At 53.3% G+C, this 56,414-nt stretch carries 59 protein-coding genes and 2 tRNA genes (2 of these 61 cut by a window edge); 30 read left to right on the top strand and 31 right to left on the bottom strand.

Features of this window, described 5'->3' with window-relative positions; all coding sequences use genetic code 11:
• Together AD930_RS07990 and AD930_RS07985 are read right to left on the bottom strand one after the other, a co-directional pair.
• Window positions 1–337: the 5' end (the start) of a nucleotidyl transferase AbiEii/AbiGii toxin family protein gene (locus tag AD930_RS07990; RefSeq protein ID WP_061505805.1), read on the bottom strand. It extends 371 nt beyond the left edge of the window; the window shows 337 of its 708 coding nt (coding positions 1–337); it begins with the start codon at window positions 335–337; its stop codon lies off the left edge, out of view.
• Window positions 338–683: 346 nt separating this feature from the next.
• Window positions 684–1,385, bottom strand: a complete 702-nt coding sequence (locus AD930_RS07985) for an NUDIX hydrolase (RefSeq protein ID WP_156476934.1) — start codon at window positions 1,383–1,385, stop codon at window positions 684–686.
• Between the two features lie 151 nt (window positions 1,386–1,536).
• Here AD930_RS07985 and AD930_RS07980 point away from each other — a divergent pair, with 151 nt between their 5' ends.
• The 6 genes from AD930_RS07980 (at window position 1,537) to AD930_RS18505 (ending at window position 6,365) form a co-directional block, all read left to right on the top strand.
• On the top strand, window positions 1,537–2,568 hold the full coding sequence (locus AD930_RS07980) for a J domain-containing protein (RefSeq protein ID WP_061505803.1): 1,032 nt from the start codon (window positions 1,537–1,539) through the stop codon (window positions 2,566–2,568).
• Window positions 2,561–3,484 (top strand): hypothetical protein, encoded by a 924-nt coding sequence (locus AD930_RS07975; RefSeq protein ID WP_061505802.1) that lies wholly within the window; start codon window positions 2,561–2,563, stop codon window positions 3,482–3,484. Before AD930_RS07980 ends, AD930_RS07975 begins: the two co-directional genes overlap by 8 nt.
• Window positions 3,485–3,523: 39 nt before the next feature.
• Entirely contained in the window at window positions 3,524–4,726 is a 1,203-nt protein-coding gene (locus AD930_RS07970; RefSeq protein ID WP_061505801.1) for an adenylosuccinate synthetase, read from the top strand.
• 295 nt (window positions 4,727–5,021) lie between these two features.
• On the top strand, window positions 5,022–5,261 hold the full coding sequence (locus AD930_RS07965; protein WP_061505800.1) for a hypothetical protein: 240 nt from the start codon (window positions 5,022–5,024) through the stop codon (window positions 5,259–5,261).
• A 265-nt stretch (window positions 5,262–5,526) separates the two neighbouring features.
• Entirely contained in the window at window positions 5,527–5,808 is a 282-nt protein-coding gene (locus tag AD930_RS07960) for a hypothetical protein (protein ID WP_061505799.1), read from the top strand.
• A gap of 107 nt (window positions 5,809–5,915) precedes the next feature.
• Window positions 5,916–6,365: a cation diffusion facilitator family transporter gene (locus tag AD930_RS18505; protein WP_167375160.1), complete on the top strand. Its 450-nt coding sequence runs from the start codon at window positions 5,916–5,918 to the stop codon at window positions 6,363–6,365.
• On the opposite strand, the gene AD930_RS07950 is transcribed toward AD930_RS18505, so the two are convergent.
• A complete protein-coding gene (locus AD930_RS07950) occupies window positions 6,319–7,884 on the bottom strand; it encodes a hypothetical protein (RefSeq protein WP_061505797.1) in 1,566 nt (521 codons plus the stop codon). The two genes, AD930_RS18505 and AD930_RS07950, sit on opposite strands and share 47 nt — an antisense overlap.
• Before the next feature lie 102 nt (window positions 7,885–7,986).
• A complete protein-coding gene (locus AD930_RS07945; RefSeq protein ID WP_061505796.1) occupies window positions 7,987–8,466 on the bottom strand; it encodes a hypothetical protein in 480 nt (159 codons plus the stop codon).
• A gap of 178 nt (window positions 8,467–8,644) precedes the next feature.
• On the opposite strand from AD930_RS07945, the gene AD930_RS07940 reads away from it, so the two are divergent.
• The 4 genes from AD930_RS07940 to AD930_RS07925 are packed head-to-tail and all read left to right on the top strand — an operon-like array spanning window position 8,645 to window position 11,815.
• Window positions 8,645–9,133, top strand: a complete 489-nt coding sequence (locus AD930_RS07940) for a hypothetical protein (RefSeq protein ID WP_156476933.1) — start codon at window positions 8,645–8,647, stop codon at window positions 9,131–9,133.
• A 21-nt stretch (window positions 9,134–9,154) separates the two neighbouring features.
• Window positions 9,155–10,300: a DUF7007 domain-containing protein gene (locus AD930_RS07935; protein ID WP_061505794.1), complete on the top strand. Its 1,146-nt coding sequence runs from the start codon at window positions 9,155–9,157 to the stop codon at window positions 10,298–10,300.
• A 32-nt stretch (window positions 10,301–10,332) separates the two neighbouring features.
• The gene (locus tag AD930_RS07930) at window positions 10,333–11,286 is read left to right on the top strand and encodes a hypothetical protein (RefSeq protein ID WP_061505793.1); all 954 of its coding nucleotides are present in this window, start codon (window positions 10,333–10,335) and stop codon (window positions 11,284–11,286) included.
• A gap of 13 nt (window positions 11,287–11,299) precedes the next feature.
• Window positions 11,300–11,815: a hypothetical protein gene (locus tag AD930_RS07925; protein ID WP_061505792.1), complete on the top strand. Its 516-nt coding sequence runs from the start codon at window positions 11,300–11,302 to the stop codon at window positions 11,813–11,815.
• A 19-nt stretch (window positions 11,816–11,834) separates the two neighbouring features.
• Here AD930_RS07925 and ileS read toward each other — a convergent pair whose 3' ends face one another.
• The 7 genes from ileS to AD930_RS07895 all read right to left on the bottom strand — a co-directional run bounded on the left by ileS (window position 11,835) and on the right by AD930_RS07895 (window position 18,180).
• Entirely contained in the window at window positions 11,835–14,603 is a 2,769-nt protein-coding gene (gene ileS, locus AD930_RS07920; RefSeq protein WP_061505791.1) for an isoleucine--tRNA ligase, read from the bottom strand.
• A 48-nt stretch (window positions 14,604–14,651) separates the two neighbouring features.
• Window positions 14,652–14,774: a hypothetical protein gene (locus tag AD930_RS18425; RefSeq protein ID WP_264821046.1), complete on the bottom strand. Its 123-nt coding sequence runs from the start codon at window positions 14,772–14,774 to the stop codon at window positions 14,652–14,654.
• Window positions 14,775–14,861: 87 nt separating this feature from the next.
• Window positions 14,862–15,191: a cupin domain-containing protein gene (locus AD930_RS07915; protein ID WP_061505790.1), complete on the bottom strand. Its 330-nt coding sequence runs from the start codon at window positions 15,189–15,191 to the stop codon at window positions 14,862–14,864.
• The gene (locus AD930_RS07910; protein ID WP_061505789.1) at window positions 15,178–15,993 is read right to left on the bottom strand and encodes a glycosyltransferase family protein; all 816 of its coding nucleotides are present in this window, start codon (window positions 15,991–15,993) and stop codon (window positions 15,178–15,180) included. The genes AD930_RS07915 and AD930_RS07910 overlap by 14 nt, the downstream gene beginning before the upstream one ends.
• Complete coding sequence (locus tag AD930_RS07905) at window positions 15,993–16,658, bottom strand: HAD family hydrolase (protein ID WP_061505788.1); 666 nt, start codon at window positions 16,656–16,658, stop codon at window positions 15,993–15,995. Before AD930_RS07905 ends, AD930_RS07910 begins: the two co-directional genes overlap by 1 nt.
• Window positions 16,655–17,431, bottom strand: a complete 777-nt coding sequence (locus tag AD930_RS07900) for a PI-PLC domain-containing protein (RefSeq protein WP_061505787.1) — start codon at window positions 17,429–17,431, stop codon at window positions 16,655–16,657. Before AD930_RS07900 ends, AD930_RS07905 begins: the two co-directional genes overlap by 4 nt.
• Window positions 17,419–18,180 carry a glycosyltransferase family 2 protein gene (locus AD930_RS07895; protein WP_061505786.1) on the bottom strand — a complete coding sequence of 254 codons (762 nt, stop codon included), beginning with the start codon at window positions 18,178–18,180 and terminating at the stop codon, window positions 17,419–17,421. The genes AD930_RS07900 and AD930_RS07895 overlap by 13 nt, the downstream gene beginning before the upstream one ends.
• A gap of 208 nt (window positions 18,181–18,388) precedes the next feature.
• On the opposite strand from AD930_RS07895, the gene AD930_RS07890 reads away from it, so the two are divergent.
• Entirely contained in the window at window positions 18,389–19,201 is an 813-nt protein-coding gene (locus AD930_RS07890) for a DNA N-6-adenine-methyltransferase (protein ID WP_061505785.1), read from the top strand.
• A gap of 22 nt (window positions 19,202–19,223) precedes the next feature.
• Here AD930_RS07890 and AD930_RS07885 read toward each other — a convergent pair whose 3' ends face one another.
• From AD930_RS07885 to AD930_RS07865, 5 genes are all read right to left on the bottom strand, one after another.
• Window positions 19,224–19,598 carry a hypothetical protein gene (locus AD930_RS07885; protein WP_061505784.1) on the bottom strand — a complete coding sequence of 125 codons (375 nt, stop codon included), beginning with the start codon at window positions 19,596–19,598 and terminating at the stop codon, window positions 19,224–19,226.
• 53 nt (window positions 19,599–19,651) lie between these two features.
• A complete protein-coding gene (locus AD930_RS07880; RefSeq protein WP_156476932.1) occupies window positions 19,652–20,203 on the bottom strand; it encodes a hypothetical protein in 552 nt (183 codons plus the stop codon).
• A gap of 184 nt (window positions 20,204–20,387) precedes the next feature.
• The gene (locus AD930_RS07875; protein ID WP_061505782.1) at window positions 20,388–21,107 is read right to left on the bottom strand and encodes a hypothetical protein; all 720 of its coding nucleotides are present in this window, start codon (window positions 21,105–21,107) and stop codon (window positions 20,388–20,390) included.
• 38 nt (window positions 21,108–21,145) lie between these two features.
• Window positions 21,146–21,556, bottom strand: a complete 411-nt coding sequence (locus AD930_RS07870) for a hypothetical protein (protein WP_061505781.1) — start codon at window positions 21,554–21,556, stop codon at window positions 21,146–21,148.
• A gap of 298 nt (window positions 21,557–21,854) precedes the next feature.
• A complete protein-coding gene (locus AD930_RS07865; protein WP_156476931.1) occupies window positions 21,855–22,667 on the bottom strand; it encodes a hypothetical protein in 813 nt (270 codons plus the stop codon).
• Window positions 22,668–22,945: 278 nt separating this feature from the next.
• On the opposite strand from AD930_RS07865, the gene AD930_RS07860 reads away from it, so the two are divergent.
• Window positions 22,946–23,665, top strand: a complete 720-nt coding sequence (locus AD930_RS07860) for a hypothetical protein (RefSeq protein WP_061505779.1) — start codon at window positions 22,946–22,948, stop codon at window positions 23,663–23,665.
• Between the two features lie 490 nt (window positions 23,666–24,155).
• Complete coding sequence (locus AD930_RS07850; RefSeq protein WP_061505777.1) at window positions 24,156–24,878, top strand: hypothetical protein; 723 nt, start codon at window positions 24,156–24,158, stop codon at window positions 24,876–24,878.
• 51 nt (window positions 24,879–24,929) lie between these two features.
• Here AD930_RS07850 and AD930_RS07845 read toward each other — a convergent pair whose 3' ends face one another.
• Together AD930_RS07845 and AD930_RS07840 are read right to left on the bottom strand one after the other, a co-directional pair.
• The gene (locus AD930_RS07845) at window positions 24,930–28,025 is read right to left on the bottom strand and encodes a DotA/TraY family protein (protein WP_061505776.1); all 3,096 of its coding nucleotides are present in this window, start codon (window positions 28,023–28,025) and stop codon (window positions 24,930–24,932) included.
• 230 nt (window positions 28,026–28,255) lie between these two features.
• Window positions 28,256–29,056 carry a hypothetical protein gene (locus AD930_RS07840; protein ID WP_061505775.1) on the bottom strand — a complete coding sequence of 267 codons (801 nt, stop codon included), beginning with the start codon at window positions 29,054–29,056 and terminating at the stop codon, window positions 28,256–28,258.
• Between the two features lie 130 nt (window positions 29,057–29,186).
• Between AD930_RS07840 and AD930_RS07835 the strand changes: the two genes are divergently transcribed.
• The 4 genes from AD930_RS07835 (at window position 29,187) to AD930_RS07820 (ending at window position 30,639) form a co-directional block, all read left to right on the top strand.
• Window positions 29,187–29,807, top strand: coding sequence for a hypothetical protein (locus AD930_RS07835; RefSeq protein WP_061505774.1), 621 nt, complete (start codon window positions 29,187–29,189; stop codon window positions 29,805–29,807).
• Window positions 29,798–29,872 (top strand) — tRNA-Thr (locus AD930_RS07830). Before AD930_RS07835 ends, AD930_RS07830 begins: the two co-directional genes overlap by 10 nt.
• Window positions 29,873–29,878: 6 nt before the next feature.
• Window positions 29,879–29,955 (top strand) — tRNA-Pro (locus AD930_RS07825).
• A gap of 75 nt (window positions 29,956–30,030) precedes the next feature.
• A complete protein-coding gene (locus tag AD930_RS07820; RefSeq protein WP_061505773.1) occupies window positions 30,031–30,639 on the top strand; it encodes a hypothetical protein in 609 nt (202 codons plus the stop codon).
• 417 nt (window positions 30,640–31,056) lie between these two features.
• On the opposite strand, the gene AD930_RS07810 is transcribed toward AD930_RS07820, so the two are convergent.
• From AD930_RS07810 to AD930_RS17765, 4 genes are all read right to left on the bottom strand, one after another.
• Window positions 31,057–31,431, bottom strand: coding sequence for a helix-turn-helix domain-containing protein (locus AD930_RS07810; RefSeq protein ID WP_208598585.1), 375 nt, complete (start codon window positions 31,429–31,431; stop codon window positions 31,057–31,059).
• Between the two features lie 54 nt (window positions 31,432–31,485).
• A complete protein-coding gene (locus AD930_RS18090; protein ID WP_167375159.1) occupies window positions 31,486–31,767 on the bottom strand; it encodes a hypothetical protein in 282 nt (93 codons plus the stop codon).
• Between the two features lie 175 nt (window positions 31,768–31,942).
• A complete protein-coding gene (locus AD930_RS07795) occupies window positions 31,943–32,830 on the bottom strand; it encodes a hypothetical protein (protein WP_156476930.1) in 888 nt (295 codons plus the stop codon).
• 40 nt (window positions 32,831–32,870) lie between these two features.
• The gene (locus tag AD930_RS17765; RefSeq protein WP_156476929.1) at window positions 32,871–33,401 is read right to left on the bottom strand and encodes a hypothetical protein; all 531 of its coding nucleotides are present in this window, start codon (window positions 33,399–33,401) and stop codon (window positions 32,871–32,873) included.
• Between the two features lie 1,581 nt (window positions 33,402–34,982).
• Between AD930_RS17765 and AD930_RS07780 the strand changes: the two genes are divergently transcribed.
• The 11 genes from AD930_RS07780 to AD930_RS07725 all read left to right on the top strand — a co-directional run bounded on the left by AD930_RS07780 (window position 34,983) and on the right by AD930_RS07725 (window position 45,911).
• Window positions 34,983–35,177, top strand: coding sequence for a hypothetical protein (locus AD930_RS07780; RefSeq protein WP_061505765.1), 195 nt, complete (start codon window positions 34,983–34,985; stop codon window positions 35,175–35,177).
• A 164-nt stretch (window positions 35,178–35,341) separates the two neighbouring features.
• Window positions 35,342–36,031, top strand: coding sequence for a DotI/IcmL/TraM family protein (locus tag AD930_RS07775; RefSeq protein ID WP_167375158.1), 690 nt, complete (start codon window positions 35,342–35,344; stop codon window positions 36,029–36,031).
• Between the two features lie 234 nt (window positions 36,032–36,265).
• Window positions 36,266–37,558: a DotH/IcmK family type IV secretion protein gene (locus tag AD930_RS07770; protein ID WP_082781759.1), complete on the top strand. Its 1,293-nt coding sequence runs from the start codon at window positions 36,266–36,268 to the stop codon at window positions 37,556–37,558.
• A gap of 11 nt (window positions 37,559–37,569) precedes the next feature.
• Window positions 37,570–38,970, top strand: coding sequence for a DotG/IcmE/VirB10 family protein (locus tag AD930_RS07765; RefSeq protein WP_061505762.1), 1,401 nt, complete (start codon window positions 37,570–37,572; stop codon window positions 38,968–38,970).
• Between the two features lies 1 nt (window position 38,971).
• Entirely contained in the window at window positions 38,972–40,168 is a 1,197-nt protein-coding gene (locus AD930_RS07760) for a hypothetical protein (protein ID WP_061505761.1), read from the top strand.
• A 1-nt stretch (window position 40,169) separates the two neighbouring features.
• Window positions 40,170–40,952, top strand: a complete 783-nt coding sequence (locus tag AD930_RS07755; protein WP_061505760.1) for an HNH endonuclease — start codon at window positions 40,170–40,172, stop codon at window positions 40,950–40,952.
• Between the two features lie 73 nt (window positions 40,953–41,025).
• A complete protein-coding gene (locus AD930_RS07750) occupies window positions 41,026–42,471 on the top strand; it encodes a hypothetical protein (RefSeq protein WP_061505759.1) in 1,446 nt (481 codons plus the stop codon).
• A 114-nt stretch (window positions 42,472–42,585) separates the two neighbouring features.
• A complete protein-coding gene (locus tag AD930_RS07745) occupies window positions 42,586–43,599 on the top strand; it encodes a hypothetical protein (protein ID WP_061505758.1) in 1,014 nt (337 codons plus the stop codon).
• A 56-nt stretch (window positions 43,600–43,655) separates the two neighbouring features.
• Window positions 43,656–44,372, top strand: coding sequence for a hypothetical protein (locus tag AD930_RS07740; protein WP_061505757.1), 717 nt, complete (start codon window positions 43,656–43,658; stop codon window positions 44,370–44,372).
• Between the two features lie 664 nt (window positions 44,373–45,036).
• Entirely contained in the window at window positions 45,037–45,507 is a 471-nt protein-coding gene (locus tag AD930_RS07730; protein WP_061505755.1) for a hypothetical protein, read from the top strand.
• A gap of 134 nt (window positions 45,508–45,641) precedes the next feature.
• Window positions 45,642–45,911 carry an HU family DNA-binding protein gene (locus tag AD930_RS07725; protein ID WP_061505754.1) on the top strand — a complete coding sequence of 90 codons (270 nt, stop codon included), beginning with the start codon at window positions 45,642–45,644 and terminating at the stop codon, window positions 45,909–45,911.
• A gap of 62 nt (window positions 45,912–45,973) precedes the next feature.
• Here AD930_RS07725 and AD930_RS07720 read toward each other — a convergent pair whose 3' ends face one another.
• The 9 genes from AD930_RS07720 to AD930_RS07680 all read right to left on the bottom strand — a co-directional run bounded on the left by AD930_RS07720 (window position 45,974) and on the right by AD930_RS07680 (window position 55,149).
• A complete protein-coding gene (locus AD930_RS07720; protein WP_082781758.1) occupies window positions 45,974–46,402 on the bottom strand; it encodes a flagellar biosynthesis regulator FlaF in 429 nt (142 codons plus the stop codon).
• Window positions 46,403–46,420: 18 nt separating this feature from the next.
• Window positions 46,421–47,170, bottom strand: coding sequence for a flagellar hook assembly protein FlgD (locus AD930_RS07715; protein ID WP_061505753.1), 750 nt, complete (start codon window positions 47,168–47,170; stop codon window positions 46,421–46,423).
• A gap of 43 nt (window positions 47,171–47,213) precedes the next feature.
• A complete protein-coding gene (locus tag AD930_RS07710) occupies window positions 47,214–49,289 on the bottom strand; it encodes a flagellar hook-length control protein FliK (RefSeq protein ID WP_061505752.1) in 2,076 nt (691 codons plus the stop codon).
• Between the two features lie 12 nt (window positions 49,290–49,301).
• Window positions 49,302–50,171, bottom strand: a complete 870-nt coding sequence (gene motA, locus AD930_RS07705) for a flagellar motor stator protein MotA (RefSeq protein WP_061505751.1) — start codon at window positions 50,169–50,171, stop codon at window positions 49,302–49,304.
• Between the two features lie 66 nt (window positions 50,172–50,237).
• Window positions 50,238–51,272: a flagellar motor protein MotB gene (locus AD930_RS07700; protein WP_061505750.1), complete on the bottom strand. Its 1,035-nt coding sequence runs from the start codon at window positions 51,270–51,272 to the stop codon at window positions 50,238–50,240.
• Window positions 51,273–51,330: 58 nt separating this feature from the next.
• The gene (locus AD930_RS07695) at window positions 51,331–52,122 is read right to left on the bottom strand and encodes a hypothetical protein (RefSeq protein ID WP_244150529.1); all 792 of its coding nucleotides are present in this window, start codon (window positions 52,120–52,122) and stop codon (window positions 51,331–51,333) included.
• A gap of 137 nt (window positions 52,123–52,259) precedes the next feature.
• Window positions 52,260–52,643: a flagellar FliJ family protein gene (locus AD930_RS07690; RefSeq protein ID WP_156476927.1), complete on the bottom strand. Its 384-nt coding sequence runs from the start codon at window positions 52,641–52,643 to the stop codon at window positions 52,260–52,262.
• A 95-nt stretch (window positions 52,644–52,738) separates the two neighbouring features.
• Complete coding sequence (locus tag AD930_RS07685; RefSeq protein ID WP_456303501.1) at window positions 52,739–54,079, bottom strand: FliI/YscN family ATPase; 1,341 nt, start codon at window positions 54,077–54,079, stop codon at window positions 52,739–52,741.
• A gap of 269 nt (window positions 54,080–54,348) precedes the next feature.
• Window positions 54,349–55,149, bottom strand: a complete 801-nt coding sequence (locus tag AD930_RS07680) for a DUF1217 domain-containing protein (protein WP_061505748.1) — start codon at window positions 55,147–55,149, stop codon at window positions 54,349–54,351.
• 194 nt (window positions 55,150–55,343) lie between these two features.
• Between AD930_RS07680 and AD930_RS07675 the strand changes: the two genes are divergently transcribed.
• Both AD930_RS07675 and AD930_RS07670 read left to right on the top strand, forming a co-directional pair.
• On the top strand, window positions 55,344–56,066 hold the full coding sequence (locus AD930_RS07675) for a glycosyltransferase family 25 protein (protein WP_061505747.1): 723 nt from the start codon (window positions 55,344–55,346) through the stop codon (window positions 56,064–56,066).
• A 41-nt stretch (window positions 56,067–56,107) separates the two neighbouring features.
• Window positions 56,108–56,414 carry the 5' portion of a hypothetical protein gene (locus AD930_RS07670; RefSeq protein ID WP_244150528.1) on the top strand. Its footprint extends 95 nt past the window's final position, so 307 of the gene's 402 nt are visible here — the first part of the coding sequence; its start codon is at window positions 56,108–56,110; the stop codon falls past the right edge of the window.

Raw genomic sequence — 56,414 nt, 5'->3', positions numbered from 1 at the left:
CATAAGGATCGTCCGTTAAAGGAGATATCTGAAGGAAGTCGATCTCGCCGCCCTGAAGTTCCAGTTTTAAGTAGTTTCCTGGGTATTGGAATTTTCTATCACCAAGAATTCTCTTAGTTGCTTCGCATTTATAAGGTGTAAGATCCCTAACTCTTCCGGAATGTAAGAATATGTCAATGTCATAACTAATACGATGCTTCAGATGCAGTGCTAAGGCTGTACCACCTCCGAAACTCCACTCATTTCCAGCTTTCAGACCTTCATCGAGTATCGTTAGAGCCTGCGGCAGAAGTTGCAGCCAGATAGATGCTGGCCATCTCTTCGATCCATGGGACATTTCGTTCTCCTCCTAAGCTGTATTCCCTGACTGCACTCTGCAGTTCCGGAAAGGTAAAGGCTCCGGCCAAAACCATGTGATGTAAAGTGGCAACAGGCACTTCATCGAACAGAGAACAAAGGTGTGCGCGCCAGCGTAATCCGAGCCGCCGCTGAGTGGCGTCCTCACTCCCTGCTGTCAGTATGGCTGTTAGCAAAACGATTTCTGTTGCTTCGCGAGCCCTGGGGGCATTGATCGTTTTCAACGCGGCCGACACCCATTTCTGGACATTAGATTCCATTAGCCGCATTGAAGCCTCTCTACGAGGATCGTAACTCTTTGACTTCTTTAGTTTTCTCATTAGAAATCACACCTTGAGCCGACCGTCCAAGGTCTTGACCCCAGACGCTCGAAACAATTCTGCCGGACGATGCCTGCCACCACAGGACATTTTGCCCGTCGGCACAACAAGCCCCTGCCGTGACATCTGATCCCTAAACCATGATTTCCCAGGCTCACTACCCGTGACAACGGCATAAACCTCTCTCAGATCCTTAAGCGTGAATTCCTCAGGAAGAAGGAACGCAGGCAGGGATGAATAAGTGGCCTTGTCTCGCATGCGGCGAATGGCGTCAGTCAGGATGCGCTGGTGATCAAAGCACAGGGGCAACTCCGCGGCCTCTTCCACGCGGTACAGGTCTCCATGAAGCTCTTCCGGGATGAGAGCGACGTCTACCATAGCGATGTAAGCCACAGAAACTGTCCACCCGCCTCTGTCGCGCAGAGGGCCGCCGTAAGTTGACAACTGCTCCATATAGCGAACGTCGACGCCAATTTTCCCTACAACCACCCTACGAACAGCGTCTTCGAGGGTTGAGTCGTCATCGGTATGGAGCCTCCCCCCGACCAGCCCGCGCATTCCCTCGTCCGGCTGCTTCTTGCGCGTTGGAAGGAGCACCTTCAGATCTCCGCCACTGATCACGAAGATCGCGCAGTCGACCATTACGAGGGGTACTCCATACCCTTCGCTATCTCTGGCCAACGGCTGAGATAGGAGTTCCTCGGACATTGCTTTCTCCATATCGAGTTAGTCTGGTTTTCACTCTAACAGCCCTGCCGATCAGAGGTAAGCTCATTTTTTAGTTAAACGGTATTGACTCCTAACTAAAACCACCCTCTTATGAGTTAGACGGAAATCAGGACTAACAGGAGGCGCAACAATGTATTCAGCAGAAGACCTGCTTTCGATTGCGAATTCTGAACCTGAGCGCCTGTTCGTCTCTCCCGACAGGATCAGCGCGATCTTCACCCAACTGGCGCGCAAGTGGCACCCAGACGCAAACGCAGGCGCACCAAACGCCTCCGCCGTGTTCAGCCACCTTGTAGACCTCCGTAACCGAGCCAATGAAAAGGTTCGGTGCAAAACCTGGTCGACGCCAGGACTGGTCGAAATCGCCGGGCGGAAGATCCGTTACTTCTACAAGGAAAAAAATGACATTGCTGACCTCTATATCGGGAACACGATAGGAGCAATTTCAGTTCGCGCTGAAAATCGCGACCTTGCCCTGAACATGGAAAAGACGGTTTCGGCTATCTCTTTCCCCAGCACTGGCATGGAACGGGTGTTCTCAAAAAGGCTTCCGGGAATTCGAGCTTCTTTTGACGGCCCTGATGGGGATAGGGTCGTAGTTTTCAGCAAACCCGCTGGCTTCATTCGCCTTGCCGACATCTTACGTGAAAGCGGGCCATTGGCAGCCCCTCATGTCGCCTGGATCATGAGTGAACTGCTAAGCCTGGCGACATTCTTCAATCTGGTCATGGGGATTGCGCACCAGGGCCTGAACATCGAGACGGTTTATATCCACCCTCAAACGCACACCGCTTTTATCGGAGGTGGCTGGCTCTACTCAGGCATGCTTGGACAGCCTCTGGTCGCGCTGCCTGACCAAACTGTCGATTGCGCTCCCTCACAGGCTTTAGCTGGGAAGAAGGTCTCAGCAGCTTTCGATATGGCATGTATCAGGGCCATAGGCCGACAGCTTCTGGGAGACTCTGGCGGAAGCAGTTTTCGTTCCAGGAAAGATGTCCCTGAAGCACTCGCCTCTTGGCTGCGGCTTCCCGGCTCCGGTGATCCCCGCATGGATTACAGCGATTGGGATGACGTCCTCGAAGCAAGCTTTGGGCCAAAAAAATTCATCACTCTGCCTATCACGGCACAACAAATTTACGGAAAGGATGCTTCCAATGGGTAACGGAAGATTTTCATCGTCAGACTGGGATGGCTTTTCGACGTCTTCGACCGTCGGCCGCTCCACAAGAGAAATTTTCACTGCCTCGAAACTGCATGACAACCTGAACCCGGCGCTGGCGCGGAATCTGACACGGGAGGCGCGAGACAGCGCCAGCAACCCGAATTCTACGCCGCTGATCGTTGGACTGGATGTGACAGGCTCCATGCACCGCATTCCCGATTACATGGTTCGTGACGGTCTGCCTGTGCTGTTCAAAAATATCTACGATCGCCAGCCCGTTCCTGATCCACAGATCATGTTTGCCGGGATTGGTGATGTCGTTTACGACCGGGCACCTTTGCAGGTCTCTCAGTTCGAGGCTGATATCTCCATCGCGGAGCAGTTGAAAGACCTGTATCTCGAAGGCGGTGGCGGCCCGAACCGTAGTGAATCCTACCCACTTGTCTGGTACTTCGCTGGGATGCACACGTCTACAGACTCTTTCGAGAAGCGGAAGAAGAAGGGATACCTCTTCACAATCGGCGATGAAATGGCGCCTGAAAGCATCACCGCCGCCGAGATCGAAAAAGTCATGGGCGTAAGGCCGCAGCAGGATTTCCTCACGACAGATCTGCTGGATCTTGCCTCACGCGCATGGAATGTCTTCCACATCACCATCGAGGAGGGCTTCAATTACAGACACATGAAAAACAGCGTTCGCTCAAACTGGGCTGGCCTGCTCGGCGAGCGGGCACTGTTTCTGTCAGATTACACTAAGCTGTCCGAACTGATCGTCTCAACGATCCAGATTTCGGAGGGCGAAAGTGCGGAAACCGTGGCGGATAGCTGGTCCGGCGACACGGCTCTGGTCATTCGGGAGTCCACGCGAGGACTGTCCAAATCCAATGGAAGCGGCAAAGGCGTGACCCGGTTCTGACCGGGGGCGCTACGAAGACCGAGGCTCAGGAGAAAACGCATGGATAAACGCAGGACCGCCACAGCCGTGATAGGCGCAGCATGGGGGGACGAAGGGAAAGGGCTGCTGACAGATGCCTTCTCCACCACATCAACCGTTGTTGTACGCCACAACTCCGGCGCGCAGGCCGGGCACACTGTTCAAACAGACGATGGAAGACGCCATGTTTTCCATCACTTCGGCTCTGGAACTTTTAAGGGGGCCACGACCTATCTCAGTCAGTTTTTCGTCTGCAACCCCATCGCGTTCGGCGCAGAAAAGAGAGAGCTGGCAGAGATCACAAACGCGCCCCCTGTGGTTTACGCTCACCCGGACAGCCTCGTTACGACACCTTGGGACATGATGATCAATCAGATCGTCGAGGAGGCCCGTGGAAGCGCGAGGCACGGATCTTGTGGAATGGGGTTCAATGAAACCATCCAACGCTCCAAGCATCCTGAACAGACCCTTACAGTCAGGAATATCGCACAGATGGCGTCCATAGAGCTTTGCGGATACCTGGAGCGGATACGGGATGACTATGTCCCGGTTCGCCTGAAAGCTCTTGGGGTGACACCATCAAGGACATGGCAGGAGCGGCTGGCCTCGCCAAAGAACATCTCTGTATTCTTGGATGCCTGCGCGGACTTCCTGGGCGCGGTGGGGATTGCTTACGGAGGGAAGGATAGTGTCTTCGATGCGAGCGATAATTTCGTCTTCGAGGGCGCGCAGGGCCTGCTACTCGATGCCGAGCGGGGCGCATTTCCCTATGTGACCAACTCCCGCACAGGCCTGACGAACATCATCACTCTGGCGCGCGAGATAGGTCTCGACAATCTGCAGGTGGTGCACGCCACGCGCGCCTACGCTACGCGGCATGGTGCAGGACCTTTCCCACGCGAGGTGGCGGGCCTGCGTTACGAGGACAAGACCAACGTTCCGAATGAATGGCAGGGAACGCTGAGATTTGGAGAGATCGATACGGATCTTCTCGCAGAAGTCATTCGCCTTGATTACAAGGATCAGAGCCTATCTGGGATCGAGATCAAACAACGTCTGGCCGTAACCTGCATGGATCAGGTGGGGCCGTCTATCAGCTTCTGGCAGAATGCAGCCCGGAAGACTGTAGGCCATGCGGATTTCCTCGACTGCCTGCGGCAGCAGTTAGGCACTCAAGACATCATCACAAGCCACGGCCCGACGCGGTCAGCAATTTCATTCTAAAAGTATTGGAATTACAATACTTTGTTGGAACTCGTTAGAGCAAACTGTTAGCATCGGAGGGGTGTTCTCCCCTCGTCATTTTCGGCTTTAGAAACATTTATATTCATATAGTTAGAGGCGTCTGTAGAGAGATCAGTGAATTGAAATCTGAAGCCGTAAATCCTTCATTAAGCGCGCCCTGACTGATGCTACTGAAGATTGCTTTTCATCAGAGACCAGCCAAGGGCCGGAGGATGTCCTTTGCACGGCTCCAGTGTAACGTCCAAAGCTGGTGTTCCAGACAAGAGAGGGCGATATGGCCAAATTCCCAGAAAAATGGATGACATCAATCAGGCTCGCTGCCGATGGAATTGAGACCTTGCGACGCTCAGACGTGTATCGGGTTTTGGGTGACACATCCTCCCCGGAGGAGGCACACGAAATGGGAGCAGAAATCATCAAGGCCAGACCGGACCTGAAAGATGAAGTGGAGGAAATTCTGGAGGACGAATTCCCCATTCCCAAGCGCCAGGAAAGTCAGGATTTCACGCCTTAGCCCGCCCTGCCCTTGCGATATGATTGTTTGAGGACTGAAACCTCACATAAACAGTCACTTAGGAATCTGGCAAGGTTAGTTATTCAAGGCTTTCCCACAAGGTTTTCAACAGAAATGTGGATAACTAACCCGGACGGAATAATGGCTTGCTGCAACCAAGATAAATCCAATGGTACAAATGGTTTTATTTTATTCCTTCCGCAAGGCGAACTCGCTGTGTTAATATCTGGTTAAGCGCTTCTACTCTTTTATCAACAGGAAGAAAATGAAACCGAACAAAAAAATGATGCGCCTGACCAAAGCCGAAAAAGAATGGCTGGATCGACTGCAGGCCGTTCTTTCGGATGCCCCGTCAGATCGCCTCGGTTTCTATACAATCGGGGATTGTGATGTTTTTGTCTTCGACAAGACCAGGTGGGCGGACATCGAAAATCATATCGAATCGACCCCCAAAGGTATGGACTTCGCTCCTGCTGTGGATGCTGTCGGTGGAGGGGTGGTGAAAACCCTTGTATTCCCCTCAAATGTGCTTTCAGTCTCAGGATAACAGCAATGATCGACAATTAGGTCTGTGACCCGCAGGACGCTGAAAGCTCGGATGAAGCGTCACCGAATGAGGCGGAAGGGGAGTCCAAAAGCGTCATTATCGTTGCCTTGGGCATTAACCTGACAATTGCCTTCTTTAAGACGCTCTGCTCCGTCGTCACGATGTCCTCAGGCATGCTTTCTGAAAGCGTTCATTCCTTTGTGGACTGCGGCAACCAGGTGCTCCAGCTTATCGGGATGCAGGAGGCAAAGAGAAAGCCTACCGCACAGCACCCTCTTGGGTTTCACCGGTCGGAATATATCTACGCTTTCCTTGTCCCCACCATGATTTTTATTGGCGGCGCAGCAACCTCTCTGTACGAGGGGATTGGCAAGATCATCCACCCAGAGCCTCTGCAGTCCGTGCATGCGTTCGGTCATTCTATCCCTGGGTGGGCATTTAACCTTGCTGTACTGGGGGTCTCTATAGTCCTTGAAGGATATGGCCTGAAAAACGCATGGTCCGCTTTGGCTATCCTGCATAACGGGTTGATGGCCCCGTTACCGCAAGGTTTCTGAAGACCATTCCGGGAGATTTGAACCTCCCGAGTGGTCGAACCGCGAGCCTTGCGCGCTTCCCTGCGGGCCGGACCTGGTTTCTTCCGGCCATGATGACCGGGAGCGGACGGCGGTAGCCAACGCGATCTTTTCCCCTTCGTATCCGGGAGATCGCTGTCTGCGCCATTTTGATTTGCCCATGACAATCCACCCACCCTCTGAGCCGCCCGAAGTCGGGCAGGATCTCCATTTCGCGCGCACAATCCTTCCACTGGTCATGCGGTGCGATAAGGGAGGGTTCATAGAGCGGGAGGATGTCTGCGTTCCGGTCACAGGCGTGGGCGAGGCCCCGCCGTGCGACTTCCGCCGCCGCCGCGCACGGATCGGGCAGGTCAAAGACCAGATTGCCGATCGTGCTGCTCCAGGCGGCGTGGACTGTGGAGACGGTCAGTCCGGCCAGCCTGGCCCGACGGGTCAGGCTGGCGAGAATGACCGAACGCCCCCAGAAGTTGATAAGCCGGTTCAGGGCCTTGTTCTTTGTGCGGGAACGGAGCTTGCCAAGGCCATGTTCGAGCGTGATCAGTCCGGCGTTCCACTTGCGCGCCAGCCGCACGGCATGCCCGGCCGCGCGGGACAGAACCTCACGGGTCAGATCGTCGGACGCATTCTGTGGAATGTCGAGGCGGATGCATTCACTGTCGAGAACCTTGCAGTCTGACAGTTTTGTCGGGTCCCCCCGGTTTTCAATGACGGTCAGACCGATGAAGTTCGGGTTGAGGTCGATCCCCAGCGCGCGGCCGGGCGCGGGCCGGATCGGCGTGCGCCACTGGGGATGGACGGGACGGGCTTCAGCGGAGATCCGGGGCCGGGGCGCGACGTAGCCCGGCCCCCGGCCACGCCCGCGGGCACGGCGGCCGCTGGCGGCCTGATCCCGGTCTCTGGCCAGGGTCAGCGTCTCACCGGGCTGCAGGCGGCGCAGATCCATCTCATCGAAGGTGAGGTGAAGACGGTGGTTGTCGATCCGGAACTGGACAGAGATTTCCTTGTCCGGAGCCAGCAGGGTCAGTGCCCGGATGATCTTTCCCCACGTGCCCCGCATTTCGGGCAGGTGCAGCACCACCGGCTTTTTCAGGACGGTGACCGTGCAGGTCCGGCCTTCATCGGACAGGCGAAAGTGCCGGTTGCCATTGAAATTGCGCACACCGACGGATGTCATCGGCCTCAGGCGCAGGGCCTTCCATGCCGCGCTGGAGATCAGACCTCTCTGACGGCGCTGAAGTGCGGCTTTCCCGCCGAAGACAATGTCTTTCTCGGGCAGGGCCGCGGCCTCCAGCACGGCGCAGTGCGCCAGCCAGTGGTCAATGCCACTGGTCCGGTGGCGGTCATAGAGCGTGGTGGTCAGGTCTTTCAGAACCGTGCCGGCATCCCGGCGCAGGGCCTGGCAGGCGCTGCGGACGATCGCGCCGTAGCCGCGGCGCCAGGCGGACAGCACAGCGCGTCCTTCTGTCGATGCCTGATAGGGAATGCTGATCGTCTGCATGAGGAGAACATAGTATGAACAAACTATTGCGGCAACCCGAGGCCCGACTATTTTATCCTTGTCCCATCAACCCCGTTTGCAGGAGAGCCGTAATTCCCTATCCTAGAATTCTGGACCTTCGGGCTGGGCGATCTCACAAAGAGTGCCCTGGTGCGTAGCATGTGCCTCATAAGCCGGCATGGGGGTCATGGCTCTGGAAAGCTGCGCAAGAGCTTCGGGGCACAGACCTCCGCCGCAATCCTTTTCAATGGCCGCAAATTCATCATGAGTGACAATGCCATCAGTCGCAGTGCCATCGCCCCATTCAAATGTGCAGTGCCAGCCTGAACCCAATTGGACGATCTCGAAAGCGTCCAACCCAACACAATCCGGGGCAAGCCGCCTCTGCCTGGTCTCCGGTGTCGATATGAAGGTGATCCTTTGGATACGGTCTGTGGCATTGGCGATGCCAAAACCGTTGTCGCCCCATTGAGCGTAAATCCTCCGCTGGCCGCAAGATAGTTCCGCATAAATATTTGATGGAATTCCTCTGGCTTCATCAGAAACTTGAGGACTCTTATTCCTATCGTCAACGATCTTCACCTTAACTCTCCTTCAAAGCCAAGTTTGTCTTCGGATCGTCAATTCTATCTCAGACTCATGCAAGTTACTCCAGTCCGGCCAGAGGGCAGAAATTTTGCTGCCTGCAACTCGAATTTGTCCCTTGCATGGAAAAGAACGAAACTCGCCTTACTCAAGAATGTATCGATGGATATTTGTCATGGCAATGGTCACCCTGGTAAAGACTGTTCTCTTTGGAAATCCGCAAGACGTGCAGGGTTATGCTCATGCCCTGAACGAAATGCGTGTAGGCATGATGGGGGAGAATGCTCCTTTAGAGCCGCACCAGGTACCTGATGGCTATTCTGTCCCGTCTGAGGGCGCACTGTCCTACGAAAGCAAGCAGTCTCTGGTAACCAAGGAATTCGAGATGGCGTCCGACGTCTCTCAGCGGTTCCCTGGCGTCGTCGCAAACGTCATGATCATCAATCAGGATATGTCCGAGGCATACGGTCGCGTCATGCAGGCTGGAGAGTGCATCCCTGGCGGTCACACAAACCTCGCAGACGCAGAATTCGACCAAGTGTGGGGAGAGGACTTCAGCGACACACGCGTGCTGGAAGAGCTGGAGTTCGGCGCTCAGGATGCAATTGAGACCGCTGTGCAGGCTCCTCTGCCAACCGCCGAGCCTGAAGAAGTCACCCCCTGAACCAAGGACACGGAGTTTCAGATGTCTCCTAAACACGAATACCCAGTGCTTACCCGTGAAGAACGGAACGATCTTGCTCGCTATGCTGCGAAAAAGGGGCCGCGAAAATGGAAACAGTCCTTGCAGGCCGCTTGGGAGCGCGGGATGCCTCTCACGCCTGAATTCCCTACGCTGTATGCCCTCCGGAATTCCCACGGCAATGAATGGCTGCGGTCAGTCAAAGCATCGGATTTTTCTCAGCCCGCAAAATTTCCAGATTTGCCGCCTGCCCCACCTAAAGCTGAATTGACCTGGAAAGACGGGCCAAACGAGACCTTGGTGGCGGAGGGAAAAACATCCGACGGTAAGACCGCAGTTATGGCCATCGTTGATCGGGAACATGAAGGACGCTTCTTTCGTGTCTCGAAGCTTGCCTCATCTGACGGCAGCCTGAAGAATGAGTGGGGTGAGCCGCTTATGACGAAAGGGCTGGAGGCCATGAAAGAAACCGTGGCCCTTCAGGTCTCTCAAAAGGCCTATGAGGAGAAAATCCAGAGATTCCCCTCCACTACCCCCGGCGTTCCGGAAAGATCCCCCTGGGGGAAGGTTCAGAATGCGGAAGTTCTCAAGCTGGATGATCTGACGGGTGAAGCAGCCATCACGTATGTTTCCACTGCCGGCCACGGGGGGTTCATGCTCTCCAGAAATGCCGCCTCGCAGGTCCCCCCTGTGCTGCGGAATTCGCCTCGCGGTACGACATACGAGCAAGACGCTGACTGGTGCCGGGTCGCACTGTCATTCCCGGAATGTTTTACACCTCACGATCTGTCAAAAGCAGAAGAGACGCTGAGAAATTACGACCCGGACACATGGCAGGCCTACTACGGAAGAGAATTGCAGCCGGGGCAAAGTCGCACCCTGGATGAACGTAACTTCCTGGCCGCGCACAAAGACGATTACATCGTGACAAGCGCGGTTCGTAGCGACGACTACCCTGGTATGGTCGCAGTATTCGCGGCACCAGGGGGCGACCGGAATCTGGGCCAGAGCCGTTTTCTGGTGCCGGGAGACGAATACTCGGACCGCCCCTCCTTTGGCTTTGTGATCGATACTGATCGACACATGACGCCCGAGGAATATGAGGCCTCAATGACACAGCCGGAAAACACATCCGACTTTGAACCCTGAGCTAAACCTTTATTCTGGAAGGATGGTCTTTCATGGAACACGGCGCGCAGTTCATCATGCTCTTCTATGGTCAGAAGGATGATGCTCAAAATTTTGTCCACGAGCTCAATGCTGCCAGGTCCGATCTCAAAGGGTCACCGCAGAGCCTGCAGGACTACGGTGCGCCGCCCACTCCGCGTGGCCAGACCGTCACACCGACGGGAATGATTTCGTTCAGAAACCATTATTTCTCGAAAGATGAGGAATATCAGCTTGCGGAAAAGATTTCAAAAGCCTTCCCAGACATTATCGTGAATTTCATGATCGTCGACGACTCAGTCGCAGAAGCCTCCAGCTTTATCATGAACTCCGGGGATACGGGGCCTAACGGCAGCCCTTCTGTCCATCTCCGTGGCGGTGCGTGGGCACCCGTCGCTGGTGCCACTATACGTGGCGAAGACTTTATTAAGGCCTATGGCCCGGACAAGAGCATTGGCCGCGTTCAGAGCGTTTTGGAGGAAAAAGGGGCACAAGCGATTTCTTCCGCCATAAATTCGGCTCGCATACGGAAAATTCATGCCAGGTGGGAAGCGTATAGCGTGTCCCCGGAACGCGATCTGTTTACTAAACTTCATCTGGAGGCTCTCAAACACTCTATCATTTTCCCATCGGTGGAAGAACGCCTCAGCCCGATAATCGCAGAGGTAATCAGTGTCGCGAGCAGCAAGGGTTACGCTGACGCTGACAGCTATCTCAATTCACTCAGTAGCCCAGACATGTCACCCGATTATGCTGCAGCGCTTGCAGAGCAGTATGAGGATGACCCAGATCAGGATTATTCTACGCTGGTAGCGCAGTCCCTCCAGGCCATAAATGAAGACGCCCATGGCCTGCCTGCGTCTGCTCTACTCCGGGTTCTTGGCGGTAAAATTGCCGACGCCCGGCTTAAGGGCAAGGAAATGCGAGAAGAGCAAGAACCCAAGCCAGAGATGGACCTATCCCCCTGAAGGAGTGGCGGGCATGTCGCTCAGGGAAAGCCTAGCCTCCAGAGATGAAATTGAGGATTACTCCTCCGGAGGGTGCCACATCCTGGCTATCTCCCTCCACAGGCGATATGGCTGGCCTCTCCTGGCGGTTGAATCCACGGAAGAACGCTACTGGGAGGATCCGGAAGACGATGACAATTATCTGCCCTCCATTCTCCACGTCTATGCAGTAGATCCGGACGGGTTGGCCTGGGATATCCGAGGCGCTCGTCCGGACACTGAGGCGCTCCGGGACGCTGCCGATTTCTTTGGGGAGAACCCGTCCGATTGGTCTACGGACCTCATCGCCAGAGAGGAATGGATTCAGCATCTGGTGGGTTACTGGTCCGAAGAGGGCGAGGAGCCTATTGATCGCCCTCTGGAGTCATATTCTGACGACGATATACAGCGGGCAGACGAAGTGATTTCTCGTGCCCTGGCCCCCATATTGGATAACGGGGCGAAACCCGAGCATGCGGAGGAAGTGGAAGAAGCCCCTTCCCCCTCATAATAGTGCGTCCGCCGGGCCTTCACACTTCCGAGCAGCGGAAGCATACGCCTCGCCCCTCCACCTCCGGCAAAACGCGCCAGCACCGCGCACACTTCTCACCCTGCGCGGGGCGAGCGACCGAGCCGACTTCTCTCGTCTCAGCGGCAAACCGGAGAGTGACAGATGATACGCCGCATACATCGGCCATACTGACGTCGGTGAGAGATTCCGCGTAGTTAGCCGGCACATCACAGGAAACTGATGCCTCCAGAAGTGCCCCGATTGTCCCGTCGGCCTGCAATCTCTCGCAAGCGGCTTTCACTGATGCCCTCACCGTCAGAACATGATTCCATTCACACAGCAGCTTCTCATTTTCCCACTGTGGGCATAAGGACGGCCACTCCCTCTCATGAACGCTTCCGGGCAATGCCGCGAAATGCCATGCTTCATCTGCTGTCAAAGGCACGAGTGGGGCGAGCCAAGACACAAGATGGCGGAAAACCTCCGACAGAACCGTGACCACCCCCATCCTGCGAAGAGAAGATGGACTGTCACAATAAAGCGCGTCTTTCCGCATATCGAACCACACTGAGGACAGGTCATGGGCGCAGAAATGATTCAGCAGTCCGACCACCTTAGGAAAATCGAAGGCGGCGGATTGCTCGCGCATCGACCGGCCCACCTGATTTAGCTTGGCCAGCATCCATTTTTCAGGTTTCTCAAGCTTCTCGTAAGCCACCGGAGATGACGGTGCTGAGGCCATGTTGCCAAGAAGCCAGCGCAGTGTATTTCGGAAGCGGCGGAGGGTGTCAGCGTGCCCACGCATCGCCTCATCTGAATATTTTGCGTCCCTGGCCATATCCGACGAGGCCACCCACAGACGCAAGGTGTCGACCCCCACCCTTTGAGTAACCTCCAGGGGATCTACTACATTCCCCTCAGACTTGGACATCTTCCGCCCCTTCTTATCGAGAACGAAGCCGTGCGTCATTAAGGCCCGGTAAGGCGCAGAGGATTGCGACGACATGCTCTGAAAAAGCGATGACTGAAACCACCCGCGGTGCTGATCGGACCCTTCCAGATAGAGATCCGCCTTGGTTGTCCCGTATCGCGATGGCAGGACCCAGGAATATGTTGCTCCGCTCTCAAACCAAACGTCGAGCACGTCCATAGACTGCTCCCAGTCCTCGGGATCGTAGTCACTGCCGAGAAAGCGAGATGGTGGGCTGGAGTACCATGCGTCAGATCCTTCCGCAGAAAAGGCCTCTCGGACCCGCTCAAGAACGGCTTCATCGGCAAGAACCGATCCGTCGTGACGGTTTACGAAAAGCCCCAAGGGCACGCCCCACATGCGCTGTCGGCTGACGCACCACTCCGGACGGGACTGTGTCATAGATGTCAGGCGAACTCTGGACGCTTCAGGGAGAAATTCAACGTCTTTAAGCGCAGAGACGGCCGCGGCCCTTTGTTCGTCAGGCATGCTCACAAACCACTGGGGCGTGGACCTGTACAGGAGTGGCGATTTCGAGCGCCAGCTATGGGCCGTTTCGTGCTTTGATCGCCATGAGGAAAATAACGCGCCCTGAGCAAGCAGTGCCGCCAGCACAAGAGCATCGGCATCACCCCTCTCCCCATTCTCTTTCATGACCACCTCTCCAGCAAAGAAGGGGAGATGGGGAAGATATCGGCCATCAGCGCCAACGGTCAGTTCAACATCAAGCCCCTCAGCGGCGCCGAGCTGGAAATCTACCGGGCCGAGGGCCGGTGCGACATGAACGAAGCCAGTCCCGTTTGACGTCTCTACAAATTCGGCAACCAGAACAGGGACAGCATGCCCATACCCCAGTTGATGGAGGGGGTGATTACACACCGTCTCCTGCAGTTCAGTTCCATTGAACGTATCGACGACTTCCCACGCTTCTGCGCCAGCCTTAGTGAGAACGTTTCCGGCCAGAGACTCTGCCAGCACAACATGCTCTCCGACGCCGAGATGGGTCCCAGAGCTTACCGCCGTCACCTTGCAGAGAGAGTATGAGCACTGCGGGGCGCACGCGACGGCCCGGTTCCCTGGCAATGTCCATGGCGTGGTAGTCCAGCAGACCAGGCTCGCGCCGCGGAGGGCCGCATGCTTCGAGGATCTCACGGGGAAACGGACCATAAGGGATGTGTACCGTTCTTCTTTATACTCGACCTCCGCATCAGCCAGAGCTGTCTGCTCGGGAACTGACCAAAGGACCGGGCGAAGAGCACGGTAAAGGCGGCCATTACGAAGGAAGGCTTGCAACGCTGTAACCGTGGCAGCGTCGGCTTCCTTGTCCATGGTTTTGTAGGCGCGAGCAAAATCTGCCGTTACGCCAAGACGTCTGAACCCGGCCGCCTGCCTTTCCACCCATTTTTTTGCATATGAGCGACATGCCTCACGGAACTCCATGACGGGGACACTCCCCTTTTCCCGCCCGGCCTGTCGGATCTGCTCTTCCACTTTCCACTCAACTGGCAGGCCGTGGCAGTCCCATCCAGGCACCAGAACAGCATCCTCTCCCATCATACGGCGGCTTCTGACCACCATATCTTTGAGCGTCTTGTTGAGTGCGTGGCCCATATGAACATCGCCATTGGCGTAAGGAGGGCCATCATGCAGGACAAACTGTGGCTTGCCGGCGCATGATGCGTGGACGCGGTCGGCCAATCGGTCCTCTTCCCATCGAAGAAGGGTTGGCTCGTCGGTTTTTTTAGAACTGAGGTGCGCTGCAAAGGGTGTTCGCGGCAGCAGGACATCGCGGGTTTTTACGGTTGTCTGGGTATTCATCGCTTTGATCCTTAGGGCCGCCCCCTCATGATCAAAGCAAGAAGAGGTTCAGCCCGTAATGTTTTCCTGGAAAATGCCGCGCAAACGGCTCCCGGCTGCCGCAGCAACCGGGCCATGAATTCGACGGATCAGGGATATCAGGGAGGCATTACGTTCTGACATCATAGACATAATCGACCTCCCTTACATTTCCGGTTTGAGCGCTTCTTGCCCTAAGAAGGATAGACCTTCTCATTCAGCAAAGACAAAATCAACCCATTACGCTGATTGATCGATAAATTTGTCGTTGGGAACGCTTGGTGTTTTGATGACTGTAGTGATCGCGTCAGTCAGGGCCTTAAACGAGGTCACATCTCCTGGCTCTGCTGTCACAACATCACCCTCCGAAAACGTCTGCCCAAACATTCTGACCTGCCCAAGCACAACAATGGTTATCTCTGTTGCTTTGGCATGATAGTGCGCGACCTCCACGTCGCCAGCTTTGAAGTGCTGTACCGCCACCTCGAATGCTTTAGTCCTTAGCACGGAGGGGGCAAAGTCACCTGCCACCCACCCTCTGGTCATATCCGCAAGCTTATCGACCCGCATATCCGCCCCTCTCAGCGCGGTGCGCGAAATGATTTTGCAAGGCCAGAACCTCACGCGGCGTTTTGATCGGAAAGTAAGAATCCCGGTCGATCTTGTGGGAAACAACAATTCCGTTTTTCAGAATGATTTCATTGTAGGCCATGCTGACAAAGAACTTGCCGTCTACTCTGACATCTTTCCTGATCATTTCCTTGCAGGCCTCGATGTAGTCCACCCCACGACGGAACCAGTAGACCCCGACTGAGGCGTTCCGGCTTATGGGATTTTTCTCCGAGACCTCCTCCACAAACTGCTTATAGGCCTCATGGCAATCAGGCCGGTCGCCAGAGGTCCTGACTGAAGAGTAACGGGGATGTATTGAATCGAAGGTGATTATCCCGCCATTCGCCTTGAGACCCCCCTCAGAGGGAGGGAGGCACCCGTTTCTGAAATAATCAATCGACTTCTGGAACCCGCATTCAACAAAATTGTTGGCGTTCACAATGAGCAACTCGTGATCATTGTCGATGACGTCTGAAGCCAGTAGGCCAGTACACGCTGCGCCGGCAGTCGGAGCCTCTACCCGGATTATACTAACCCCCGGAGACGAAAGTTTTACGATACTGTCCAGGTGGTATTCATCAATGTCGGCGGCTCCCAGCATGCATGTAATGCTGGCCGGGGAGAGTGCCTCACACTGCCGAATGATCCTTTCCATCAAGACCATTCCGGACATTTCTGCTGCCAGAAGCGGATAGCCGTCCAGACCTCCCCGCCCCTCCACATCTGACCCTACGGCCAATATCAAAACCGATAGTCCCATCACGACACCTTATGGAAAAATGGCGAGCAAGCATCCTGACGGGCATCTATCTTGCTGATTGCTTCCTTCACATTCTGAAGCGTAACGTCTTCTGTGCCTCTGACAGCAAGAACATGCGCGCCGCTGGCCCGTGCCGCAGCGATGCCATTAGCATTGTCCTCAACAATCAACGTTTCCTCAGGCATGACCCCAAGCTTCTTCATTGCCAGCAGATATATTTCAGGAGAAGGCTTGGGTTCGGCCACATCCTCATTGCAGAACTGATCCACGAGATAAACGTCCAGGCGAGCAAGTCTCATCATCGTCTGAACCGTGTTCCCAATAGAATTGGAAGCGACAGCCAGCCGATAACCCTGATGTTCCAGTCGGGCCAGGAGGTATTCCTGCGCGAAGACTGGCTTGCAGCGAACTGAGACGATCTCCATCGTATATTTTTGCTTCATCTCTGAGATGAAGGGATGAAGGCTGACCGGAATAGAAGAATTCCCGGCTTCGGCCAGGATTTCCAGCTTTCTCTTTGTAGGCAGGCCATCGAAGCGGGCGAGGTGGTCGGCGACCGTTATGTTGCGACCGAACAGGGCCAGTGCGCGGTTAAATGCCTCGAAATGCCACTGCCTCGCATCGATAAGGACGCCATCCATGTCGAAAATGACGGACTTGATCATCTGTCGCCCCGAAAGAATTCACGCGCATGCTGAGGAAAATCTGTGCAGAGCATGAAGTCCTCTGCTTCGGCCAGGCCGCCGTTTCGGATCATCGACCAGACGAAATCTCGCGTTTCATCGGAATGTCCATGCAATTCAGGAGAGACCAGGCAAACCTTTTTCCTGCGATCCAACTGCCTCTGCAAGACGCCCACATCATACCATGGCATCTTCATAAAACTATCGACCCATACACCCTGTGCGTGGTCGTATAGGGTGGGAGCCATCTCGATTTCACTGAGCCTGGTAAAGACAGGAATGCCGAGATCCAGATAACGGACCATCTCCGGGCCGGACATATCGAAAGCAAACCAGGGGGTCCACCTAAAATCAAGCTCACTCATGAGTTGAGCAAGCTGAGGAGCCAGCCCATCAGCCTTCACATTGATAGCCATGGGCGCTGGCGTGCGCCGAGGCTTGTCTGAGACGAACGGAGCGACCACCTCACCTACGTCACCAACGAACTGAGCCTGATGCGGACCGCCTTCCTCCAGATAAGCATAAGCATCGACCGAGTGCCGCCGAGCGATATTCACCAGTTCCCTACATGTCAGAACGTCTTCATATGAGGCGACCGGATCGTGCGAAACGACAATCTGGCTATCCCCCTCAAACAAAAGATCCCGAACGTCCGTCTCAAGGCCGAAGCCTTCCTTGAAGGAGCGCTTGATTGCCGCTCTGGAGTTCTTTTCTTCCGGGGTATGCCAAAAACCCCTATGGCTCAGGATTTGCATGCAGCGCAGGCTTTCAGTGAAAGAGGGTTGCTCAGAAATAATTTGAGGTCGGAGGGAATGCCGAGACCATACATACCGTGCCCTTCACTTCCGATGCCCAGGGTCGTGACACGCTGGCCTTCGAAAATCATGTAATTGTAGGCCGGAGCAACGTAGAACTCGCCGCCAGATCGATCATTGAAGCGGATCATCATGTCAGCGGCCGCGACGAAATCGCGTCCCCTCCGGAAATTGTAGACACCAACGGTCGCGGAGGAAGAAATCACCTCCTTCTCAACAACCTTGGTCACCAGTTTCGGATCGGCCTCATCATAAGCGACGTATGACCATTTTGGATCATCGGCCTCCATGGTCATGATCAGACCATCGTAACCGTAAATCCCCTCCAGGTATCTGTTGACGTCAAAGTCGATGAACTGATCGCTGTTCGCGATCATCAGGTCATCTTCATTATCGATCAGGTGGCGCGCTGCGAGAACAGAGCAGGCAGCCCCCTCCGTTACATTGTCGACCGTGATGATACTGCAGCCGGGGGCCCACTCCTGGAGCTTTTCCGGCAACCCGTATTCATCAAGGTGCTCTGTCCTGCAGACAAAGATAAATCGGTGCTTCCGTGTCGGCCTGATATTGCTAATAACAAGCTTGATCATTGGCACGCCATGTACCGGGATCAACGGCTTGGGGGTCTTATACCCCTCCCTTTGGAAACGACTGCCTCGCCCTGCCATAGGTATGACGATGTTGAGCATAAGAGCTCCCAACTGTGGTCTCTGGTGTCAAAGCTATGAACCGGGCGACTGTAAAGCAATGTTAAAATCATGGATTATTGAGAGATGCGAGAAGGATAAATCTCAAAGATTATATCGATTTTTCTGCACTTAGAAGATTTTTCAGGATGTCCTGAGCGCGGTTATCGGCTATAATCCACAAAGACAATTTCGATTTGTGACGTGATAAATGAACATAGAAATCAAAACCGCCGATCTCTTCCTGGATGACGCGCTTCCCAAACAAAAAAAGGGGATAGGTGGTCACCATTCAGCCTCGGCAAAGACCACAACATGGCTCACACCTCGGGATATTCTGGACCCACTGGGCAAATTCGATCTCGACCCCTGCTCAGCCCCGGAACCGCACCTCTGGCCTACAGCAGAAACTCATTACACCGCACCCAAGCAGAATGGATTGCTTCTGCCGTGGTTTGGTCGTGTATGGCTCAACCCCCCATACACAAATTCCGGCCTCATGAAATGGATGCAGAAGATGGCGGAGCACGATTGCGGAATGGCCCTCCTGTTCGCGCGCGTGGAAACTGCCGTCTGGTTTAAGACGATTTGGAGCGCAGCTTCGGCTGTGCTGTTCCTCGATCACCGTCCCCACTTTCTCGACAAAAACATGCAGAGGTCAAAGACAAACTGCGGAGGGCCAATTGCTCTGATCGGATATGGCAAGAATGACGGAGAACTCATTCTTGATGGCGTTCTTCCCGGTGCCGCAGTCCCCCTCAATCGCCCGGCTATGCTTTACATGGCCCTTCGTGAAGACAGAGAGGACAAAGCCTCTGCGGCAACTTGGCGCGAGGTCATCGGGGATGTGATCCGGAATATGGGAACAAGAACCTTTACGCTATCAGACGTATACAGTGCTCTGGAGGAAAGCCCTAAAGCGGCAGCCAACCAAAACTGGAAGGCGAAGGTCCGTCAGACCATTGCTCGTGTAGGCTACCCGCGCGCTGGTCGTAGCGAATACTCAGCCATGCTGGCCGCCTGACGGCGGTCAGCGGGGGACTGGATCACTTGCCTATAATGTCCTGAAACTCCTTCAGGAAGGCATCCTGCAAATCTTTCTGGCGACGACGGTAGCGGGTTGAGGCCCTGTTCAGCCTCTGCCCCACACTCTTGACCTCGTGCTTTACCGGTGAGGCGTAAAGTATCAGGCTAAATGGTATGTCACGGCGATTAATGAGTTCATTCTCGTCCGGAAGCAGGGAGACTTCTCCCTTCGCGCGACTGATGCCGGACACCTCTCTGACGATGTATTTTCTCTCTGCGACATTTTCAAAGAGGACATACCCTCCCCTGGCAACTCCAGCCGGCACAGGTGACTGAGGCTTTTTGGGTGCCGGAGTTTTGGGGCGCATTAGCGCAAGCTTAGCCAGCTCGCGCATTACATTCTGATCATTACCTGTAGGAATCATTGTGGTGTCTTATTCCGAGCCGTTTACAGGCGATAACGGCGGTCGCGGCCACCGGAAATTTCCAGAGATACGGGCGACATGAAGAGTTCCGATCCATCGGCGCTCGACCAGACTTTCGCCTTCAGATCAAGCACGTCCTGGTAAGGGCAGGCCGCTCTTTGAGCTGCGTAGGCATTGGTTTTTATGTCCACATCACCCTCCATGGATGACGGCACCATTCCGATCTTCATCCCCAATGCCAAGCTATTCTTGCGCTCCAGGACAGCCTTATCGCATTGCTGGATAGTACCCAGCCCGGCATGACCTATTTTTATCAGGTCATCAGGCTTCGCCTCCCGCGCTCCGACGTTCTCTTCCTCGGCAATCAGCATAAAACGAGCGGCCCCGTTCAAAAGAGCATCGGCCTTTTCCTGATGGCTACCTTTGGGGTTAACCCGAATAATCATTACCCGATCCGAAGCTCCAGCCGCACCCATGCCAGCAGGTTGCGTGTTCAGATGCTCTTGGGACATGGCAAAGGCCTGGGCCGGCAAGAAGCATACGGAAAGGACCAGCGCTAACTTCCGAATGATCATGGCGCACATACCTCAGAGCTCCCAGCCTTCTCGGCGACCGCGGGGGATGAATTCGTTGTCGAGCACACGGAATAAGTCCCGCGGTGAGCTGAGTGTGGGTGACCCATCCAGAAAGAAACACAAAAGACCACAGCCATAAAAACCGGTATTAAAGCCCACTTTGCAGAAGACAGCTTCATGCCTTTCATTTCTCCATGTCATCAGACAAGGTGCGTCCTGCCTCTTCATCCGGCAGCGGAGCGGCTCCCCCTATCGCCTTGTCAGAATGTCTGGACTCGAACTGCTTGTTCATCAGTCGATTATATTCGCGCACCCATTGGGGGCCTGGGGAGATTTTCACGACAGTCTTCAGGGAAGATACGCCGTTAATAGTCACCCCCTCACCCGGAGACCATAAAAATGAGGCTTCGCCCCTACCCGTTTGGATGTCGATAGGAATTCTGCCCGATGCCGACCATGTTTTAGGAGCGAAAGGCGCACCTCCGTATGGCCCTACATCAGACGGAGCCATGATAAGCCACCAGTCAACAAACGGCCGATCATGTTCGTAATGGTAGACGGTGCGCATTACCGAACCGTGGCAAACAGCCTCGTGGACAAGAGGACTGTCTCCAGCGCGCTGCATATCGCCAGATACCGTCAGCCCATGCCCCACTGGATACGAGCCTTTAAGGATAGGCTTCTCCTGGGACAGCAGACCACCAGGGAGTCCATACACCATAATGTCGGCAACAAAAGACATTTCACCATCCCACCGTCGTGGGTTGGAGTGCCCATCGCACATTTCCTGCAAGATGCCGCCATCGCTGTTCAGAGTCACAATGGCGCTGGACTGGATATGGTTTATTTTCTGAAGAGGCGGCGGCTCACAAGCTGTCAGCGTCACAGCAGTAAACGCAAACATCGTTACACAAAACGCCGCCCTAGTGCTCTTAACCCGGATCAATCTTCGTCTCCGTCATCAGCTTCCGCGTCCAGCGCCTCAACCTCTTTGCGCGCCCAGGGGATAAACTCCTGAATAGACCGCGCTGTGATTTCTCCAGACACGGAGGTTAAGAACAGTTCCCGTTCACCTTTTGATTCTGCCGGATTGGAAATGTAGGCGGTAACACCGGGCAGGCTGCGCGACACGACCAGCCTCACGTTGTCGCCGTTTCGATGAAGGGCGGACGCGTTCATGACGTTCCGCATCTCAGCCTCCAAATCCATATTCACAATAGGATCCAACTCTTCGTGAGAATTCAGTAAAGCTGCGAATACGAGAAGCCCCCCTGAGCAGACCCCTACCGCGGTCCCCACACGCTCAAGCGTCTCATCAAAACCGGTCTTAGCTGATGGGTCACGCATAAGCATGACGACCGGGATACCTTCCTCGGCAACAGTTATTTGCTCGTGAGGGGAAACCGGCGCTGACGCCCCAATCTGCGCTCTTAAATCGTCTGATATCCTGTTAGTCACAAATCAGTCCTCAAAAAACAAACCTTGCCCGCAAGAGAGCCACCAGGCGTCTGCACGCCGACGGCATAAAGAAGCCGCCGCACCCCATAAAAAGGACAAACGGGCCAAAAGTCCTGTCAGCATGTTGGTTCTCATCAAGCTTAGGCTTCTAGCCAGTGCTGCGCATGCCGTAGATTATACCGCTGGACAAGGTTTATTGCCAGAGCACTTTCCTTCTGAATAAACCCTTCTTTTCAGACAACGAAGGGAATTCAGAGCCAGTGACATCCTCTGGTGCGAAAACAAAGAGTGATCTGTGCGGCTGACCCCCTCCCATTGCCGCCTGATCGCCAACCTCCACCTTTCGGACACCGCCAGCCTGCATAGCGGCACCAGCACAGAGCAGAAAAGGAATTTCCGTCATCATTATCGCAGATTGCTCGTGACCAGGAACTCCTTCCTTCCCATAAAGATCAAATGACCCATCGTGGGTGAAATGCACGCAGCCATTGATACTCAAGGCCTTCGTGACGTCAGAATACTGTCCGGCAGACCAATCGGTCGAGGCGCAAATCTCCTTGACCTTGCCAATGCTCCAATGCATGGCCCACGACGCCACAAACCCAAATTTATCATCGCCCCACGCAAAGAGAAAAGATCGTGAATCCGGGTCGCCATCCGGGCAAAAAGCCAGAATGGCTATCCAGTCATTTTCATCGGAAATCTTCTCAACATGCTGGCTTTTACGCTTCTTTTTGGAGGGCTTCCTGACTGCGCACTTTTCTACCAAACGGCGCCGGCCGCGCAGGGGGATGATCATGAGAGTAGGGTCTTGCGCATATTTCTCAAATGACCGCCCGACCCCCTCAGTCAAAAGGCTTTTTAGGCCCTCGACCGTATCGCAGGTCCGGCTGACAGCTTCAGCATAATCGTCTGTAAGAACAAGTCGGTCTGCTACCGTCAGCCCCCAAAGGTAAGCAACATGTATGCCGCTCTTCCCATGAGCTCCATCCTCAGTAAGTGTCATGAGAATTCTTTCAGCAGACGCGAGAATTCCCTGGCTTTTGTTTATCGCTTTCTGGTCCGCATCACTGACACTTTCCACATGCCCCTCCTCTGATCAGTCCTTGCGCGCGAGGATGCGCTCCGGAAAGTCGCATTGTCATATCGGTAAAAAGTTTCTAGGTTCCCCATTCTACATCATTTCTCCACACGCCCGAACCCATCGAAGCGTTTCGCGTGAATTTTGAGAGAACAGGGGAAACTCCTTCCCACAAATTTCTTCAAGGCTCGGAGGGGTAATCTGTGACTGCTGTCGAATACAATCATAGGATACAGAAACTCTCCTTTACCAAGGTGATGGCTCTTTATTCCGTCCTTTCCCTATCCCTGAACATTTCCTCATATGTGAGCAAATTGGAGGTCCATAGGGAGATCCCGTTCATGGACATCCAAAATCACATAAAAAATATCCTGCCAGCGCAAAAAGGTCCTGTCTCTGTTTCGACGCTGCGCATTGCGGCTTTAGATAAGACGAAAGTCAATCTATCCCTATCTGGCACATATCTGGTGGACCGGCAGAAACTACCCTTCGAGGCCTCCGCAACAGCAGATTTCTCATATTCTGGACAGCAGCACACTCTTGCTCTCACTGGTATCCATATGCAGCATGCGATGCTTGGCGGGATGACGTATCAAGGCGACGATGCGGGACAACCTCAGGACAAAGCCTATACCATTCCGGATTCCGCCTTTGATGGGTTCCCTGCCTATATTCTCCAGGCTCACACCATTAAAGACCGCCTAGCATCCAGCACCATGTCATCAATCGCCATAAAGGGGGCCGCTCTACATATCGCTCTGGCGCCCTCCCCCTTCATTATGCTGGCAGCGTCAATAACATCGTCGATCATATTCTTATTGATAAGCGTTGCTATCGCCCTGGTTGTTTGGCGCGAGAAACCCCCAAGGATTGCCTCATGGATAGTCGGCGCGAAGCAAGAAACTTTCCCTTACAGGCCATGATCCATGGAATAAACAGCTACCCTCTTTAAATTGTTCGCTTTTTTTAGATACACCCTTGCTTAGATAATCCTTATGCCGCATAACGCCGGCACGAAAAATCACGCCGCTAGGCGACACACTGAAAGACTAAACAGGCCTCACGACATGTTCACAAAGAATGATCAGGGAAACCTCACAAGGAAAACATTCCCGCACCTGCTTCCCGGCGAACCTCCTGAGATTACAAGCTGTCGCCGTGAAGTGCTCCGCAAATACAACCCCCTTCTCTTCCGTGGTCCCATCACCGATACTGCGCCGGAAGAGGCGGCAGTGTCAGCACCTCAGCCTGAGATGGAAGCCGTTTGAGTGTCCCAAACCAGCACCGGGCAAACTCACAAACCCCATAAAAATTTTATTTTGTAGAATATTTTCAGTCCCTTGCTTGGAGCAAGCGCACTTCCCCCTTAAAATGCCCAGAACAAATTCACCTCGTTCTGAAGGCAACCTATTTATGAGTGACGTATTCGCATCCGCACTGGAAGGACAGGCAATCGCTGGCCTTATTACCAACCTAAAGGGCAAAATAGCCAGCGTAAGATCGTCAAGAGAACTCGAATCTCTCGTACTCCAGATGCAGGCAGCATATGAAAAGAGAATCGAACTACTTAAAGATAGTTCAAGGTTACTTCAGAATAGCTGCGAAAACTACAAACTAACCATAGAAGACTACAAAACGGCTGTTGAAGGCTTCAAAGGCTCCGCTGATAAATATAGAGTTGCGGCAGAAAATAATAAAAAAATCGCGGAGAATAACTTTATTAAGGGAACACAGTACAAGAATGATTTGGAAAAAGAGCGGCGGATTCTTGAGGCTGAACGGGCTGCCAATACAGCCATGAAAGCAGAGCTGCTCCAGGCATTGTCTGAAGGAGTTGTCTACAAAGCCGTAGCCTTCGCCGCTAGGCAAGCTCTCAGTTCAGAGCCAGGGGTGCAGGAGAGAACCTCAGCGTCCTATAAACAAACGGTGGTGCGAGAGATTAGAAAAGGCCTCGAACTAATAAAAACTAATAATGGAGATGAAATGTACGGATTTGCGTTAAAATATATCAAATGGGCCGCAAATCAATCATACTTATTGGATGTATCAGACGAACTTCACAAAAGCTTTACTTACATAAGCCAAGAAGGTCAGAACCCCTCACCTCAAAAAATCCCAGCTCCGTCTAATTTCTAATTTCCATCTGTCTTGAGATTTCCAGTGGAGGATATCCACTGGATTTTTTTCTCACCGTAGCCCTGGAGCCTCTTCTTGTGCTGGGCTGGGGGCATTGGCTGCAGAACCAGCCTCTCTGGCTACAGCCCCAGCTTCTCTACCGCTTTCTGATGTCTGCGATTCCTGCACACTACCTTCCCTCATCGACGCATCACCGCCAGCTTCGGTCGTAGCATCCCTGGCGGCCTCCGCCGCCCTGTTGCCGGCCACGGCATTACCGCCACCGCCATCCTTGCCGCCGCCGCCTCCGCTGCCAGAAAGCTGAGAGGCTTTGGTTACGCCACCCTGCACCCGGCCACGAATACTGGAAATGTTCCCAACAGCGACATTGGTTTCGTCACCATTCGCTGCAGACTCACCTGCGAACCAGCGTGTCACGCGATCCGGAACGCCCGTTATCATGGTAAAGGATCTGTTTGCGATCGCGTAGGTCATCCCCGTGATGACAAGCATATAAACGATCGTGCCCACCAGTCCGAACGTTGCATCAGCAGTAGCTGACTCCATCGCCGGCCAGATCGTGATATGCTGCAACCATATCGTCGCATCGAAAATCAGCATCGAGAAAAAGAAGCCGAACAGAGTTAGCGGGATACGGAAGAATAGGTTGAACAAAATCTTGTATCCTGGGGACTGAGCACCTGTGAAAAGCTCATCACCATCCATTCTGATATGCATGAACGCCCAAATTGGGCCGGCTATAACACCTTCGACGGTCAGGATCAGTATGCCCATCGTGGCAAAAAAGAAATGAAGATACGGAAGCAATGGCAGGATGAAAGCATCATAAATCCCGGCTGTCATCAGGGCTAGGAACATGAAGAATAGCGCCCAGCCAGCCTTTTCGGCCAGCGAGCTCATAACAGAACCGCCCTTCCCCGCGAAATTATTAACTCTCCCCACAAGGGAAGCCATCTTACCTTCCGGGGTGCTTTCTGCCGCCATCAGAACAGAGGCCCCAACGCCGGAAAGTCCGAGAGCAGTCTCTCCGGCATCCACAATGTAGTTCCCCATGATGGTTGTCTCTTGCATGGCGTCATAGGTGTTCGCATCACCACCAAACCCGTCGAGAGCTAATGAGAGCGCGGCACCTTGCACTTTAGAATCCGAAGAGAACATCTGCTTCAGATAGTATTCGGCCCCACCATGCATGGCATTCATCGCCGTTGCCGCTTTATCCAGATTTTTCTGGCTGGGAATCATCATTTGATTCCAGGCGTCGTCAGCAATGGTATAGATACCATTAGGCTTGGCATTCAGGCGGGCATTTAACCCATCAGATTCATTACTATCTGCACTCACCGCAGAGACTTGAGGAGTATTTTTGGCCACAGCCATGATCGCCGTATTGATACGGGCGATTGTCATGTAGTAGGCGCCGATAGAGGCCCATCCAGCCTGCTCAACCGCACTCTTGAAATCGGAGAGATCGGTTTGCCTTACGTTTTCAACAAAAGAGGCTGTAGCCTGCCCAAGAGCCAGATCGTAAGTCTTTTTTGCCTCGAATACCGATGATATCTCATCCTTCATTCCATCCAAACCAATCCCATCGCTGCCCGAAATCGTCGCCTTGTAGACGTTCTCCGCGGGCGAACGAAGAGAGACCAGGAATTGGTCAAAGGCACTGATCTGCGATTTCGCTAAAGTTCCGGCCGCATCTGCCGCAGTAACCGGCGATAAGATAGAGACGGATCCGCAAGGCCCGAAATCCCAGGTCGTCCTGGTCTGATTATCCGTGCCGCTCCCCGCGGTATTTAGGTCATCACCGGAAATGGTCTTGTTGAAGCCGTGAACAATGAAAGTTATCGGATGAAAGAGAAACGACGTTTCAACCTGGCTTTTCGTAGGGTATGGGGGCGAACCCGCGCCATTGTTTTGCTGAATGGCGCGATATGTGGCGTAGCACGCCTCCATTTTGAAGGTGTTCAACGCCATCTGATCGGTATCGGACGGAGGAGGTGAAATCGCCTGGGGCTTGATCAGGTCGTCGACAAACGAAGAGAGAATGGTGTTGCCCATATTGCCCGAGACTATGGCCACATACACAATCAGGACTTGAAGCAGACAAAATCCCTGCACAACAGGAGCGAGAGCTGCATAGCCATAGCAAACACGAGGCAAAGACCACATCGTGTGCCACTTACGCCCAAGCAACTCGCCCTGATGCGCCGTCTCGGCGGTTCCGACGATAGTCTGGTACATGAACATAAAAAGAGATACTGCTGTCAGGTCAGTAATAAAGGCCCCCATCCCGCCCTGGATGCCATTGGAGATAGCTGTGTGAATGGCTCCTGAAGACTCTGACAGCGGCGGGATGTCTGGGAATACCATCCCGAGAACACGCCCCCATAGATCGGAACTTGGAGGCGGCTGCAGCATGGAAGTGGCCGAGACGCCTACTGCCGCATGCGCCCATTCTGGTCGAAGGCACACCCCTCCGATTACAGCCAAGGCTAAGAAGCGCTTGAGAACGCGCACCATAGCCAGCGCCTTACGCCCAAGCCATCGAAGACATGCCCCAGTCCTTCCTTCAATCTGAGACTTTGCAGCCCCTCTTGGAACCGGCACCGGAAACCACTCTTTTGGCCGAGCCAGGAAGTGAGACATCAATCCCAGCCGCTCTGTTCTGATTTGCCAGTTATAGAATGCAGAAATGAACATGCCGACAAACAGAGAACACATCACCGCCAATGATAAGAACGCCATGTGTATTGAAAAATAGCCGTGCAAATATTCGTTCAGTATCAGGCTGGCCACAACGATTGAAACGGCCACGTAAGTCCAGAATTGCTTATATTTTGCATCTTGGACGCGTGACTCTTCGTCCTGCGTAATGCCGTACACCTCTCTTGCGGTATCAAATCGCACCTTAGGGTCGGACGATGTTGTAGGGAGATCTTCGAGCTGAGCTCCTAGGATGGACTTAGAAAACAATGCTCTCTTGATCCAGCTATAAGCTGGCTGCGTGGTTTCCACTGCAGATTGGAAATCACGCGTTACGCCGATACCAAAGCCCACACCTTTGTTCTTGATCAGGTCATCCACGATCATGCCGCGCAACTCTTTCTTGCCTCGCGCTGCGAAATCGGACTGCTTTTTGGCGCTCATGAGAGATGACCCTACGTAAAAGGTAAATAATGTCATCTCAAAGGGTGCAAAACCCTATTGCAAGAGACAAGGATTAAATGCCTCTCGTTAATACTCGGTTAATAACATCCCAAAAATCTACGTAAGAGGATGCGTTTATCCGTGATTTATTGATTTGAGAGGAAAGAGACGGGGCCAACTACTCCCCCGTCATTCACTCTTATGACCAGATCTCAATTAGCAGGCATGGACTATTCCATTTCTTCCTCTGGCAACGGAAGCGCTGCGATCTCAGAGAGTGAATAGATTATGATATTAACATCCTTGATATTAAGATGCAGGCGCCCATCGGGAAAAGTGGGCGTATACGCTGAATGATTTTCAAACGATATAATCCTGCTTGTCGGAAATGCCTCTTTGATTGTCCGGGCTATCGCTTCCCGCGTTTGATCGCAATCGACAACATTAAAATCAAAGCTCCCCTTTTCTTCCTCAGCCAGAACAAATCCACGATCTTCGAGCGATTTTCGCCAAAGAGTCTTCCGTTCCTTATCAGATACAGGCGTTTTGCTATCGATTAGCGGAAAATCTCCGAAGGGCAAGCAACTGAGAGAAACCCTGACGATATGTTCCTCAAATACGAAACTGGAGACATGTCCAAAGCCATGGATATCCCACCAGCGCTTGATTCTCTTGACGTAGCTCTTGACGGCTTGTTGGACTTTGTCTGGTGTGACGGACTCTCCAAGCTGACGTTCCAGACCCCGAATTCGGATGTTGGCCTTCCGGATTGCTGCGTGGCGGCGTGTAACAGCTTCCGCTTCCTCAGAAGGAATTCCAAGGGCCTCCGCTAATTCGATGACGTGGCGAGTTGCCTTCCTAACTGCCAGCGGAACGAGTTCAGATCGCTGTTCGATCTCCCCACCAGGAGCATCTTTATTGAACATCCCCTGCACCATGCCGAGAGCCGATCCAGCTTCTCGAATTACTCTGCTCGCCACTGCAATCTGATCATCAGTCAGGTCAGCCAAGGAGAATTTTTTCTCTGCCATCGTTCTCTCTAATTGTCAAAATACACCACACCAATAATGTGAAAATTAAAACTACTCAACCCGATAAAGATCATGTAGCAAGGATTATACCCCACTTATTTGCAATGTTTTGGCCAAGGTTAGCCCCCGTATGTCTGCTGATATGAAAGACATCTTCGACCTCTATCGAGAAGAGCAGGACGAAATTAATAAAAGGTTCCCCTCGACCAAACCCGGGATTAATCGTGAGAGTTCACACCTCACCTATGGCGTCCATGAAATCTCATGGCCTGGAGCAGAAATGAGCGCTCACCAGGTTACGCTATGCATGAACTTCTTTGCCTTGGCAGCCAAGAAATATTCCGGAGCTTTAACGCTCATATCCCCAGACAACCCCACACTTGATCGCGAGTATTGGTGTGAGAACTCCGTTATGCCGGGGAGGTTGATATCTGTAGGAAGCGCGCCCAGAAAAGTGCCTCTTTTGGCCGAGAAGATATGCCTGGAGGCCCAGGAAGGTTTAATCGGCGTCATACCTAGAATATCATTCCCCTATTCCATACTCCGGAAAATCAGAGACGGCATATTTGATAAGAACGTATCAGTGGTTTTTATCAGGCCCTCGGCGCAGTCTTCGCCGGCACATCAAAGCCTATTCGCATCACGCTGGTCCCTGAAAGCCGGTATCGCCACCAACGAGGATACTGCAGGTTGTTATTTATCCTTGCGTTCTGAACATTCTCAGGACATAAGGCTTGCAATGCCGTCGTAGCTCAGTGGTAGAGCAACCGCCTTGTAAGCGGTAGGTCGTTGGTTCAAATCCATCCTGCGGCACCATTTTGTCCGGACGTGGCGCAGCCTGGTAGCGCGCGAGTTTTGGGTACTTGAGGCCGCAGGTTCAAATCCTGCCGTCCGGACCACCCTTCCCCTCAGTAATTGTTCCTTGCATATATGCCCGCTACCATTGGAAGAACACTCTCCAATGGATTACCGTCATGTCTGACAAAGAATACAAAATAATCGCGTCTCCCTCTCTTCCACGAGGCCCGACCTTCCTTCAGACTGCCGCCTGGGAGGCGATGCAGAAGGAACTGCAAACAGCGGATCCAGAGGGGGAGACATGGCGTGAAAATAAGGTGCGCAACGCCCTTACCGGCTACACAATCCATATTGAATCTTTGCCGGGTGGCCCGGCAGTAAAAATTGCATCCTCCATTGAAGATTACGTTCAGAAGTCTCTCCGCGAAGGTGATCAGCCTTTCCAAGAACGGATTTCCAGCCTGACCAGGGAAGCTATTGATGAATCCTGGAGCGATTTCATCAGGAGCGAGTTCACAAAATGGCTTCCAGAGATCGATGGCCTGGAACTCCCGGAGGGCGAAACTCTCGAAACGATTGCTTCATTCGATGACGAAGCGAATATCGCGATCCGAAAGCTATTTGACGATAAGTTCAAATTCGCCTGTGCGCCGGACCATGACGATTTCTCTTTCATGCTCCGCGAAGCCGCTTCCTCTTGCAGTGAACATGCTATGGAGCCACTCAGAGAGGAAATAATAGCCGCATGCCAGCGGCTCGCCCCTCAAGATGCCCCGGCCCCGTGATAGAGGATTGTCGCGTTGGCATATTATCATCTGACCCCAGCCCGAAACCTCGACAGCATCATCCGGAGGGGTCTTCTCCCGTCAATCGGGGCACATTCTGAGGCCGCGAATGAGGCGAGAGCTGCAATCTACCTTTTTTCGTCTATAGACGCTTTAGAGGATGGACTGACGAACTGGCTTGGCGACCAGTTTGATGATGATGAGCAATTAGCCCTGCTGAAGGTTACTCTCCCAGAGGGAGCCGCAACCGTCTCAGACGCAGGATATGAGGTTGCATGCCTCTCCCCAATCCCCTCCGCTCATATTGAGATCCTATGCGAGAATGACCTTGAATTGGATATGGACTGTCTTCGCCAAAAAGAGGCACGGCCGGCAATGCAGGATGAGTGCGCGCCGGCAGTGACGTAACCTGGAGAGTCAGTAGCGAGAGGTCTTTCTCATGGTCCTGGAGCCTCTCTTGGAGCTAACCCTCTTGGGAAGGCTTTCTAAGGCGAGTTGCTGACCTTCCGGATCATTGGCAAGAGCGGCCGCCTCCCGAATGTTACCAAGAAGGCCAAGGGCATGCAGAACAGACGCATAGATGCCCATACTAACCCCTGTGTCGCCCTGCTCAACTTTTTGAATGGTTGAGCGTGACGTATTTGCCATTTCTGACAGAGACTGCATTGAAATGGATCGGCGTATTCTAGCCTGACGAATATTCAGCCCTAAGTTTTGAATAGACTCAGCTACCGAACTCGAAGGCGTGAAAGAAGCTGGCATAAAATCCTCTTTGTGCTCATTACGTTTCATTCGATCCGTATTATGTAGCACAAAGCGGTAATTAAGTCGAAGGATAATCCTTCCTCATTTCCTCACGGTCTGCGAATTCGGGCTTTTATCGACTTGTCCTTGCGCATCTGATGTCGCCTGCTCCTTCAAAGCTTGGAGCCTGGCGCGCTTAAACCAAGGCGATAGCACCTCAAAACTCTCTATGGAATTTGGCCTGCCCTCCGCCCTCAGGCGCAAGTTCCTCAGCAACATTTTAAAGTTGCCCCCCTTGAGACGATGATCCGCCATCACTTCTTCAATCCTCTGCGGGCGCTTCTGGCGATCCTCCGTGCCATGCGAGCAGCCTGATTCCGGCAAATCTTTGCCTTTTCCTGTTTTGATCTAACCGTCGGGGACCGCTTGTTCATCCGCGGAGATTCAGATCGCGCATGCCCTGAGCCAAACGGCCCTGCAAGGCCAAGACCGGCAGACATGGATAAAATGACACCAAGAGCACCCATCCCCATATGGCCGTCTGATTTGCCGTCGTCCCTCATGCCTCATGGCCCTCTGAACCCGCCACGCCAAGATCGCGGATGAACGTTCGCAGTTCGCACTCCTCCCGTGGCACGCGCTTCACGCTGAAGATGTTGTCGAAGGAGGACCAGCCCACATGCGGCGATGCCAGCATGCCCCTGAATTTCAGTGCGTAAATCACACCTCGCCCGCCACGTATCTTCATGATCAGATCGGAAGTTATCTGCAGGTCATGGCAATAGTCGCACAATGTAATAGGAGCGGAAATGTTCGCGCCTTGCGCAGCGAGGCTTGCAATAACGGTCGGCGGGATAATTTCTTCTGCCTCAAAACCGGGAGGCAGATCAGAGGGGAAGAAATCCGTATAGGCCTTGGCAATAATCTCGAATATTTCAGCCCTATAGAACTGCCCCTCGGCCTGGCCGCCGAAATAAGTGTCGACGCCTAAGTGCTGAAGAAATCCGTTACCTCGGAGCTTTTCCAAGAGATCATATCTGAAGAGATGCCAATTTGCAGTGGTTTCAGCCAGGACGGTCTGACATCCAACGCGCCGCTCTTGGATAAAGTCCTCCAATCCGGTACGGATAAGCAACTCGTTGGATGAAAGCAGGGTTATTGCATAAAAAGGCACCCCTTCATCACGCACGAAGCAGAAATTCGAGCAATGAACGTGAAAAATCCCAGAATGACCATTTCCGGTGTCCAGACGATTTGGATTTACAAGCGCGCCCTCTTCCTTCGCCACATTCAGGTAAGCGGTTATGTCATCACCAGCACTGCGGGAAACGTGCAGGCAGACAACGGAATCAGGGCAGAAGGCTTTGATATTCCTGATCTGATCTCTCACAATATCAGGACGCTCGTGGACGGGGATTGAAAACAGAACAGTTCTGATATCGCTCATAAAGGTTCCTTGGGGAGTTCAGAAAATGATGGGTGACCAGTTACTGGGGTGAAGATACTGAGGTCTCGCAGCCACCTTTCCCCTCACCAAGACGAACGGCCTGAGCGAAATCTGTATCGATGCCCAGATTGTCCAGATTCCCGGCTGAGCCGTCTGTGGGGACATACATCTTAACGCCACGCACTGTCACTGAGTGGAGATCTGCCGTAACCTCAGGCTGAGGAATCTGAGCAGACACCGCAGATGCTGGCACCATCCCCTTTGGCAATGCGTCTGACCCCGTTGGGAGCGCGGCAGAGGGCCGCCCCGGCAGTGAGGCGCCCCCGTCGCTCGGCTTAGGTGCGGGCGGGACTATTGGCGAAGGCTTAGGGGTTATTTTCCAGATGTTATCGTTCTGTGGCGGCATGGGGGGGAGTGATGCCCTATCGACCACAGGCTTTGATGCCGATAACCGCGCGTTCCGGTTCTTAGGCTGAGGCACCGGGGTATCAGCTTGCGGGAGGCCATCCGCATCATCTGCTAGAGGCACTGCGTTCGTAGCCAGATGGCTCCTTGGTATGGCTTGCGTCACGCTTTGCTTGCTTTTTGAATGCCATATCATACCGCAGACCAAGGCCGCAGCACAGACACCAAACAGGAGGACGGGCTTGGTCACGACTGGGGGCTTTTTATATTTCCCCCTTTTCCCCCCTCCTTTGGAGCCAGCCGGGATTGCCTTGCCTGCCTTATGTGCAGAGCGTGTGCCCCCCCCTGATTTATGACCGCCACTCCGGGCCTCCATTTCAGTTGCGGGGTCCACAATTAACTCTTTCGCGGCCTCTTCTCGCCGAGCAGCGCTCTCGGGATCAGACGCATCGCCACTCCCCTCGGCCTGCAGAGGGGATGGTGGAGCTTTAGGATGGACGGGGGCGGAATGTAATTTTGTATCAGCGGGAATGGCCGCCACTTGTCCACGTTCTTTAACGGGACCAACTTGTGGCGCGCGGGCATCGGCCTCCTTGGCCGCCAACTTATCCTCGATTTTTTTAGCGACCGACGGTGGTACGGAGCCAACGCGCACTGTGTTTGACTTTTCGTCCACTTTAACAGCAGCAGGAGGCTGATTGCCGGGCCTGAAGTAAACCATTGTTTGGCCGCTGGTGCTTGCCACTCTTACGGGGCCGGTTCTGAAGGACTGACCTGACTGGATGCCCGGAGCGCCAACTTTCCCGTTTGTGACCTGCGGAATCCCTCCGCTTCGAGGCGACTTTACCTGCGGCGCTTTGGGCGCAAAGTTGATTTTTGCACTCCCAGGAGAGATTTGAACCGATCCTCTTACCTGGTTGGGCGCTGGAGTTGTGGCTCCAGCCTGGCGTTGAGCTACAGAGTTTACGGGGGCCGCTCCCGCCGATGGCGTCCGAGGGGCCTCGGGTGCTGGCTGTTGCACTTGAGTCGGTGATGGAGCCGATTTGGGAGCAGGCTCAGTCACTGCAACTTCAATTGTTTCATTATCGTCCAAGATCTGGACAAGAGCCTCCCCGCCCGAAGGCTGTCTGTCATCAACAACAGTAATTTTGGCAGAGGCACTGCTCAGAGGAATTTTCCCCTGATTTTTAGAAATGGTTGCCAGAACACTTTCAAGTATTTCAGGAGGCAGGGCCTCAAGGTCGAACGGGGAGCCAGCATTTAGGGGGGCCGCCCCAGGTGATGAGGTTTCCGTCGGAGGGGCGACTTCTGTTGATGACGCTGCCGGCTGATTCCGCTCTCTAAGAATTCTGTCGATATCGGCCCTGGACAGAGAATGTCTCTCAATTAACGGTTGAGCCGGAACATATTCCGCCGCATCGGACACCAACGGCTTGGAATGAGACGTTGAAGATGCGTCCGGCAGGCCGTCATCCGTTCTCGGTTCTGACATCTGAAATGTTCTCTCTTTTCCCAAAGCGATTTGCATGGCCGAAAGGGATTTGAGGACGAAACGTAAATACCCTGTCCTGCTCCCGAAAACCCAACATAACGGTCAACACCTGCTGCGTCCACAACGCTTTATCCTTGCGAAAGGATAAGGTCCACCTAATACCTAAAACTCGTTCACTATGGACTTGTTATCCCATGCCGGGCCTATATGGACCGCCAAGGATTAGTTCGAGACACTATGCTCAAAAGAATCAATATGACTGGTGGCAGTCCACATCCGCTTATGGCTATCTTAATCGGGGTGAATGTCATTCTCGGCGTCAGCTTAGCGCGAGACGCGGTGTGTATGCAGACTGCAAAAATCGTAATTTCTCAAGCGCCGTTTAAGGGCTTCATCACGCCTTTGACTAAACAGGATGCCGAAGCACTGGGAGAAGGTGCTCTGAAATAGACAGATCTCCTGCAAAAGGGATTGTTGGTACAAGGTCTAAACAGGTCGGCTGCGGTCTGTCGTAACGCTTTCTGAGCCTAATGCTTATTAGCTCTGGACTTACCAATTGCCGGTCGTTTTACTTTGATGCATTGGGCAAAGAGGTAAGGGTCAGGTCATTCGACATGTCAGACAAAAGCAGTCAAAATCGCACAGAAAAAATGTCTGGAAGGAAAAAGACAGAGCTGAATGCTCGATCGATCCTTGCCACTATCATGTCCCGCAACTACGGCGACATGAACACTATGACCTACCTGGCCCGGACAGTCGTAGCCTTAACGGGCGTTGTATGCGTCCTCGGGATCGCCCTTGTTTATGAGGCCACGCGGCCTCCGGTCATGCGCTTCTTTTCAACGGACGCCAGAGGCCGCATATCACCTCTGGTTCCACTTGATCAGCCGATTATGACTCGTGAAGCTCTTTTCCAGTGGGTCACAACCGAGGTTATTGGGGTTTACACCAAAGACTACGTCCACTGGAGAGAACAACTCACTGAGGATCAGGATGGATTTACACTCGGCGGATGGAAATCCTTCAGGAAAGACTTTGAGAAAAACTTCATCGAGCCGGTCATTGAAAACAATTACATCACGTCTGCTGTTCCGACGAAAGCCCCTATCCTTGTGGACAAAGGCGTGCGCGACGGTCGCTATGCTTACAGTATCCAGCTTGGCATCACTGTGACCTTCAGAGGCGGCATACATGAGCATTCGTCTTCTCAAAACTATATCATCAGCGTTCTCGTCGTCCGACAAAGTGAAACGGAGAATGAGAACGGGCGTGGCCTCGCGATTGCCCAGATAGTCGCGCAATAATCCAATTCCGGGCCTCCTGCCTGAGCCGAATAATGGGAGGATAAAACCCCTCCTGTTATTTTTTACTCGAAACTGCGACTTCTGATCCATACCATTGGTGAACACGGGCGAATTAGGCCTTGCGGAAATGGATTAAATGCGACCTGACCAGAATGCCGAACATGCAAAGGAGACGCTCTGCTTGCGCGCACAGGTGAACGCGCCGGTCATTCTCAAGGTGAGGATGATGTGCGCATGAAACGATCATCCATGATCCCACGTCTCACGCTGCCCGCCGCCGCCGCGGCTATGTCTGGGTGGATGTCTTTGTGCGCGCCCTTGCATGCTGAGGAACTCCCTCAGGGCTTTTTGCCTGCGGTAGCACCAAAGGAAATAGCCGGACGGGCAGCAAGCTCCCCTATATCCGACATCCAGCCTCCCGCTGCTCGCAGTGGCCCTGTGGTTGACCGCACACAACCGCAACCCCCACTAAATCCCCAGCCAGGCCCGCCTGTTCCTCCCGACGGAGGGGATGCACCTCCGGCACAGAACCCAACTGCCGCCAGAGATGATCGGCCTCCGCGTCAGGACGGCGGAGGGCGGATCGGTCGGAACACTCCGCCACCATCAATGGTTGCAGCGGACCATCCCGTTGATAACGCCTATGGAGCCAGCAAAGCCCAAAAAATGTATGCGGCTCCGCCCCCAGATTACGGGAATAGCGAGCAGAAAATGGATCCTCTGGGCGAGGAAGCTTTTGAAGCAGTTCTGAAAAGGATGGCTCCCATGTCCGACGATCAGATACGGAAAGAGAGATCTCATCTGGATTCACGTGACAGGGTAATGTCCGAGCCAGCTAACGGGGTTATTCCGACCCCACATTCAGGCACGATCTCCCTCTCGCTGAAACCTGGCGAAGACCCGCCCCGCATCGGTCTGGCACCAGGGAATGCTACCGTCCTGACATTCTACGACCAGACGGGCGCGCCATGGCCTATCACTTCAGTGACCTCCGGGAATTCGGATGCATTCGCGACGACAAAAGCCGGTCAGAATGGCAAAACCAACATGGCCGTAATCGCACCAAAGGCCAGCTACGGTTATGGTAACCTTGTGGTCACACTTGAAGGCCTTCCCGTCCCCGTTATTTTTTCAGTGGTGAACGGAAGCGGTGTTGTCGATTACCGAAAGGATATTCGCATTCGCGGCCGCGGCCCTAACGCCCAGGAAGACATAACGGAAGGATCGTCTCTCCAACCGGCGAACGACAAGGTGATTAACGAATTCCTTGACGATTTGCCCCCGAAGGGAGCTGTGGCCGTCAAAACAAGCAATCCCGACGTCGAAGCATGGCGCTACAAGCACCTTCTCTATGTCAGATCGCATATGATCATGGCCGCCCCAGACTACGTGCAGGACCACAAAAGTCCAGAAGGAAGTCGTGCCTATGCCATCGATGAATACACGCTTCGTGGCTCTCCGGTCCTTCAATTCCTGGTCGATGGTCGATCCGTGTATGTCGATCTCGACCTTGGCGATATTGAGTAAGGTGACTTCTGATGGCTGATGAAGACGATGAAAAGAAGTCACTTGTCCAGCGCCTTACGCAAGACAAGGCGGGACTAAAACTGACTGCAACCGCCCTTGTCATAGGCGGATGCGTTTTGGGCTATGGTTATTTTGGGAATTCCCATTCCAAGAGGATCACCCAAACCGCTGAAGAGCAGTCTGCGACAAGGAAAGTGGCTGGCATCAAAGAAGGGGCCGGAACAAAAAGCGCGATGTCGCCGGAAGACGCTCGCCTCTCCCATGAACAAACGAACATTGATATTCAGAAGGCTCTTAAAACGGGTGGGAGTGAGACCCCTCCTGTTCTGCCCCCCGTCGATGAACAACAGGCGCTACCCAGCCACCTGCCCGTAGACAAAGACGAAACCCCCTCTACGACGCAGACCGAAAAAAAGATGCCTGACTTCCCGATGCCGGACGAGGCCCCTCCGGTTTCCAAACCAGTTAAGACGGGGAAATCTGATACCAAGGTTATAAACGCAACCTCGCACCACCAGTTAGACCCTGAGCTACTGAAGTCTTATCAGGCAGAAGAGATGGCTCTGTCGAAATACAAAACGCCGGCGGTTACGACAGTGGCCTTTGAAGACAGAACCTCTGGCGCGACGTCAGCAGGAAGCAAGTCTTCAGGCGGCGAGACTAAGGTGTACGGCCTTGGGATTGGTGATGGCCATTATCTCGAAGAAAACGGCCAGTGGCATGATGCTAAGCAGGCGAGCTTGTGGCATGCTGGTTCTTCATCTTCAGGCAGCGCATCTGGAGATAAGTCTCCGTCAAGATCCTCGGATGCAGATGGGTCCCAATCTGACGATGCCAAATTCAAGCTCCCTGCACCGGGCACGATGCTCTACTCTGTCCTTCTGGGCAAGGTAGACAGTGACGCGCCTGGAACCGTGGTAGCTGAAATCCGGCAGGGCGCCTTTAATGGTGCCAGATTGCTCGGGGCGTTCAATTACACCAGAGACGGTGTGATGATCTCCTTCAAAACCATGACGTTCTCATACACAGATGAAAATGGTGAGAAGAGGCCGAAAACACTTCCTATAAATGCTGTGGCACTGAGCGAGAAAGACCTCAGCCCGGCCATGGCGACAAATATTGACCGCCACCTTGTTGAGTCTTTCGCGGTCAACTTCGCTGCAGGCTTCTTACAGGGCATGGGGCAAGCGGCAGCCAGCTCGGGTTCCTCTGCGAGCTATGGCGTCGGCGGGAGCACGTTCTCAAACGCCAAGCTGAATACTACCGACCAACTGCTCTATGGATTTGGGCAGGGGGCGAACCAGTTGTCCAGCACATTCCAAAGCAAATACGGAAATCTGCGGGATACAATCACCGTAAAAGCGCAGACACCCTTTGCGCTTCTTTTCCTCGCCACATCCGGAGAGCAATGAGATGACAGGTCACGCTTTTGAAGAAGACATGCCGGGTGGCAGCAGAGAAAGAGAACATGAGCAGAACGAGCACGTGGATCGTCGCGGGCGGGATGAAGCTGATGATGACGATGCACCGCCGCGGAGGGCCTCACGGCAGCGGCGGCAGGACGTCGATGATGATGATGATGACGACGACGATGAGGGTCAGGAACCCAAAAGCAAGAAGAAGCTCATTATTGTCGGAGGGGGGGCCGCTGTAGTTCTATTTGCTCTACTGTATACAGGTACGGGCACAAAACTCTACGATATGGCGACAGGCCAGAATGCCGCCCCACCGCCTGTAACGCACCATTCATCGCGGCCAAAACTGGCCAACCAAAACCGGGTGGCAAAACGGTCTGCCAATCAGAACGCGGATGAAGGTCTCCCCCAGACCGGAGGTGATGCCCAGGCCTTATTCCCGCCTTCAGATGATGATTCTGCGCCGCCTCGAACAGCAAGGCGGCGTATGGCTGCTCAGCAGCAGGATGCGGACCAGGACACATCCATGCCACTGCAGGCAAGGACGCCAGGGGATATGGAGCGCATGGGCCGCCCAGGCTCTGCAGATCCAATGGCGCCAGCGGCCTTACCATTCCCGGCATCCGGTGAGCCGCAGGCATCTGCAAGCGTCGGAACCTTCTCCAAGGACGTCGTCGACAAACTCAACTCGGTGCTGACGAAACTCGACGACATGACCAAAAAGATGGCTGAAATCGAGAAAATCAGCGAGAGACAGGAAGCAAAAATCGAGCAAGGGGCAATCGCTGTCGTCAATATGAGTGCGAAGCTCGACAGTCTTGTGGGCAGAATGAACGATCAGCAGGCGAATATTGAAAGCCTGAAAGACACGATCCACACCCCTGCGCCTAAGAAGGCGCCCGCCTCTGATGACACTGACACGAGCAAAACCGCTGAAGCCCCTCAGCCCAAGAAAACTGCGAAAAAGGAAGAGGCTGGTTCTTCACATTCGCACGTAATACGGGGCTATATCCTCAAAGGTGTTTCGGAGGGTGACCCGCCGACTTCGGTGTTCATCAAAACCCCGAATGGCGCCATCATGAAGAATATCAATGAAGATGTCGGAGGGAGCGCAGGGGTCATTAAGGAGATCCGGCAGATCAAGGGAGGCTCCTGGGAAGTGGTAACCACTAAAGGGATTATCCCGGCAGGATAAAATGGCGCTCAGACCCGAAAAAAAACTGCTCCCTCTCGTTCTTTCTGCCAAAGCCTCCAACTGGAGCGAGAGGAGGCACGATCAAGAGGAACTGGGGCGGGAGTTCCAGAAGGCTAAAGACAAAGCCCTTCAAAGAGATGGCTATCGCTGCCGTTTTTGCGGGTTTTACTCGCGTACCGACATGGAGGTCTCGCACCTTGATAGTGACCATGGCAACAATGACATCTCCAATCTGGCTGCCTCCTGCTTCTTCTGCCATTCTCTTGACCACATCGGACACTCCGGCTCACTGAAAGAAAGTGTTTTGATCTGGTTGCCAGAGATATCTCAGGCCCAGTTAAATCACATCGTAAGGACGTGTGTTGTCGCCCGGTTCACATGCTGTGACCAGCCAATCACAGCCTCCGCCAAGCCCGGACAGAAGGTATCGCCGATAGCTGAGGGTCCGAGTATATTGGCGGCAGCGGATGCTGTTATGGCAGCTCTTTCTGATCGTGCCGGCGAGGCCGAGAGGCTTGTCGGAACGTCTTCAGCAAAAGAGATGGGAAACATCCTTCAGGATATGGCCATACAAAGGCCTGATCTCTATGATCAGCGTGGCGAGAGGCTATATGGAATACGGCTCTTTAACCTTGGCGTGAAAATAGCGAATGGCAAAAACGTCATTTCAGACCATGTCAAACAATGGATTTCGCCTCAAGATTCCGGAGCCTACGCGACAGGCCTTAAGGCGGACACATGGAAAAATATCATGACCTCAGTGCTGGGAATCAGTCAATTCTGATTTTCATGCTTACTTTTTGACTGTTAATTCCGCATATTTTTTAAGCCAGTCAAAGAAAAAGGTCTTTTGAAAAATGTCAGAAACGGCGTCAACCGCATCAAAACCCCGAAAAGACGAAGAAGATCTGCGATTTGGAGCGGTTTCTTTTGACGACCCCAAAGACCCAACGTCCGGCTGGATGGCTATTGAGGGTGATGAAAAAGCAAAGCGCGTAGATGCGCTGCATCAGATGCCTAGTGATGTAATCTTCTGGACTAATATTCCCTACAAGGAGTTCTTTTCCGGGGCCGGACGAACACGCAGTAACCTTCGTCACGCAGAATATCTTGTCTGCAAGCCTAGCGAAATTCTTGCCGAGTGGGGCTTTGCTGAGAACACATCCAGCGCCACCACACCAACGTTGATGGCGGTCATGTTTGCTCGGATCGCCAAGCTTGCATTCGGCATCGCCGTGAAGTGCAATCCATCTTTACGGATGAGCACATTTTTCACTGGCACCACACTCATCAATGATGTCAGCTCTTTCCTGCCAGATGCCGAATTCGCTGAGAATGAAGCTGTAGAAACCTGCGTTGCCGACCGAGGGTTTGTGCGGTTAACAGTCACCGGAGCAAGGGGACCAAAGGGAAGTCCAACTTTCAAGCTTCGCCACCCCAGGCTGTCCTACGCGCGCAATCTTCTGGAGACTATGTCCCCCGTCGGGCCGTTCAGTTTTGTTGATGTGGAAGAGATCTCCAAAAAGAGGAGCAATGTTGCTTCCTGGCTTTGCAGCCAGAGTAAACCCTTTGTGGCCGAAATTGCTGTCGACGACGGATTGCCTGACGAAGCCACGATCTATGGCTTCGGTAACTCGACAAGCAAAAACAAGCTCATCAGAAACTGGGTCTCTACCCCGGAACTGAAGGAGCTTCTGACGGTTTACAAGAAAATCACTGTTCGCAACATCTGGATGGGCGAGAAATATCAGCGCCTTTCCGATGTCCTGCCCGAACCTGTAATGAAGTTTGTCCGGGCCAAAATAAGTTTTGGCTCATGGTCGGCCGGTATTGTCGCAGAGACAATCTGGAGGGCCCTGTGCGCACCTGATAGCCGCCGCAGAGTGCCGGGCGAACAAAGGCCTGACACGAGTTGGAGGGGAGCGTGGCTGATCGCTCACGACAAAGTCGCATCATATCGAGCAGCGAAGTATCTCTATGATCGCAACCATATAGCTCCGATGTACGGCTATGGATGGCTGAATTGCGCAGTGCCTCCAGACGTCGTGGACGATCTGATACGCGATGGGCTGGCCTGCGGGGTTATCCCGCCCATGATAGACGTCCCAGACAATTTCATGCGCGCTGGGGATGCCTATTCCTGGGGTGGGGACCCTGAATCAAAACCCCTTACAGACTGTATCTTGCAGAAGAGACAGAAGCTCGCATGGAATACTGACGAGGTTCGGGTACTACCACCGGGGCCTAAACGAGATGAACTGAAAGCCAAAATCCAGTCTGGTTTGGCATCAGGAAAAATCTGACCTTTCAGCATAGTCTGCCTTGCACGTCCTTATGCTATGATTAATCCATGCAGAGAAGGCTGCCGTCTAATAGGCCGCAGCCTCTCCATGAATTAAATCAGGTTTGTGCAGGGGATGCATATCATGACAAATGTTGCCGAAGCGGCAGAACAGGGCACAGTCGAAGCGGGCGCCACAACAACAGTTGAGCCTCAGGCTGCACAGCCGGAAGCCGCCGTCACTACTGAAGCTGCTTCGGCCCCCGAAGAAGAGGCTGCCCCGACCCCGCATTCCGGAGGGGCTGAGGATCGGGTCGCTGACGAACGCGTACGCCAGCACCACGAGGAGCAGATGCAGAACCGCATCAACCTCATGCGGGCGATGATGCTTTCCGCAAGCGGCCTTTCGAGCAACGACGCCCCCTCACCTGACCAGCCACCACAGATGCGTCCTCGCTTACGGCTGCCGAGATTTTCCGGCCTGGGGCAGAAAATCAAGGAGCGCCGCGTCGAGCGCGCCCTCGAAAACTACACGATGATGCTGGCCTCAACCACAAGACTTTCTCTGGCCGCAGAGGAATACAACAAATCTGTAGGTGAGAAGTATCCTGAATTCTCTCAGCAGATTAAGCACTACGCTGATGAACGTGGTGTCTCGGAGGACCGCATCGTGCAGATGCTGAAAGACCCATCTTTCGACCAGAGGGAGCTTTCATCCTCTGATGGTCGCTCAACCCTGGCGGCTGAAATGCAGAGCGTGGCGTCAGATCCGGAACTTGTCAGCATGCGGCAGGACATGAGGGTGGATGCTGATCGTCTGATGGGGAATATGGATCAGTTCACCTCTTGGAGCGATAGCGTCAAAGATGGCAAAATGACTCCTGAGGCTCAGGCAGCAGCCAGGGGTATTATGACGAACCTGAACGTTGACATAAGAGAGGCCGTGGCAGAGATCGATGGCCTCAAGGCCGAAGAACCTGAGAAGCCAGGTCTAATCGAGGACATGCGCGACAACCTTCGCAATATGATGACCAAGCTGACTCAGACGCTTGGGCGCATGCTTGGGGTCAAGCCTAGCTCGCCCGCTGTTGGGAATGAGCTGGAACCATCCGGCCCGGCGCCCTCTGAAGAGCACGCTCCAACTGCTTAATGCCCCAATCTGTGTTCTCATTGAGAACTCGCTTTAATAAGGTCAGGCCTCCTATTATGCCGACATTCGCTCAATATGAACTTTCGATGCCTCATAACATCCTGATCGCAGCATTCGACGGTCTTTCTGACGCAGACTTTTTGAAGCTCGTGGGCTTGCCAGAAGACACGAAGATCAAGAGCCGTTCTCGCAGCTCATGGTCCCAGGGAAGGTTTTTGGCCAAGTTTGACAACTTCGATCAGTATGTGGGGGCGAATCTTGCTGCCGGCAGCAAGATCGAGGAAGGCAGTTCGGCCGTTGCCTGCATGATGAGCGCTGGAACGAATACAGCAACAGGTGGCACACGGCTTTCGTATATTTCACCTTCGCGCCGAGTAGACACACCGTTAGGTTCTATCAGTGAGGCCGAACTTGCCTCCCCGAAAAAGCTGTATGCAGCGCAAAACGTGAGAATTGCGTTGTGCACCCATTACGAAGATATACTGGCGGACACGGCGTCTCCCGTCACCTGGATTGACGAGGCAAAAATCTGTCAGGACCTTCCTGCTGCCGAGGCACATTCCCTTTCAACACTTCTCAATCGCATCAGAGCCGAGACCTACGAGCCAAAGCCTGGTCAGACACATTACCCTCATGGTGAGGTGTCTCTTGGGGAGTTAATGCCCATAATCGAAGCTGCCGGCCCTGCCCTCTTGGAGCAGAGCATGCTGCACTCGCATTGTGACGCCCAGCGGGAGGAACCCCAGCCTGAAACGTCCACGCCTTCCCCCTGATACATGGCGTCTGTGGCGCACTTTGAAAAGGCCCGGAAGGCACAGCCTTCTCGGGCCTTTTTCATGATCTTTTTATCCTTGGCATATTGACTTTTCCATTAAATTGACACTGCTATTCCTTGATTGGAAATTTATTGTGGGACCCCGAATTATGACGCCTAGCCAATTGGCCGCACGCATTGTGTCTGAGCTGAAAGCGGGAAATCTGGCCGACGCGGCAAGGTTGTCAAACTTTATCATTCCTATAATTGGTCAGGCTATGGCCTCGCAGCAGAACCAGGAAGATATAGACCGACTGAGAGGGATGCACTCAGCACTTCACAACAGCATCACAGTTTTAGGAAGCATCATCCGTCAGTTGCAAGCGGCTTGCATTGTGAACCCTTCCTCCAGGAACAATTTAGTAGCCCTCATGCACGCAAAAAATCTCGATGCCACCCTAGCCACATCTGCTGGAATACTAGGGAATTTCCTGTTGGCGCGCGCTTAGTCTTGCCAGAGAGAGGGCAGATCAAAAGCGGAAACTTACCTTGAAAATCAATTTTTGTGGGATTCTGCAACGTAGTTCTGTTTTTGTTCCATACCCGTAGAACCGACACCATGCTATGATACTCTCATACGAAAGGCCCATGGTTAGGGCATAGAGACATACTGAGCTTGAATTATGGCTAACGCTGAACACGACAACAACAAGATGCCCGAAAGCATGCGGAGGCTTAGCCTGGATGGAGCCGGGAAGCTAATTCCCGTGTTCATGGAGCATGCCGATGATCCGGACCCGACCTGGAAGCTTTCCTTGCTTGCTAATCGTCTCTGTGCGATCAGCGGCGAAAAACTGGGCGAAACCGTTTCCTTCATTTGCACGCCCGACGAAGCAGAATTAAAAAGTTATCGGTCCATGCCGATACGGCCAGAATGCGCTGATTATATCCTGCGATGCCGTCCAGATGTGGTCGAGCTTCTTGCGCCAGGTGGACCTGGTTTTTTCGTAAGCCACACTACCGACAATTATGCCTTCAACCCCTCGAAAATGGGTTTTGAAGCCACGGGGGGTGTTGTGGAAAGATTCTGGGATGAAGGAAAAATTATACCAGACGAAATCATATTGTCCTTGAAAACCCTAATGGGCCGATAAGGAACTGAGAGGTAAACCTTGGAGCTTCTCTAGGCACTGACTGAAAAAGACAAGAACCAAACGAAAATTATTGAAAAGGACAAGGTCTTGTGTAACATGCATCCTGTCCTTTCAATCTTTTTCTGGATTTTTCCATGAACGCAAACGAACTGATCGCCCACACCGCGGTAGGGGCCGATATCCCCAAGTCGACGGCAGCCAAAGTGATCGATGCTTATCTTTCCGGCATCACGAAATCCCTGAAAGAGGGGAAAGACGTCACGCTGAGCACAATCGGCAAGCTGTCCGTGAAAGAAACTTCTGAGCGCGCTGGTCGAAATCCGGCTACGGGGGAGAGCATCACTATCCCTGCCGGTCGGAAAGTGAAATTCACGCCGGCAAAGGCGCTCAAAGAAGCTCTCTAAAAGAGCTTCGGGGCATTACACCCATTGAAGGGGGGAGCGTTCTACGCATCCCCCCTTTTTTATCAAAGCATCCCGTCCGAACCATCAAATTTCAGCGGTTCGGCATCAATAATTACCCCATCACGCTTCCCGGCTTCAGGATAGGTCGTCAGGCCTTCCAGAACATTTTTTGCACATTCCAGTAACGGCCCGATAGGCACATCACAATCAAGGATCGCGCTGATCCCATAGCGCTGCGCTTCATTTGCCATACGGATGAAAAGAAGCCTGTCCTCTTTTGGAACTGTTCCGTTGTCGTCCGCATTCGCCTTCTGAATCAGGTTCCACAGGTGGTTATTCATAGCGAGAATAGGACGTCTCTTTTGAGAATCCGCGGAGTGCTCCACGGTCGTCAACTTCCGTATCAGGATGCGAAAAACTTCTGCGTCCGCCTCCCTTCCAGTCAAAGCTGAGCCAGCAACACTTTTATAAGCTCGAAGAGCTCTGTTCATTTCTCTGCTTTCACTCTATCAGGAGGCTGCTGAGGTGGAAGAGACCGTCGAAACATCGGCCATGGGGACTACAGCGCCGCCCATTTTGATGTAGATGTCGTTTGCGCCTTTGGTAACACCAGTGATCGTGCCATTCACATTGAACGCCACATCAGAAGTCGTCCCACCACTGTCTACTGTTTTCACTGAGACACTGTAAGCACCATCAGGCATGGTATTCCCGGAATTGTCCTTGCCGTCCCATTTCCAGGTATTGGTTCCGGACGAAGACTCAACAACATCGTCTTTGACAACCTGACCAGCGGAATTCGCCACTGATACGCCTACGATCTCTCCGCTGACTGCACTGAATGATAGTGAAGCACTTCCATTTTGAAGCGGTAGAGTGTTCGTCGATACAGAGGCAGTTTGCCCGACCATAGCCTTGTCAGTCGTCAACTGCCCCTCCGCCTGCAATGAGATTAAGCGTGTCAGGTTCGTATTGGTTTGAACGGACTGCTCAACATTCGCGAACTGAGCAAGTTCGCTCGTCATATCGCTGGTGTCGGCAGGCTTGCTTGGATCCTGATGCTTTAACTGCGTCGTAAGCAGTGTCAGGAACTCGTTCTCGTTCCCCGCGAGAGAGGCAAAAGCCCCTGCTGAAGCTGTTGACGCCGTCGTCGATGCGGACGTAGCCAGAGAATTAGATCCCGTTTTAGCTGCAGTTTCCGTGGCATTCAACAAAGCTGAAACAGCAGATGATGCCGATACGGGGGTAGTAGAGGTCATTGACAATCCTCGCGCGCTAATCACACATCCTTTCAATGAAGGATTATACTGTGATGTTAAGGCCGCTGTTAGTTGAACCATTTATTCCCGATGAACCGGCATTCAGCGTTGCCGGGCCGGAAGGAGCTTCACTAAGGATAGGGTAATCCCCTACCGGATTTGAAGGTATATTTTTCGGAGGCGAGTTCCTTTGATTACTCTGCCCCCCTCCGGAAAACCCCTGCCCGTCCCAATCCATCATATTCTGCTGGTCTGAACCTGCACCGGATCCGTTGGGATCAGAGTTGGTGGCGTTAGAGGCTGTGACCTCAATCTTCATATGTGAAGTATTCACACCGGCAGCTTCCAAGGCTCTTACGAGATCTGCATGGCTCTTCTTAAGTTCATGAGATGTCGCCTCGTTCTCGCTTTCAAGCATTACCCTGGACGTGCCATCATTATCATTGGTGACCTTGATTCTAACCTCAGAGGAGTTAGCTGTCTTGACTGTCATGCTTAGTGTGCGCCCATCGCCCCCCGCTCCTTCCGACCGTACCGACAGTCTCGACACTGGATTAGCATTACTCGCAGCATAGGGCGTGTCTGCCTTCGGCGCTTTTCCGGCTCCGCTTTTTGTGGAGGCTGCCCCCGTGTCTTGATAGCCGATATTCTGTGACGACTGAGCAACTTGCTGTTCAAAGGATACAGACTGTGAAGGCTGCATCCCGTCCTCTGTGGCCGCAGGCCTGGATGGTTCAGAGGCACGATGATCGGAATTGCCGCTGGACTGCTCCTCGCTCTGATCTTGAGTCTGTTGCGCCATTTGCTCTGACGCTCCAATACCTAATGGCGAGAACGCATCTGGGCTTTCTAATTTCTTATCTTCGGCACCATTTACGGATGAAACCCCTACCCCTTCTCTGCCGGCGGACTTCTGTGCCTGGGGAAATGTGGCTGGCGCTATCGCGGTTGTTTGGGCCTGGCTCATTCCTGACAATTTATCAGTCTGAGAAGTCACACCCTGCCCCGAAACCCAATTCTGGGAAAGGTAGGTGTTTAGGTCGATGTTACCTCGATCATCATTTGATGGATCAGTCGTCGAAATCCGATCAGTGCCTGACGCTGGCGTAACGGAGATTCCGGAAACGACATTTGCATCCAAACCCGTCAAAGCTGCGTTTGGGGTGACCGAGGGGGCGAGAGCACCCCCATATGAAGGCGCCACTGCATTTCCTGACACATCAGAAACAACACTTGAAACCGAGGCTGTCGAAGTCAGAGCAGGGGAAGCCTGTGCGGGATTGGTGCTGGCATCTGCAAGTCCAACTTGAGTGCCCATACCAGCATTCAGTGAGGGTGGGCCGACAGGCGGTCGCCCTGACTGGCTGTCCACTAGAGGTGTCGCCAAACCTGAGGCATTGGCTGCTGGAAGAGGTTGCTCTGCCGTCCCACCGGACAGGTCACTCAACAGGGTATCCTGTGCAGCCTTTCCATCCATAGAGGCGCTATGAGCCACACCAGCCTTTTGGTCTGCCGGGCCGATGTTTTGCGGTCCTGACAGGCTAGGTGCTCCAATGAACAGGGAGCCAATAAAGGCCTGGATTACTGACGAAGCAATTTCATTAGCATCGCCATCATCCGCTTTTTGATTGCCCCTGTCTTTCTCTGTAGCGTCCGCATCGACATCCCCTTTGGCCGGAGCCTGGGCTGTCAGAAGGGGGCTTATGATGTCTGTTGAGGCAGTATCACTCTCAACTGCGGGGCTTTGATCACTCCCCCCATACTTAGACGATGATGACGCGCTCTGAGTATCCCAGACCCGATGATCGGACTGCTTTTGAACAGGCTTAGCGTCTGAACCATCAGATGCTGAGGCCGCAGCCATCCCTCCCTCCGCAGTCGAGGTTCCGTCGACTAAAGGGCCGGCACTTTCCCGATCATTCCCCTCCTGCCCATCTTGCTCCTGACCGCCCTTAGTCGAAGCGGGGCGCGCAGGCGAGGGGTGACTATGAAACTGATCATAGACATCAGAAAACCTCGCAGAACCTGTAATGAGCGGCGCGGCCGCCTGAGCGGCTGTGCGCTGATTCGAGGTTGTAACTGCAACAGTGTTCACAGTGCCTGCAAGGTTTTCTATCATGCCAGTCTCAGCTTAGGGTTCAGAGCTAGTGATATTTTGGCAGACCACGTCCATTTCCTGGAAAGTTGGCATGAACTCCTCCGAGATTGATTTCCGGCCAATCTCAATGCAGATCTGTGGCTGTAGGCCCTGCGCATATGCAACTAGCACAGTCCTTACCACATCTTGATAGCGTCCGTCTTTCTCAACAACCTCTTTCATCTTTGCCGCCAGTGGCCCAAAGATGCCGTAGGCCATTAGAACGCCAAGGAATGTCCCCACCATGGCGCCACCAATCATCTCGCCCAAAATTGCAGGGGGCTTATTGATGGAAGCCATGGTCTTGATAACACCCAGAACGGCGGCCACGATCCCAAGGGCGGGTAGAGCATCTGCGAGGTTTTGGATGCACTCAGACATATGCAACTCTTCATTCTGAATCTTTTTCAATTCAGACGCCATGACGTCATCAAGCTGGTAGGGGTCTTGCAAATCCCCGGATAGGCGCAGGTAGTCACAGATGAATGATACCGTTTTTTTATCCTTCTGCACCGAAGGCGTCAGGGTGAATATGCGACTACTTTCTGGATTTTCGTAATCCTCTTCAATCGCTGGAATGCCACCTTTTGATGCTTTTTTCATGATCCTCAATAAAAGGGTCAGCAGGCTTACATAGTCATCCTTGGTATATGTCGGCCCCTTAATGACCATCTTCACATAATGCATCAGATGCTTCAAAGATTCCTTCGTGTTGGCCATGACGAAGATGCCCACAGCCGAACCAAGGATTGTCAGAAGTTCAAAAGGCATGGAGGCCATGAGTGGCCCCAAAGCACCGCCTGAGGCCGCGAACGACCCGAATACGCACAGCAGGGCGAAGATCAGTCCACCAATGAACAGCATTTCAAACTCTTTCTAAGAAATAAGTGCGAAGGGACCGCCGCAGAAGCCGCGGTGAATCAAAACGGTCTATTTGACGGGAAGCTTGGCCTCACCTGCCAGCAACGACGACGGAATGGGGTGTGTCCTGTGTATAATGAGGACAACCCGCCTGTTCTCAGCGGCGCTCGGCTTTTCAGGAACAGCTAGATTTCTATCTGATTTGCCCACTACGCTATCAATATTCTTGTCGGGGTAACCAGCCTTGACCAATATCTCGCGCGCGGCATCCGCCCGCATTTCAGATAGCGTCCAGTTTGAAAGTCCCGGCTTGCCATCCTTACGAAGATGGTATGGGACTGCGTCCGTCTCGCCAACGATAGAGATCTTCTCTGGCAGCGGAGAAAGCCATTTCCCAATTTCGGATAGCATTGCCGATCCCGCCTTGTTCGGGGCAATCGCTCCCGTGTCAAACATGGGGACCTTGTCGGTGTCACGCATTTCGATCCGGATTTCATCAGATCCAACTTCAAACGAGATATTATCCTTGATCTCGCCAGCAGCGTCTGTGGACTTGATCCCATCCTTAATATTATCCAAGGCCTCTTCTATGGTTTCGTTCTCTGAAGCGGCCTGTTGCGCAACGGCGGCCTGCTCGGACCGTCCCGCTCCCTGCCCGATAATGCCAATACTCTTGGATGCGCCACTGTTAGGCCCTCCGATGGGAATGATCGCCGGAGGTCTGGGGGTAGCTCGGTCCTCAATACCAGAGGTGATATCCTCGTAAGCCTGCTTGTCGGCCTGGCCAGCACCACCCTGCAAAGTTTCCTGATCAGCGTTTTTGACCGTCTTGAGTGAAGACGGGTCATTAATAGGGGAAGATTCCAACATTGACTGTGTAGCTGCTGTAGAGGCCGCTTTATCCGCCATAGGATTGAAGAACTGGGCTATCCCTTTCTTCTGCTCCTCTGTTGTCGCATTGATCAGCCACATCAAGAGGAAGAAAGCCATCATCGCCGTCATGAAGTCAGCATAAGCGATCTTCCAGGCTCCCCCGTGATGCCCATGCCCACCATCCTCTATGCGCTTGATGATGATGGGCCTTTTTTCGTTCTCTTTAGGCATTCCGTCGGGTTGTCCTGTCTACTTGATAAAACTCAGGTGTTACTCTGCAGCCCGATAATCAGGATGCGCGCCGCGTCTTGCAGTCGATCCCAACTCGCAGCTCAGGATTGCCAGAAAAGGAGGCAGGACCGGTATGTTTGAGAATGATGCTGGGATCTGCCCAGATCTCGCCATCGATATCTGTCCACCTTTTACAGAACGAGAAATCCTCGCTGAGGTACGTCCCTGTAGCCTTATCGATCATGCAATCGAACAGAGCGTAGTGTCGCCGACCTTCACCAGATTCGACAGCATCTATCCTTCTGTATTCCAACTCGGGATAGGATTTAACCATCTTTTCGATCGCCGAGCGGCTGACCATCATGAAACCCGTTCCCACGTAAGGGACCCGGAGGATACCCCCCTGCGACGGCGTTTCACGCATTGCCTGCGTTGCCCCAACATAACGCAAAGAGGCAGTTTCAGGCTTCTCCCCGGCAATCATGTTGGTCCTGGTCTGCTGATCCCAGTAGCGTTCCCTCAAAGGGTAAAGTCCGCCAATAAAATCCTTTCCGGATTGGAGCAACTTCGCAGGAGCACTGGCATCAAAGGAAATGTCAGCATCCACAAACAACAGGTGTGAAAAATCGGATTGCTCAAGGAATGCTGACAGGAGTGTACTGCGCACCCGAGGGAGCAAAGCATCATCACCTATGTGCATGATAGTGAACTGGAGGTTATCGGCGGAGCAGATCGTGGCCCCTAATACCGACATCATGTAGCCAGAAGTAACCTGCTGACCATAACACGGTGTAGCAATGAAAATCGAACCGTCCTTATTGAGTGATTTTACTTTGCTTTCTTCCTGCAACTGATCTCTTCCTTAGACAGAAACGCGTGTCGTTTAGAGGTTCTTCCCCTACGGGCCTGGGGAGGCCTCATTCACTAAGCGTTAACCACCGGATTTTGATTTCTCAAGAACGATCTGCAAGCATGGATTTTCTCAAGTTATACTATGGTTTTTCTTTTTTTTATTTTTCTCCTCAGCAAAAACTGACCGCGAGAAATGTCATCTATCTCATTCTGCTCTTTTCGCTGGCGGTCAGCCCGGTCTTCCGCCTCCAGCGTGCGAATAAGATCGGCTGTGGCCTCAAGCTCCAGGTTGGCCGCCGCGAGGCGCCCTCGGCACTCACCTGTTTCCTGCTTCGCCGAACTAAGCTGATTTTCCAGAGATTGGATCTCAGATAATGCATCTGGGAGCCATTCTCGAAAGGATTGCTGCAAAAGAAGCGCGTCCTCGCCAATTCCGTGAGGGAGGACCTCATCCCTCTGTCTGGCGATCTCCTTTTCCCCCTCTGCTATTTCCTGCAGCAGGCGCGCCTCTTTCGCCATGCAGGACGCCATATCAGCCTGAACCTTCTCAAGGGCACTTTCCTTGATCCGGCTCAGAACCCTGAGAGCGCGAAGCCTATCCTCATGCATGGCCGTTAATGCCAGTTTCCACCATCTTCAGACATCACCTTGAGAAGACCATTGAAAGAGTCTTCGAGTGTGACTTTTTCAGTTTTGCCCTGGCTAAGGAATGCGTCGATTTTTGGACCCACAGCAATAGACAGATCCGACATAGGGTCCATACCCATCTGGTAGCCACCCAACCTGACCATATCTCTGACTTCACCCCATGTTGATAGAAGCTTGCGCGCTTCGATCACCAACTTATTTTCGGGATCCGAGTTACACCCAGGAACCGAACGAGATAGGGATTTCAGAACGTTAATAGCTGGGTATCGCCCAGCCTCTGCAATTTTCCGTTCCATGACCACATGACCGTCCAAAATACCCCTTACGGCATCTGCTACCGGCTCATTGTGATCATCCCCTTCAACGAGGACAGAAAAGAGCGCCGTAATCTGTCCGGCATTCCCATCTGCATCCATAGGTCCGGGGCCGGCCCGCTCAAGCAGCCTTGGCAATTCAGCGAAAACACTTGGCGGATACCCCCTGGTTGCAGGAGGCTCTCCTGCCGACAGACCAATCTCGCGTAGCGCCTGACAAAAACGGGTCACACTGTCCATAAGCAAGAGAACTGACTTACCCTGGTCCCGAAAACGCTCTGCTATGGCCAGAGCCGAATAAGCCGCCTCCCGGCGCATGAGGGGGGAAGTATCCGATGTGGCCACTACAACGACGGATCGAGACAACCCATCCGGCCCAAGGTCATCCTCAAGGAACTCTCTGACCTCTCGGCCGCGCTCACCCACCAGAGAGATCACAGCAACGTCACAGGCGGTGTTCCTCGCAAGCATGCCCATAAGAGTGGACTTCCCCACCCCGGAGCCGGCGAACAAGCCGAGCCTTTGCCCCTGCCTGCATGTCGTGAACAAGTTCATCGCTTTGACACCCAAGTCGATCCTCGGCCCCAACCTGGCCCTCCCTGCCGCGGCAGGTGGTGAGGCGTGAACACGCCTAACATCTCCGCCAGGAGCAAGATCACCCTTCCCATCAATGGGAATGCCAGAAGGATCGACTACTCGCCCGAGCCATGAATCATTGATCTGCAAAGCCCCTCCGGACAGAAGCCTTCTCCGCTCTTTGTCATACAGCGGGAAGCTTACCTGACACCCGGAGCCAATACCTTCCATCGAGCCATAGGGCATTGCGATGGCGTTCTCGTCCTGGAATGCCACTATTTCTGCGGAAACATTCTCTCCATCAAGAGACCGAATGATTACCCTGTCACCTACGCCAGTATACTCTGACAACCCACTGACTGAGACAGATAAACCCGCTATGTCCTGCACGCGCCCATGAAGGGTAGCAACATTCACTCCGGCTATCGTTGGGGCGATGGACTCCTCGATGCCAGATAGGCGCGCCTGTGCGCTTCGTAATGCCCCCTCTCCGACGTCTATGGCACTACGAGCCCTGGAAAAAGCTTCTGTCAGTTCCGGAGGAATTTCTTGGGGAATAGACGACAACTGCAGCATCCCGGATTGTAACTATGAAGAAGGCGCAACCGAAGTTGCGCCCTGATCATCTGCCGTCAGTTAGCCTTGCCCGTCAAGGCAAGGATTATTTGGCCCTTAGCGGCCTGGCATCATGATCCGCCAAATAGCGCCAGTATTCCGTCATCCTCATCGCTTCCAAAAAGATCGAGAAGGGTGTTCGGCTGGTCATTGTCGATATAATCAGGATTCATTTGAATCCCTGTGAGGTACTGTTCAGCGTATTTTTCGACGCCTTTCGGAGTAGAAATGGCCTTCATGTCCACTTTCTTCTCCAGGATGCTCTGCTGCTGCCTGAAATCCAGTGCGCCAAACTGGTCAGGATTATAGCCACTGACTACAATGGCGACCTTGAGTAGGGTTGGATCGGACATCAGTTGGTTGAGAGTCGTGACCTTTCCCGAGTTCATGACCCGCGTAAAATACAGAGCGTTGCCAACGCCACTCTTGGCCAGATCCTTGCTGCTCTCATATTGAGACAACTCAAAGGAATTCACAGTTGAGCTTATCAGGTCGGAGGTGAACGGTGTCGCTGCAGCAGTTCCTTTACCCTCACCCATCGCAGACAATGCTGTGGCCAAGTTAGTCCACGTCGCTTTGCCGGCCTTTTTCGACAGAGACGACGATGCGCTAGGGTCTTGGGTCAACAGATCCCGCTCGATGGCGCTTTCGTTCGCCAGAGTTTTTAGGTTGTAGGCCCCAAGAACAACCTGATTGGCCGTGTAATCCTTGATCAGTCCGTCTGCCGTCGTGATCGTTGGGGCTTTATTTTCAAAATCAGCCACCTCACGACCAGTCGTGGGGTCTGTTTTGGCATACGTCTGAGCTGCGCGAGCTTCATCTTTTTCTGCAGTCAGATACTGCGATACTGGCGATATTCCGCTGATTGTCATCACACACCCCCCTCATGTCACATATACCAAAAGCCTCCTGCCACAGATCCATCTGTTCTCACCTGAACAGATATCTTTAGAGGCCAAATAATCTAACCATTGCATACAGCTTTCTGGACCATAGACTTAAGAGGTTACAAAAACATTGCGGCAGACCAAAATTTAGATACACCGCGCAAAGCCTAGGGAATCTGATGCAAAAATACGTCATAAGCCTTGATCGAACTCCTGAACGCCTTGCTCGCTTCAGGGCGGTGAACGCCCACGTTGAAGGGATCACCCACGCCCCAGGGATTGATGGCAAAAACCTTGACCTTGAAGAGATCAAGCAGAAAGGTTTTATTGACGACAACTGTCAGTTCACTGCTGGAGCTATCGGGTCCGGCTTAACGCACGTCTCGTTATGGGGCGCTGTAGCCAAAGCAGGATCTCCGGCGCATATCTTTGAGGATGATGCCTTCCTCTGCAAAAACTTTGAACAGGAAGCTGACCATATTATCGGCACCCTTCCCATGGATTGGGATATTATCCTTTGGGGCAACAACTATGATTCCATGCTCCAATTTGAGCTGATCCCAGGAATCACTGACTGCTTCATTGGGTTTTCCGAGGATGATGCTCGCAAAGGCATAATGTCCTTCCGCGACATTGATATTACCGCCCTGCCCTTCAAGTTAAAGCAGACCTTCGGCATTTGCGGTTATGCCATATCACCTAAGGGCGCCAGAGAGCTGATGCAGCGGTGCTTGCCGTTCACCACTGTGAATTTCCCCCACTCATGTCTTGGCGGCCGCGTCATCCCGACAAGCAGCGTCGATGTCATGATGAATATGCACTATAGTCAGATGATGTCTTATACGTCATTCCCGGCGCTGTGCCTTACTGACAACGTCAAAGCAAAGAGCCTGAACACCTGATGCGCACCAAAAGCCTATGCCAACGCTCTCGCGGCCACTTCATGGCGATCACTTTGCTTCTCTTGGCAGGTTGCTCTCCCGCGAAGCAATATCTCCAGGCCGACACATCTTTGTCCAAGGCCGGGTTTGTATCCCATTACAGCGACACAACCGCGCGGTACGCGATGATGAACCTTCTGCCTCCGGGCAGAATGACCTTCCGCCTAGCTCCGGATGGCTCCAAAATCTATCTTTATTCAGACCCCATCGGCTGCGGTTGCGTGTATATGGGAGATCAAAGCTCCTATGAAACCTACAGAAGCCGGAACCCCGGCATCCCGACACTTGACGACATGGCCGCGGAGATCA

It is taken from the genome of Acetobacter malorum, assembly GCF_001580615.1.
Taxonomy (GTDB): domain Bacteria; phylum Pseudomonadota; class Alphaproteobacteria; order Acetobacterales; family Acetobacteraceae; genus Acetobacter; species Acetobacter malorum.
Note: the sequence above shows the minus strand (reverse complement) of the source record. Positions and strands in the feature narration are given on the sequence as shown.

What these genes read in the sequence shown, in the direction of transcription:
- AD930_RS07985 (WP_156476934.1), bottom strand. Translation starts at nt 1,385, where the DNA reads ATGTCCGAGGAACTCCTATCTCAGCCGTTGGCCAGAGATAGCGAAGGG.
- AD930_RS07980 (WP_061505803.1), top strand. Translation starts at nt 1,537, where the DNA reads ATGTATTCAGCAGAAGACCTGCTTTCGATTGCGAATTCTGAACCTGAG.
- AD930_RS07975 (WP_061505802.1), top strand. Translation starts at nt 2,561, where the DNA reads ATGGGTAACGGAAGATTTTCATCGTCAGACTGGGATGGCTTTTCGACG.
- AD930_RS07970 (WP_061505801.1), top strand. Translation starts at nt 3,524, where the DNA reads ATGGATAAACGCAGGACCGCCACAGCCGTGATAGGCGCAGCATGGGGG.
- AD930_RS07965 (WP_061505800.1), top strand. Translation starts at nt 5,022, where the DNA reads ATGGCCAAATTCCCAGAAAAATGGATGACATCAATCAGGCTCGCTGCC.
- AD930_RS07960 (WP_061505799.1), top strand. Translation starts at nt 5,527, where the DNA reads ATGAAACCGAACAAAAAAATGATGCGCCTGACCAAAGCCGAAAAAGAA.
- AD930_RS07950 (WP_061505797.1), bottom strand. Translation starts at nt 7,884, where the DNA reads ATGCAGACGATCAGCATTCCCTATCAGGCATCGACAGAAGGACGCGCT.
- AD930_RS07940 (WP_156476933.1), top strand. Translation starts at nt 8,645, where the DNA reads ATGGCAATGGTCACCCTGGTAAAGACTGTTCTCTTTGGAAATCCGCAA.
- AD930_RS07935 (WP_061505794.1), top strand. Translation starts at nt 9,155, where the DNA reads ATGTCTCCTAAACACGAATACCCAGTGCTTACCCGTGAAGAACGGAAC.
- AD930_RS07930 (WP_061505793.1), top strand. Translation starts at nt 10,333, where the DNA reads ATGGAACACGGCGCGCAGTTCATCATGCTCTTCTATGGTCAGAAGGAT.
- AD930_RS07925 (WP_061505792.1), top strand. Translation starts at nt 11,300, where the DNA reads ATGTCGCTCAGGGAAAGCCTAGCCTCCAGAGATGAAATTGAGGATTAC.
- ileS (WP_061505791.1), bottom strand. Translation starts at nt 14,603, where the DNA reads ATGAATACCCAGACAACCGTAAAAACCCGCGATGTCCTGCTGCCGCGA.
- AD930_RS18425 (WP_264821046.1), bottom strand. Translation starts at nt 14,774, where the DNA reads ATGTCTATGATGTCAGAACGTAATGCCTCCCTGATATCCCTGATCCGT.
- AD930_RS07915 (WP_061505790.1), bottom strand. Translation starts at nt 15,191, where the DNA reads ATGCGGGTCGATAAGCTTGCGGATATGACCAGAGGGTGGGTGGCAGGT.
- AD930_RS07910 (WP_061505789.1), bottom strand. Translation starts at nt 15,993, where the DNA reads ATGGGACTATCGGTTTTGATATTGGCCGTAGGGTCAGATGTGGAGGGG.
- AD930_RS07905 (WP_061505788.1), bottom strand. Translation starts at nt 16,658, where the DNA reads ATGATCAAGTCCGTCATTTTCGACATGGATGGCGTCCTTATCGATGCG.
- AD930_RS07900 (WP_061505787.1), bottom strand. Translation starts at nt 17,431, where the DNA reads ATGCAAATCCTGAGCCATAGGGGTTTTTGGCATACCCCGGAAGAAAAG.
- AD930_RS07895 (WP_061505786.1), bottom strand. Translation starts at nt 18,180, where the DNA reads ATGCTCAACATCGTCATACCTATGGCAGGGCGAGGCAGTCGTTTCCAA.
- AD930_RS07890 (WP_061505785.1), top strand. Translation starts at nt 18,389, where the DNA reads ATGAACATAGAAATCAAAACCGCCGATCTCTTCCTGGATGACGCGCTT.
- AD930_RS07885 (WP_061505784.1), bottom strand. Translation starts at nt 19,598, where the DNA reads ATGCGCGAGCTGGCTAAGCTTGCGCTAATGCGCCCCAAAACTCCGGCA.
- AD930_RS07880 (WP_156476932.1), bottom strand. Translation starts at nt 20,203, where the DNA reads ATGATCATTCGGAAGTTAGCGCTGGTCCTTTCCGTATGCTTCTTGCCG.
- AD930_RS07875 (WP_061505782.1), bottom strand. Translation starts at nt 21,107, where the DNA reads ATGTTTGCGTTTACTGCTGTGACGCTGACAGCTTGTGAGCCGCCGCCT.
- AD930_RS07870 (WP_061505781.1), bottom strand. Translation starts at nt 21,556, where the DNA reads ATGCTTATGCGTGACCCATCAGCTAAGACCGGTTTTGATGAGACGCTT.
- AD930_RS07865 (WP_156476931.1), bottom strand. Translation starts at nt 22,667, where the DNA reads ATGACACTTACTGAGGATGGAGCTCATGGGAAGAGCGGCATACATGTT.
- AD930_RS07850 (WP_061505777.1), top strand. Translation starts at nt 24,156, where the DNA reads ATGAGTGACGTATTCGCATCCGCACTGGAAGGACAGGCAATCGCTGGC.
- AD930_RS07845 (WP_061505776.1), bottom strand. Translation starts at nt 28,025, where the DNA reads ATGAGCGCCAAAAAGCAGTCCGATTTCGCAGCGCGAGGCAAGAAAGAG.
- AD930_RS07840 (WP_061505775.1), bottom strand. Translation starts at nt 29,056, where the DNA reads ATGGCAGAGAAAAAATTCTCCTTGGCTGACCTGACTGATGATCAGATT.
- AD930_RS07835 (WP_061505774.1), top strand. Translation starts at nt 29,187, where the DNA reads ATGTCTGCTGATATGAAAGACATCTTCGACCTCTATCGAGAAGAGCAG.
- AD930_RS07820 (WP_061505773.1), top strand. Translation starts at nt 30,031, where the DNA reads ATGTCTGACAAAGAATACAAAATAATCGCGTCTCCCTCTCTTCCACGA.
- AD930_RS07810 (WP_208598585.1), bottom strand. Translation starts at nt 31,431, where the DNA reads ATGAAACGTAATGAGCACAAAGAGGATTTTATGCCAGCTTCTTTCACG.
- AD930_RS07795 (WP_156476930.1), bottom strand. Translation starts at nt 32,830, where the DNA reads ATGAGCGATATCAGAACTGTTCTGTTTTCAATCCCCGTCCACGAGCGT.
- AD930_RS07780 (WP_061505765.1), top strand. Translation starts at nt 34,983, where the DNA reads ATGACTGGTGGCAGTCCACATCCGCTTATGGCTATCTTAATCGGGGTG.
- AD930_RS07775 (WP_167375158.1), top strand. Translation starts at nt 35,342, where the DNA reads ATGTCAGACAAAAGCAGTCAAAATCGCACAGAAAAAATGTCTGGAAGG.
- AD930_RS07770 (WP_082781759.1), top strand. Translation starts at nt 36,266, where the DNA reads ATGAAACGATCATCCATGATCCCACGTCTCACGCTGCCCGCCGCCGCC.
- AD930_RS07765 (WP_061505762.1), top strand. Translation starts at nt 37,570, where the DNA reads ATGGCTGATGAAGACGATGAAAAGAAGTCACTTGTCCAGCGCCTTACG.
- AD930_RS07760 (WP_061505761.1), top strand. Translation starts at nt 38,972, where the DNA reads ATGACAGGTCACGCTTTTGAAGAAGACATGCCGGGTGGCAGCAGAGAA.
- AD930_RS07755 (WP_061505760.1), top strand. Translation starts at nt 40,170, where the DNA reads ATGGCGCTCAGACCCGAAAAAAAACTGCTCCCTCTCGTTCTTTCTGCC.
- AD930_RS07750 (WP_061505759.1), top strand. Translation starts at nt 41,026, where the DNA reads ATGTCAGAAACGGCGTCAACCGCATCAAAACCCCGAAAAGACGAAGAA.
- AD930_RS07745 (WP_061505758.1), top strand. Translation starts at nt 42,586, where the DNA reads ATGCATATCATGACAAATGTTGCCGAAGCGGCAGAACAGGGCACAGTC.
- AD930_RS07740 (WP_061505757.1), top strand. Translation starts at nt 43,656, where the DNA reads ATGCCGACATTCGCTCAATATGAACTTTCGATGCCTCATAACATCCTG.
- AD930_RS07730 (WP_061505755.1), top strand. Translation starts at nt 45,037, where the DNA reads ATGGCTAACGCTGAACACGACAACAACAAGATGCCCGAAAGCATGCGG.
- AD930_RS07725 (WP_061505754.1), top strand. Translation starts at nt 45,642, where the DNA reads ATGAACGCAAACGAACTGATCGCCCACACCGCGGTAGGGGCCGATATC.
- AD930_RS07720 (WP_082781758.1), bottom strand. Translation starts at nt 46,402, where the DNA reads ATGAACAGAGCTCTTCGAGCTTATAAAAGTGTTGCTGGCTCAGCTTTG.
- AD930_RS07715 (WP_061505753.1), bottom strand. Translation starts at nt 47,170, where the DNA reads ATGACCTCTACTACCCCCGTATCGGCATCATCTGCTGTTTCAGCTTTG.
- AD930_RS07710 (WP_061505752.1), bottom strand. Translation starts at nt 49,289, where the DNA reads ATGATAGAAAACCTTGCAGGCACTGTGAACACTGTTGCAGTTACAACC.
- motA (WP_061505751.1), bottom strand. Translation starts at nt 50,171, where the DNA reads ATGCTGTTCATTGGTGGACTGATCTTCGCCCTGCTGTGCGTATTCGGG.
- AD930_RS07700 (WP_061505750.1), bottom strand. Translation starts at nt 51,272, where the DNA reads ATGCCTAAAGAGAACGAAAAAAGGCCCATCATCATCAAGCGCATAGAG.
- AD930_RS07690 (WP_156476927.1), bottom strand. Translation starts at nt 52,643, where the DNA reads ATGGCGAAAGAGGCGCGCCTGCTGCAGGAAATAGCAGAGGGGGAAAAG.
- AD930_RS07680 (WP_061505748.1), bottom strand. Translation starts at nt 55,149, where the DNA reads ATGACAATCAGCGGAATATCGCCAGTATCGCAGTATCTGACTGCAGAA.
- AD930_RS07675 (WP_061505747.1), top strand. Translation starts at nt 55,344, where the DNA reads ATGCAAAAATACGTCATAAGCCTTGATCGAACTCCTGAACGCCTTGCT.